48 protein-coding genes (2 of these 48 cut by a window edge) are annotated in these 57,671 nt (G+C 64.7%); 28 read left to right on the top strand and 20 right to left on the bottom strand.

What is annotated here, in order from left to right; translation table 11 throughout:
• Positions 1-693, top strand: partial view of a LysR family transcriptional regulator gene (locus tag WKB25_RS05790; RefSeq protein WP_340569281.1) — the 3' portion only. The gene continues 222 nt to the left of window position 1, outside the view; 693 of the gene's 915 nt are visible here — the last part of the coding sequence; its start codon lies beyond the left edge, outside the window; its stop codon occupies positions 691-693.
• On the top strand, positions 693-1,595 hold the full coding sequence (locus WKB25_RS05785; RefSeq protein WP_340569279.1) for a methylenetetrahydrofolate reductase: 903 nt from the start codon (positions 693-695) through the stop codon (positions 1,593-1,595). Before WKB25_RS05790 ends, WKB25_RS05785 begins: the two co-directional genes overlap by 1 nt.
• 72 nt (positions 1,596-1,667) lie before the next feature.
• On the opposite strand, the gene gcvA is transcribed toward WKB25_RS05785, so the two are convergent.
• Positions 1,668-2,564: a transcriptional regulator GcvA gene (gcvA, locus tag WKB25_RS05780; RefSeq protein WP_340569277.1), complete on the bottom strand. Its 897-nt coding sequence runs from the start codon at positions 2,562-2,564 to the stop codon at positions 1,668-1,670.
• Positions 2,565-2,729: 165 nt separating this feature from the next.
• Between gcvA and WKB25_RS05775 the strand changes: the two genes are divergently transcribed.
• The 4 genes from WKB25_RS05775 to WKB25_RS05760 are packed head-to-tail and all read left to right on the top strand — an operon-like array spanning position 2,730 to position 5,537.
• A complete protein-coding gene (locus tag WKB25_RS05775; RefSeq protein ID WP_340569486.1) occupies positions 2,730-3,518 on the top strand; it encodes an MBL fold metallo-hydrolase in 789 nt (262 codons plus the stop codon).
• Positions 3,515-4,381, top strand: coding sequence for an MBL fold metallo-hydrolase (locus tag WKB25_RS05770; protein ID WP_340569276.1), 867 nt, complete (start codon positions 3,515-3,517; stop codon positions 4,379-4,381). The genes WKB25_RS05775 and WKB25_RS05770 overlap by 4 nt, the downstream gene beginning before the upstream one ends.
• 43 nt (positions 4,382-4,424) lie before the next feature.
• The gene (locus WKB25_RS05765) at positions 4,425-5,111 is read left to right on the top strand and encodes a hypothetical protein (RefSeq protein ID WP_340569274.1); all 687 of its coding nucleotides are present in this window, start codon (positions 4,425-4,427) and stop codon (positions 5,109-5,111) included.
• 42 nt (positions 5,112-5,153) lie between these two features.
• Complete coding sequence (locus WKB25_RS05760) at positions 5,154-5,537, top strand: nuclear transport factor 2 family protein (RefSeq protein ID WP_340569273.1); 384 nt, start codon at positions 5,154-5,156, stop codon at positions 5,535-5,537.
• Between the two features lie 15 nt (positions 5,538-5,552).
• Here the strand turns inward: WKB25_RS05760 and WKB25_RS05755 are convergent, their stop codons facing one another.
• The 3 genes from WKB25_RS05755 to WKB25_RS05745 form a co-directional block, all read right to left on the bottom strand.
• A complete protein-coding gene (locus tag WKB25_RS05755) occupies positions 5,553-6,485 on the bottom strand; it encodes an ABC transporter six-transmembrane domain-containing protein (RefSeq protein WP_340569272.1) in 933 nt (310 codons plus the stop codon).
• Positions 6,486-6,614: 129 nt separating this feature from the next.
• A complete protein-coding gene (locus tag WKB25_RS05750; protein WP_340569271.1) occupies positions 6,615-7,691 on the bottom strand; it encodes an ATP-binding protein in 1,077 nt (358 codons plus the stop codon).
• A gap of 3 nt (positions 7,692-7,694) precedes the next feature.
• The gene (locus WKB25_RS05745) at positions 7,695-8,411 is read right to left on the bottom strand and encodes a response regulator (protein WP_340569269.1); all 717 of its coding nucleotides are present in this window, start codon (positions 8,409-8,411) and stop codon (positions 7,695-7,697) included.
• Positions 8,412-8,647: 236 nt separating this feature from the next.
• Here WKB25_RS05745 and WKB25_RS05740 point away from each other — a divergent pair, with 236 nt between their 5' ends.
• The 5 genes from WKB25_RS05740 (at position 8,648) to WKB25_RS05720 (ending at position 14,840) form a co-directional block, all read left to right on the top strand.
• On the top strand, positions 8,648-9,829 hold the full coding sequence (locus WKB25_RS05740) for an efflux RND transporter periplasmic adaptor subunit (RefSeq protein WP_340569484.1): 1,182 nt from the start codon (positions 8,648-8,650) through the stop codon (positions 9,827-9,829).
• A gap of 2 nt (positions 9,830-9,831) precedes the next feature.
• Complete coding sequence (locus tag WKB25_RS05735) at positions 9,832-11,775, top strand: MacB family efflux pump subunit (RefSeq protein ID WP_340569267.1); 1,944 nt, start codon at positions 9,832-9,834, stop codon at positions 11,773-11,775.
• A gap of 99 nt (positions 11,776-11,874) precedes the next feature.
• Positions 11,875-13,062: a serine hydrolase domain-containing protein gene (locus WKB25_RS05730; protein WP_340569266.1), complete on the top strand. Its 1,188-nt coding sequence runs from the start codon at positions 11,875-11,877 to the stop codon at positions 13,060-13,062.
• Between the two features lie 71 nt (positions 13,063-13,133).
• Positions 13,134-13,715 (top strand): hypothetical protein, encoded by a 582-nt coding sequence (locus WKB25_RS05725; RefSeq protein ID WP_340569264.1) that lies wholly within the window; start codon positions 13,134-13,136, stop codon positions 13,713-13,715.
• Positions 13,716-14,018: 303 nt separating this feature from the next.
• Positions 14,019-14,840 carry a trypsin-like serine protease gene (locus tag WKB25_RS05720; protein WP_340569263.1) on the top strand — a complete coding sequence of 274 codons (822 nt, stop codon included), beginning with the start codon at positions 14,019-14,021 and terminating at the stop codon, positions 14,838-14,840.
• A gap of 45 nt (positions 14,841-14,885) precedes the next feature.
• Here WKB25_RS05720 and WKB25_RS05715 read toward each other — a convergent pair whose 3' ends face one another.
• Genes WKB25_RS05715 through WKB25_RS05705 form a run of 3 tightly spaced genes read right to left on the bottom strand, consistent with a single transcriptional unit; the run spans position 14,886 to position 24,402 of the window.
• A complete protein-coding gene (locus tag WKB25_RS05715) occupies positions 14,886-15,371 on the bottom strand; it encodes a hypothetical protein (protein ID WP_340569261.1) in 486 nt (161 codons plus the stop codon).
• Positions 15,372-15,421: 50 nt separating this feature from the next.
• A complete protein-coding gene (locus WKB25_RS05710; protein ID WP_340569259.1) occupies positions 15,422-15,658 on the bottom strand; it encodes a hypothetical protein in 237 nt (78 codons plus the stop codon).
• Positions 15,659-15,678: 20 nt separating this feature from the next.
• A complete protein-coding gene (locus WKB25_RS05705) occupies positions 15,679-24,402 on the bottom strand; it encodes a glucoamylase family protein (RefSeq protein ID WP_340569258.1) in 8,724 nt (2,907 codons plus the stop codon).
• Between the two features lie 200 nt (positions 24,403-24,602).
• Here WKB25_RS05705 and WKB25_RS05700 point away from each other — a divergent pair, with 200 nt between their 5' ends.
• Positions 24,603-27,254, top strand: a complete 2,652-nt coding sequence (locus WKB25_RS05700; RefSeq protein ID WP_340569256.1) for an excinuclease ABC subunit UvrA — start codon at positions 24,603-24,605, stop codon at positions 27,252-27,254.
• Between the two features lie 75 nt (positions 27,255-27,329).
• Here WKB25_RS05700 and WKB25_RS05695 read toward each other — a convergent pair whose 3' ends face one another.
• The 3 genes from WKB25_RS05695 to WKB25_RS05685 form a co-directional block, all read right to left on the bottom strand.
• On the bottom strand, positions 27,330-28,121 hold the full coding sequence (locus tag WKB25_RS05695) for an alpha/beta hydrolase (RefSeq protein WP_340569254.1): 792 nt from the start codon (positions 28,119-28,121) through the stop codon (positions 27,330-27,332).
• Between the two features lie 145 nt (positions 28,122-28,266).
• A complete protein-coding gene (locus WKB25_RS05690; RefSeq protein WP_340569253.1) occupies positions 28,267-29,049 on the bottom strand; it encodes an SDR family oxidoreductase in 783 nt (260 codons plus the stop codon).
• Positions 29,046-29,375 carry a nuclear transport factor 2 family protein gene (locus WKB25_RS05685; protein WP_340569252.1) on the bottom strand — a complete coding sequence of 110 codons (330 nt, stop codon included), beginning with the start codon at positions 29,373-29,375 and terminating at the stop codon, positions 29,046-29,048. Before WKB25_RS05685 ends, WKB25_RS05690 begins: the two co-directional genes overlap by 4 nt.
• Positions 29,376-29,475: 100 nt before the next feature.
• Here WKB25_RS05685 and WKB25_RS05680 point away from each other — a divergent pair, with 100 nt between their 5' ends.
• From WKB25_RS05680 to WKB25_RS05665, 4 genes are all read left to right on the top strand, one after another.
• Positions 29,476-30,411: a LysR family transcriptional regulator gene (locus WKB25_RS05680; protein WP_340569251.1), complete on the top strand. Its 936-nt coding sequence runs from the start codon at positions 29,476-29,478 to the stop codon at positions 30,409-30,411.
• Between the two features lie 93 nt (positions 30,412-30,504).
• Complete coding sequence (locus WKB25_RS05675; RefSeq protein ID WP_340569249.1) at positions 30,505-32,016, top strand: serine hydrolase domain-containing protein; 1,512 nt, start codon at positions 30,505-30,507, stop codon at positions 32,014-32,016.
• A 191-nt stretch (positions 32,017-32,207) separates the two neighbouring features.
• On the top strand, positions 32,208-33,023 hold the full coding sequence (locus WKB25_RS05670) for an AraC family transcriptional regulator (protein ID WP_340569247.1): 816 nt from the start codon (positions 32,208-32,210) through the stop codon (positions 33,021-33,023).
• Between the two features lie 87 nt (positions 33,024-33,110).
• Positions 33,111-33,497: a cupin domain-containing protein gene (locus tag WKB25_RS05665; protein ID WP_180167117.1), complete on the top strand. Its 387-nt coding sequence runs from the start codon at positions 33,111-33,113 to the stop codon at positions 33,495-33,497.
• A 46-nt stretch (positions 33,498-33,543) separates the two neighbouring features.
• Here the strand turns inward: WKB25_RS05665 and WKB25_RS05660 are convergent, their stop codons facing one another.
• From WKB25_RS05660 to WKB25_RS05650, 3 genes are all read right to left on the bottom strand, one after another.
• A complete protein-coding gene (locus WKB25_RS05660; RefSeq protein ID WP_340569243.1) occupies positions 33,544-34,545 on the bottom strand; it encodes an NADP-dependent oxidoreductase in 1,002 nt (333 codons plus the stop codon).
• Positions 34,542-35,324, bottom strand: a complete 783-nt coding sequence (locus WKB25_RS05655) for an SDR family oxidoreductase (RefSeq protein WP_340569242.1) — start codon at positions 35,322-35,324, stop codon at positions 34,542-34,544. The genes WKB25_RS05660 and WKB25_RS05655 overlap by 4 nt, the downstream gene beginning before the upstream one ends.
• 61 nt (positions 35,325-35,385) lie before the next feature.
• On the bottom strand, positions 35,386-36,483 hold the full coding sequence (locus WKB25_RS05650) for an alkene reductase (RefSeq protein ID WP_340569240.1): 1,098 nt from the start codon (positions 36,481-36,483) through the stop codon (positions 35,386-35,388).
• Between the two features lie 134 nt (positions 36,484-36,617).
• Here WKB25_RS05650 and WKB25_RS05645 point away from each other — a divergent pair, with 134 nt between their 5' ends.
• The gene (locus WKB25_RS05645) at positions 36,618-37,199 is read left to right on the top strand and encodes a TetR family transcriptional regulator (RefSeq protein WP_340569238.1); all 582 of its coding nucleotides are present in this window, start codon (positions 36,618-36,620) and stop codon (positions 37,197-37,199) included.
• Between the two features lie 90 nt (positions 37,200-37,289).
• On the opposite strand, the gene WKB25_RS05640 is transcribed toward WKB25_RS05645, so the two are convergent.
• Entirely contained in the window at positions 37,290-38,183 is an 894-nt protein-coding gene (locus WKB25_RS05640; RefSeq protein ID WP_340569236.1) for a LysR family transcriptional regulator, read from the bottom strand.
• Between the two features lie 109 nt (positions 38,184-38,292).
• On the opposite strand from WKB25_RS05640, the gene WKB25_RS05635 reads away from it, so the two are divergent.
• From WKB25_RS05635 to WKB25_RS05625, 3 genes are all read left to right on the top strand, one after another.
• Positions 38,293-39,357, top strand: coding sequence for an alpha/beta hydrolase (locus WKB25_RS05635; protein ID WP_340569234.1), 1,065 nt, complete (start codon positions 38,293-38,295; stop codon positions 39,355-39,357).
• Positions 39,354-40,562, top strand: coding sequence for an MFS transporter (locus WKB25_RS05630; RefSeq protein ID WP_340569232.1), 1,209 nt, complete (start codon positions 39,354-39,356; stop codon positions 40,560-40,562). The genes WKB25_RS05635 and WKB25_RS05630 overlap by 4 nt, the downstream gene beginning before the upstream one ends.
• 137 nt (positions 40,563-40,699) lie before the next feature.
• Positions 40,700-41,047, top strand: a complete 348-nt coding sequence (locus WKB25_RS05625) for a cyclophilin-like fold protein (protein ID WP_340569231.1) — start codon at positions 40,700-40,702, stop codon at positions 41,045-41,047.
• 141 nt (positions 41,048-41,188) lie between these two features.
• Here WKB25_RS05625 and WKB25_RS05620 read toward each other — a convergent pair whose 3' ends face one another.
• Complete coding sequence (locus WKB25_RS05620) at positions 41,189-42,508, bottom strand: outer membrane protein transport protein (protein WP_340569229.1); 1,320 nt, start codon at positions 42,506-42,508, stop codon at positions 41,189-41,191.
• A 260-nt stretch (positions 42,509-42,768) separates the two neighbouring features.
• Here WKB25_RS05620 and WKB25_RS05615 point away from each other — a divergent pair, with 260 nt between their 5' ends.
• The 5 genes from WKB25_RS05615 (at position 42,769) to WKB25_RS05595 (ending at position 49,584) form a co-directional block, all read left to right on the top strand.
• Entirely contained in the window at positions 42,769-43,398 is a 630-nt protein-coding gene (locus tag WKB25_RS05615) for a TetR/AcrR family transcriptional regulator (RefSeq protein ID WP_340569227.1), read from the top strand.
• Between the two features lie 62 nt (positions 43,399-43,460).
• Entirely contained in the window at positions 43,461-44,573 is a 1,113-nt protein-coding gene (locus tag WKB25_RS05610) for an efflux RND transporter periplasmic adaptor subunit (protein WP_340569225.1), read from the top strand.
• Positions 44,570-47,635 (top strand): efflux RND transporter permease subunit, encoded by a 3,066-nt coding sequence (locus WKB25_RS05605; protein WP_340569223.1) that lies wholly within the window; start codon positions 44,570-44,572, stop codon positions 47,633-47,635. The genes WKB25_RS05610 and WKB25_RS05605 overlap by 4 nt, the downstream gene beginning before the upstream one ends.
• A 36-nt stretch (positions 47,636-47,671) precedes the next feature.
• Positions 47,672-48,949, top strand: coding sequence for a beta-ketoacyl-ACP synthase II (fabF, locus tag WKB25_RS05600; RefSeq protein WP_340569221.1), 1,278 nt, complete (start codon positions 47,672-47,674; stop codon positions 48,947-48,949).
• A 2-nt stretch (positions 48,950-48,951) separates the two neighbouring features.
• The gene (locus WKB25_RS05595) at positions 48,952-49,584 is read left to right on the top strand and encodes a helix-turn-helix domain-containing protein (protein WP_340569219.1); all 633 of its coding nucleotides are present in this window, start codon (positions 48,952-48,954) and stop codon (positions 49,582-49,584) included.
• A gap of 48 nt (positions 49,585-49,632) precedes the next feature.
• Here the strand turns inward: WKB25_RS05595 and WKB25_RS05590 are convergent, their stop codons facing one another.
• A complete protein-coding gene (locus tag WKB25_RS05590) occupies positions 49,633-50,805 on the bottom strand; it encodes an acyltransferase (protein WP_340569217.1) in 1,173 nt (390 codons plus the stop codon).
• A 174-nt stretch (positions 50,806-50,979) separates the two neighbouring features.
• Here WKB25_RS05590 and WKB25_RS05585 point away from each other — a divergent pair, with 174 nt between their 5' ends.
• Complete coding sequence (locus tag WKB25_RS05585; RefSeq protein ID WP_340569215.1) at positions 50,980-51,840, top strand: LytTR family DNA-binding domain-containing protein; 861 nt, start codon at positions 50,980-50,982, stop codon at positions 51,838-51,840.
• A 79-nt stretch (positions 51,841-51,919) separates the two neighbouring features.
• On the top strand, positions 51,920-53,107 hold the full coding sequence (locus WKB25_RS05580; RefSeq protein WP_340569213.1) for a serine hydrolase domain-containing protein: 1,188 nt from the start codon (positions 51,920-51,922) through the stop codon (positions 53,105-53,107).
• A gap of 12 nt (positions 53,108-53,119) precedes the next feature.
• Here the strand turns inward: WKB25_RS05580 and WKB25_RS05575 are convergent, their stop codons facing one another.
• The 4 genes from WKB25_RS05575 to WKB25_RS05560 all read right to left on the bottom strand — a co-directional run bounded on the left by WKB25_RS05575 (position 53,120) and on the right by WKB25_RS05560 (position 57,247).
• Positions 53,120-54,715: a phosphoethanolamine--lipid A transferase gene (locus WKB25_RS05575; protein ID WP_340569483.1), complete on the bottom strand. Its 1,596-nt coding sequence runs from the start codon at positions 54,713-54,715 to the stop codon at positions 53,120-53,122.
• Positions 54,716-54,833: 118 nt separating this feature from the next.
• Positions 54,834-55,226, bottom strand: a complete 393-nt coding sequence (locus WKB25_RS05570; protein ID WP_340569211.1) for a diacylglycerol kinase — start codon at positions 55,224-55,226, stop codon at positions 54,834-54,836.
• 60 nt (positions 55,227-55,286) lie between these two features.
• Positions 55,287-56,507 carry a HAMP domain-containing sensor histidine kinase gene (locus WKB25_RS05565; RefSeq protein WP_340569210.1) on the bottom strand — a complete coding sequence of 407 codons (1,221 nt, stop codon included), beginning with the start codon at positions 56,505-56,507 and terminating at the stop codon, positions 55,287-55,289.
• A gap of 44 nt (positions 56,508-56,551) precedes the next feature.
• Positions 56,552-57,247 carry a response regulator transcription factor gene (locus WKB25_RS05560; protein ID WP_340569208.1) on the bottom strand — a complete coding sequence of 232 codons (696 nt, stop codon included), beginning with the start codon at positions 57,245-57,247 and terminating at the stop codon, positions 56,552-56,554.
• Between the two features lie 123 nt (positions 57,248-57,370).
• Here WKB25_RS05560 and WKB25_RS05555 point away from each other — a divergent pair, with 123 nt between their 5' ends.
• Positions 57,371-57,671 carry the 5' portion of an NADPH-dependent FMN reductase gene (locus tag WKB25_RS05555; protein WP_340569206.1) on the top strand. It continues 239 nt past the right edge of the window, so the window shows 301 of its 540 coding nt (coding positions 1-301); its start codon is at positions 57,371-57,373; its stop codon lies beyond the right edge, outside the window.

The following is a 57,671-nucleotide window of genomic DNA, read 5'->3' as shown; positions in this document are numbered from 1 at the left end:
CAGCTGGACCTGGCCGAGGAGCGGTTGGGCCAGTTCGCACAGGGCGAGCGCGGCGCGCTGCGCATCGGCATGGAATGCCACCCCTGCTACCAGTGGCTGCTGAAGATCGTCTCGCCCTATCTGGCCGCTTGGCCGGACGTGGATGTGGACGTCAAGCAGAAGTTCCAGTTCGGGGGGATCGGCGCGCTGTTCGGCTACGAGATCGACCTGCTGGTCACGCCCGACCCGCTGCTGAAGCCGGGCCTGAAATTCGTCCCCGTCTTCGATTACGAGCAGGTGCTGGTGGTGGCCAAGGGCCACGCGCTGGCCAAGGTGGACTACGTAAAGCCGCGCCAGCTCAGCCAGGAAGTGCTGATCAGCTACCCGGTGCCGTTCGAGCGGCTGGACATCTACAACCAGTTCCTGCTGCCGGCCGGCATCACGCCACGGCGGCACAAGGCCATTGAAACCACCGACATCATGATGCAGATGGTGGCCAGTGGCCGTGGCGTGGCCGCCATGCCGCGCTGGCTGGTGGAAGAGTACGCCGCCCGCATGGACGTCGTGCCGGTACGGCTGGGCGCCAAAGGCATTCCCAAGCAGATCTATCTGGGTGCGCGCGAGGCGGATACCGGCATCGATTACCTGCAGGCGTTTGTCGAGCTGGCACGGAACAGCTCCACCAGCGCCGGCAACCTGCGCGGAGCCGGCTGATGCCGGGGGCTGTCGACCGCCGGGCTCCGATTCTGACGGGCACTGCCGACCGCGCGCAGCGGGCGCAGGCCTTCATCGGCGCCGTTTCCCTTGAAGTCAGCGCGAAGGCCATTCCGGCGCTATGCGCGGAGGCAGCCCGCATAGCCCCCGGTACGACGATTTCCATTCCCTACCTGGCCAGCGAGGACGACGATGCGCGACTGGCTGCGGTACGCACGGTGCGCGAACTGGGTTTCGAGCCGATGCCAGACCTTTCCGCACGCCGCATCGTCTCGCGGGCGGCGCTTGATCGTTTCATGGAGCGCGCGCGCAGCGAGGCCGGCGTCGAGCGCTGTCTGCTGATTGCGGGGGATCTATCCACACCTGCCGGGCCGTTCGCCGACAGTGCATCGATCATCGAGAGCGGTGTCCTCGAGCGCGCCGGCATCAAGGTTGTCGCTGTGGGCGGGCATCCGCAAGGCCATCCGGTAATGACCAGCGTCGATCGGTGGCGCGTACTTGAACACAAGTGCCAGCGCATCGAAGCGCGGGGCATGGCACCGTTGATCATCACCCAGTTCGCATTCGATGCCGATAGCGTGCTGATCTGGTTGCATGAACTGCGCGGCCGGCGCATCACCCCTCCAGTGCTGGTCGGCGTTCCCGGGCCCGCCAGCGTCGCGCAACTTGTACGCTACGCGGCGATGTGCGGCGTAGCTGCAAGCACCTCGATGCTGTCCCGCTACGGCGTCTCGATCGGCCGCCTGCTGGGAACGGCCGGGCCCGATGTGTTCGTGGATCGCCTGGTGGACGGGTTGACCGAAGCCCATGGCCAGGTCAGCCCGCATCTGTTTCCCTTCGGCGGTATCGCACAATCCATGGAATGGGTGAAGCACTACCGGATGCATGCGGGCGATGGTTGATTGGCCTGCCCACTGTTTCCCCATGAACTGCTGTAAGAGCGCACGGGCCTGTGGTGGCCGGTCACCCCACTGTTATTCCGCAACCAGCCATTTGCAGAACGCCTCCACATCGGGACGATCCTGAGCCACTTCCCGGCAGATCAACCAGAATGCGTAATGGTTCTCCAGCTCCAGGCTGAAGGGTTTCACCAGCTTGCCTTGCCGAAGATCATCTTCCACCAGCGGCGCTACGCCGAGCGCCACGCCGTGGCCCGCCACCGCTGCTTCCTGTGCAAGATAGATGCTGGAAAAAACGGGCCCGGCGCTGGCGTTGACATTGGTAGCGCCCGCAGCCGTCAGCCAGTGTGACCATGCGGGTACGCCAGGGCGGCCCGTGGCACTTTCATCGTGCAGCAAAGTGTAGTGGCGCAGATCATCTGGCTGCTGCAGCCTGCACGCGCTGTCAGCCAACAGCGTTGGCGAGCACACCGGAAACACTGGCGCCTTCATCAGCAGTTCTGCGTGTACGCCGGTGTAGCTGCCCGCGCCGTAGCGGATGCCTACATCGAATCCCCCGCGCAGGAAGTCAGCATGTTCATCGCCGGTGTCGATGCGCACCCGGACGTTGGGGTGCGCATGGTGAAACAGGTGCAGCCTTGCGGCCAGCCATTTCGCGGCAAACGATTCCATGGTTGTCACCCGCAGCTCGAGCGGTGCTCGCGTCCTGGCGCGGTCCAGCGCCAGGTCCAACTGCCCAAGCAACTCGCCGACCGTTGTTGCCAGCGCCGCACCCTCCGAAGTGAGTGCGACGGCGCGGTGAGTGCGCTGGAACAGGCTTACACCCAGATAGGCCTCGAGATGTTTGACCTGGTGGCTGACCGCAGCCGGGGTGACGAACAACTCGCGTGCCGCCCGATTGAAGCTGAGGTGGCGGGCAGCAGCTTCGAACGTGCGCAGCGCATTCAGTGGAGCAGTGGGGCGGGCTTTCACAAGCGCCTTCCAAGGCAGGGGTACTGCCATCGTATCGCATGAATTTTTCTAACGCGAAGCGCAGAAATACTCGTTTGTCGGGCGCTGCATGGGCTGGCGATGATGCACATCCTCCCACCGTGAAAGGCCGCCGTGCGTATTCAGGAGCTCGCCCCAGATGTGCTGATGTTCGTCGGTGACGAGGTTGAATCGGTCGCTACCGCATTCGTAAACGGTGACCAGGTGCTGCTGGTGGATGCGCTGGGCAGCGAGGAGGATGCCACCTGGTTGAGAGAGGTGCTGCAGGGGCAGATGGGCAAAAGGGTGCGGCTGGTTGCAGCCACCCATTTCATGAGCGACCACATCTGCGGCATGACGCTCTTTCCGGAGGCGCTGACCCTGGCGCACCGCCATCATCGGCACGCCCTTCTTTCGCAGAACCGACCGGTGGCATCGTTCTACCGCGATCCGGATATCGTGTTCGACAACTTCGTCATGCGCTGGGGGCGCCACCAGTTGCGCTTCCTGTACAACCCAGGCAAAACGATGGACCACATGACCGTGGATGTACCGACCGCCGATCTGGTCTGCGTGGGCGACAACATCGTCGGCAACATCGTCTATCTCTCACGATCGGACCCGGCACTGCAGCGCGCCGCCATCGGCCGTATCCAGCAGTTCGGGCGCGGCAGGGTGGTCGGTGGGCATATCGGTGTCTTCGATGCGCCGGTGCTGGGCAATGCACTCCACTACCTGCGGCGAATGCAGGAGATCGTCGTGGACATCCGGCTGCGAGCCGCACCAGCGGAAGCCACGCCACTGATAGCAACCATCAGGCTGGAGGATTGCATTGCGCCGGGGGTAGCGCCGACGGCATTCGAACGAGAATGGCATGGACACAACCTCACGGCGATCGTCGCGCAGTCGATCTTCTCCCTGGATGCCGCGTTGGCAGCAAGGGAGCAGGCCGTATGAAAAACGATCCGCTCAACGCGCCTGCGCTGGGTAGTCGCAGACGCTTCCTTGCCAGTTGCGCCGGTGTGGCCGCTGCAGCGCTGGTCCCTGCCGGCGCCGCAGCCACACCGGCGGCACTGCGCACCCTGAGCGCTCAGCGATTGGCGTGGGCCGGGGTGCGGCTGCAGTTGCCGGAAGGCACGCTGCTGATTGATCCGCTGGTGAATCCCGCAACGTGGGGCAAGGCGCTGCCGGACCGGCTGGTGCCGGTGAACGATGTGCTGGGCGAAAGCCACGTGCTGGTCACCCACACCCACTCCGATCACTTCGATGCAGATGCGGTTGCGGCGGCGCTCAGCAAAGGCGGAACACTCGCCTATCCAGCTGGCCTGCAGCCCATGCCGCTGCCCGCAGCCGCACGGGCACGGCCAAGTGTGCTGTGGGAGCCTCAACTGCTGGGCGACTTCACTGCAACGCCGGTACCAGCATCGGATGGCTACGGCGATACGCAGGTGTCCTGGGTGGTAACAGCGGGCGGCCGACGCATCTTCCATGGCGGCGACACCCAATGGCACGGCCACTGGTGGCGCATAGGCCGCCAGTTCGGACCGTTCGATGCGGCCTTCCTCCCCATCAATGGCGCCACGTTCGGCTGGCGCGAACCCGCAAGTGGACAGCCTGGCGTACTGACGCCGGAGCAGGCGGTGGCAGCGGCGGCAATCCTCGGCGCACGCACGCTGGTGCCCATTCACTATGGCATCAGCGGAATGGACAAGTATGTGGAAGTGGACGACCCGCTGGGGCGCCTTCGCAAGGCTGCCCGTGACCGCGTAGTCGCCGTGCAGGTCGTCGAACCGGGCGCGTGGCTGACGTGGCCGACGTAGGCCGATACCCGCGCGTGAATCATTCCTGGCCCTGGGAGAACCCATGAATCGAGCAAGCCGCATTGCGATCGTCATCGCGCTTTCTTCCCTTTCCGTGACCTCCCGGGCAGCGGAAACGATCAGTCCCAAACGCCCTTCGGTCGAGCAGCTGCAGAAGCTGATCGTCAGCACCACGCCGCAGACCCGCGTGGAGGCCCCTGACAAAGAGCGCATCACGGCCCGCCGGATCGACATCGTCGACGAGAACGGCGTGATCCGAATGACGCTCTCAGGCCAGACGCCGCCACCCATCATCGACGGCATCCAGTACAAGCGAGCCTTCAATGTCGCGGGCATGGTGCTGTACGACCACGAGGGGAGTGAGCGTGGTGGCTTCGGAACCGCCGACGTGAAGGGCGGCATGGCGGTACTGGCGCTTGACCACCCGGCCATGGATGCCATTGGCTGGCGCGTGTCGCCTGACGGGAACGTGCGGTTCTCTATCAACCAGGCCCCGCCGCTGACGCGCGAGCCGCGGTTGGACAATCGCCTGATTCCCGGCGTGCAGACCCCAACCCGCATTGAGATGGCTGTGGCGGCCGATGGCACCCCCGCGATTGCGCTGAACGATCAACAGGATCGCGCCAGACTGCGCCTGACCGTGACGCCGGAAGGCTACGGGGCAATCGAGTTCCTGGACGCACAGGGTAGAGTGATCCATACGCTGGCGCCCGAAGCACATCGGGAGTGATGGTAGGTTCTCACTGATACAGCAATTCGCTATGGAGCCCGCATGGACACTGAAATACGGCAACTCGAAGAAGCGCTACGTATCGCGATGCTCAGCAGCGACGCGGAAGCGCTGGACGCCTTGATTGCAGACGACCTGATCTTTGTGGGCCCCTCGGGCGAGGTCTTTGGCAAGCAGGACGATCTGGCGCTGCATCGTTCCGGCCGCCAGAAATTGAGCGTGGCCGACTGGCACTCTGTGGAAATCGCAATGCATGATCAGACGGCCGTTGCGCTCACCACTGCAGATCTGGCCGGTACCTTCGACGGCGCAGCATTCTCCGGCCGCTTCAAGTACTGCCGCTTCTGGGGGAAGACGGCCGGTGTCTGGCAGGTGCTGGGCGGCTCCGTTGTTGCTCTGCCCCCGGCAATGGAGGCAATCGCCTAGAGTGGCGACGGCTGCTCATGGCCCAGGATGGGCGCTGTCTTGCGCATCCTCCATCCCCGGGCTGACCCTGCGGCCGATGTCCTTCAGCCGGGCCAGCTGGTCGACCATTGACGGCGCATCGTCCAGGCTGCCGACAAAGGCCCACAGGTAGGTCATCACCGCGTATACATGCCCCGGGGTCACGCCATCAGCGCTGGCCAGGCGGGCAATGGTCAAGGCGAACAGTACCGCCGCTGCCACGCCCACCACCACGAAGGCACCGGCCTCGCGATCGGACAGCAGGATGCGCAGCCGCGACAACGTGCTGTAGTGGCGGCGCAGTACCGATGGGCTGACCCGGTCCACCAGCCGGATTTCATGCTCCAGCCGGTTGTTCAAACGACCGTGCAACTGTTCGTTGCGTCGCGCGAACGAGGGCAGCAACAGCAGGGCGCCCAGCAGCGCCACCAGGCTGGCCGCGCCAACCAGGGGCTCGATCACCAGCAGCATCACCGCCGCACCGAACATCGATACCAGCGCAGTGGCGATGATCGGCACGTGCTTCTCGAAGAAGTCGACGAACTCGCGCGCCAGCACCACGCGCGCCGCCGAGGTGGAGGTGGCTTGGCCCATGCGTCGCTGCGCCTGCACCACATTCACTGCCAGGTCGGCATAGATGCGGGTGAACGTGCGCGTATCCACTGCGCGACGGGCGGCACCCACAAGCCAGAACAACAGCACCACGCCGGCGTAGGAAATGGCATGGCCGACGTTGCCACGGATGATCGCATCCACCGCGAAACCGGCGAACAGCGGATAGGCCAGCAGCAGCGCATTCTCCAGCGCCACCAGCGAGAAGGTGCCGGTGAGCTGCCAGGGATAGGTGCGCAGGATCGCTTTCAACGTGGCGGCCGCGTTCTGCTGGCCGATGCTGCCGGCTGCAGCAGCCGGATCGTGTGGGTGCTTCATGGGAACCTGGGTGGAGCGAGACTGGGCAGGGGATGGACGAAGGCTTCTCCCCGGCCGCACCCAGTATCGGCAGCGCCTTGGAGCGAGGATGGAGGAACGATGGAGATCGCGTGGAGAAACCGGCGGCGTTCAGCGACGGGCGTGCACCGGCCAGCGGATCTCGAACACGGTGCCGCCACGCCCGCTCGGCCGGCACTGTGCCGTTCCGTGATGGGCTGCGGCGATCGCGCGCACCACGGCCAGGCCGAGTCCGGAACCGCCACTCTGCCGCGACCGCGACACATCGGTGCGCTGGAAGGCCTCGAAGATGCTGTCGCGCAGTTCATCCGGCACGCCGGGCCCGCCGTCGTCCACGGTCACAGTGCAGTGTCCCTCGGCCAGCTTCACATATACCCGCAGCGGACAAGGGGTAGCGTGCCGGCGCGCGTTCTCCAGCAAGGCCAGTACCGCCTGGCGGATGCGTGCCGGATCGCAGTCCGCCAGCGCGGCGCGCGCCTCCAGCGTCACTGAAAAGCCACTCTCGGCCAGGGCAACGGACATCGCCTCTACTACCGCAGCCACCTGCACGCTGACATCGCTGCGCTGCAGCCGCAGGTCCAGATGACCACTTTCGGCCAGGCTCACCACCCGCAGGTCTTCGATGATGCGGGTCAGGCCTTCCAGCTGGGTCAGCATGCTGGTGAACTGCTCCAGCCGTGGCTCGAACACACCGTCGGCGATGCCCTGCAGACGACCGCGCAGAATGGTCATCGGCGTGCGCAGTTCGTGCGCGATGGCCGCGTTCCAGAACACCCGGTTCTGCGACATCCGGCTCAGCCGCTCGGCCATGGAATTGAAGTCGCTCACCAGCGTGGCCGCTTCGGTCATCGAGGTGTGGTCGCCGCGTGCACGTGCATCCAGATCGCCGCTGGCCACGCGGCGCAGGCTTTCGGCCACCGAGTTCAAGGGGGTGATGATGCGCCAGGTCAGGCGCGATGCGATCAGCGAAGCCAATACGATGACCACGGTGGCAGTGAGTCCGATCCACAGCCATTCCAGCCCCGACGGCAACATCGTCTGCGGCGTGTCGTACCAGCGCGGGTAGAAGACTTCCATCAGGTAATAGAACAGATAGAAGCCGGCGATCGACAGTACTGTCGAACACAGCGATGCCACCACGATCGAAAGCGTGATCTGGCGGCCGATGCTTTTGCCTTTGGTGGTCATCCGTCAGCCCAGCAGCCGGTAGCCAACGCCGCGGATGGTGGCCGGAATGCCGCGCACGCCCACGTCCTCCAGCTTGCGGCGCAGCTTGCTCACGTGGCTGTCCACCGTGCGCTCCTGGGCATCGCCCTCGGGCAGGCAGGCGTGCAGAAGATCGGCACGCGCATGTACCTGGCGCGGCGCACGGGCCATGTGCACCAGTAGGCGGAATTCAGTGAGGGTGACAGTCAACGCATGTCCTTGGCCTTCGACATGGACCGTCACATCGTGGCTGCTCAGATCGATCTCGAATGGCCCCTGGCGGATCACGCCGTTGGTCACATCGGCCCCGGAAGGGGCGCTACGGCGCAGCACCGCCTGGATGCGCGCGATGATCTCGGCCGGGTTGAACGGCTTGGCCACATAGTCGTCGGCGCCCACGCGCAGGCCGGTCAGCTTGTCCAGGTCCTGGTCGAGTGCCGTAAGCATGATGACCGGGGTATTGCCGCGCCGGCGCAGTTCGCTCAGCACCTGCCAGCCGTCCTTCTTGGGCATCTGTACATCCAGCAGCACCAGGTCGGGGCGCAGCTGGTGGTGGCTCGCCAGCGCCGCCTCGCCATCGCTGGCCCTGACACTGCGCATTCCGGAACGCACAAGGTAAGCGCCAAGGATATCGGCGATTTCGCCTTCATCTTCGGCAATCAGGATCAAAGGCATCTGCTGGGTGCGGATATCGCGCTTCATTGCAGGCAGGGGGCGGATGACCCCAGCGAGGCTAGCGTTGCTTGATGGAGACCCGGTCGAGATTGTGTCGAGATTGTGTGGACCCGCGCCGACGGGTTCAGCGGCGGGTGGTGCACCTGAACGCAGGCCCCGGCTCCATGCGATCTCCACACGGGCTCCAGGAAACGTCCAACCCAGGCCCCCAGACTGAGGGCTTGGTGGTCGCGATGGGTGACCGCAAGCAGTCGGGCATCCAGATGAAAACCCGCAAGACTCTGATCATCGCCGCCGCCGTGGCCACCCTTGCGGGCAGTGCCGGCTGGTGGGTGTTCGCCGATGGCGATGATGGCGCCCTGATCACTGCGCCGGCAAGGGTGGCTGATCTGGAGAAGACCGTGCAGGCGGTAGGCCGGGTCAATCCGAAGGCGCTGGTGGCGGTGGGCGCGCAGGTGTCCGGACAGGTCAAACGTTTGCACGTGGTGCTGGGCCAGCGCGTGCAGGCCGGTGACCTGATCGCCGAGGTCGACTCGCAACCGCAGCGCATCGCCCTGCGCAGTGCTGAAGCATCCGCCAACGCACTGCGCGCGCAGCACGCCGCCAGCCAGGCTCGCTATGCGCAGGCCAGTCGCATGCTTGATCGCCAGTCACAGCTGGTGGCATCGCGGCTGGTCTCGCAGGAGGGCTTCGAGGCCGCGCGGGTGGCCCGCGATGCGGCACGCTCGGAGGCGGCTGCATTGCAGGCGCAGATCGACCAGGCGGTGACCCAGGTGGAAACGGCCCGGATCAACCTGGGCTATACCCGCATTCTCTCGCCGACCGACGGCTACATCGTCGCCATCGTCACCAAGGCCGGGCAGACGCTGAACTCCATGCAGACCACGCCGACCATCGTGATGCTGGCGCAGATGGACACGATGACCGTACGTGCCGAGATCGCCGAGGCCGACGTGGGACTGATCGCGCCTGGCCAGCCGTTGTGGTTCTCGACGCTGGGGCCGAGTGGACGGCGCTACGAGTCTCACCTGCAGCAGCTGGAGCCCGCGCCATCCTCGATTGCCGACGTCGCCGCCGGCAGCACAGGCAGTTCAACACAGACACCGAAGGCGGTGTACTACGCAGGCCTGTTCGATGTGGCCAACCCTGGCCTGAAGCTGAAACCTTCGATGACCGTGAAGGTGACGCTGCAGCTGGCCCGGGCCAGCAACGCACTGCAGGTGCCGTTGACCGCACTGACCGCGTCGGACAGTGGCGACGACAATCGCGGCAGCGTGCGCGTGGTTGATGCCAAGGGGCGTGCCCACGAGCGCGCGGTGACCACCGGCCTGCGCACCGCCACCGCCGTGCAGATCCTGTCCGGCCTGCGGGTTGGCGAGAACGTGGTGGTCGGCCAGGCCTCCAGTGGCGGCGAGCCGCAGGCCACCAGCCTGCTGGGGATGTGAGCATGACCCACGCGCTGCTTGAATTGCACGGCGTATCGCGCGCCTACAGCACTGCCGCCGGTGACGTGGTGGTGCTGAAGGATGTATCGCTGCGCATCGATGCCGGCGAGTTCATCGCCATCATCGGCCCATCGGGCTCGGGCAAGTCAACGCTGATGAACATCCTCGGCTGCCTGGACCGCCCCACCCAAGGCAGTTACCGCGTAGACGGTGCGGCCACAGAACAGATGCCTCCGGACGAGCTGGCCCGCCTGCGCCGCGAACATTTCGGGTTCATCTTCCAGCGCTATAACCTGATGGAGAATCTGAGTGCCACCGAGAACGTAGCGCTGCCAGCGATCTACGCAGGCGTTGATGCCCCGGCGCGCACGGCGCGAGCGCGCGTGCTGCTGGAATCGCTGGGGCTGGGCGAGCGTGCCGGCAACCGACCGAGCCAGCTGTCCGGCGGCCAGCAGCAGCGCGTGTCCATCGCCCGTGCGTTGATGAACGGCGGTGCCATCGTGCTGGCCGACGAACCCACCGGAGCGCTGGACCATGCCAGTGGCCAACAGGTGATGGCCGAGTTGAAGCGCCTGCATGCGCAGGGCCACACGGTCATCCTGGTGACCCACGATGCATCGGTTGCCGCCCACGCGGCGCGGGTAATCGAGATCGCCGACGGGCGCGCCGTGGCCGATCGCGGTGCGGGCGGTCGTGCGGCTGCGTGCGCCAGATCCGCGTCCGAGGCCGAACAGTCATCGCGTACCGAGCGGCGTGCTCGATTGGATGGCGTGCGCGAGGTCGCGCACATGGCAGTGCGCTCGATGCTGGCCCATCGCCTGCGCACGTTGCTGACCATGCTCGGCATCATCATCGGCGTGGCCGCCGTGGTCACCGTGGTGGCGTTGGGCAAAGGCGCACAGGCGCAGGTGGAATCCCAGATCAACGAGCTCGGTGCCAGTACACTGGAGATCTTCCCGGGCGCCGACTTCGGTGACCCGCGTTCGGCAGAAATCGAAACGCTGGTGGTCGCGGATGCCGACCATCTGGCCGCACTCAGCTACGTGGACAGCGTCAGCCCGTCCTTGAGCGGTTCGGTGGCTGCGCTGCAGGGCAGCCGGCGTGCCAACACCCAGGTGATGGGCGTTGGCGCAGATATGCCGCGCGTACGCGGCCTGCGCCTGAGGGCCGGGCGCTTCTTCACCGAGCACGAAGTGGAGGCGTATCGTGCGGTGGGCGTGGTCGATCAGAAAGCGGCCACGGCGCTGTTCGGCGGCGACCCGATCGGCAGCACCGTACTGCTGGGCGGCATGCCGGTAGAGGTGATCGGCGTGGTCGGCGCCAGCGCCTTTGCCGGCGGTGCAACGCCCACTGTCTATGTGCCGTATACCTCGGCATCATCGCGCCTGATGGGCAGCCAACGGCTGGAGAGCATCATCGTGCGCGTGCGCGACAACGTGTCGACCAAGGCAGCCGAAGCCTTGCTGGGCACCGAACTGCAGCGCCGGCACGGCAGCCGCGATTTCTTCATCTACAACGCCGACCAGATCCGCAAGGCGGTGATGAAGTCCAGCCAGACCATGGCCGCACTGGTGTCGGCCATCGCCGCCGTGGCCTTGATTGTGGGCGGGGTAGGGGTGATGAACATCATGCTGGTATCGGTGAAAGAGCGCGTGCGCGAGATTGGCGTGCGCCTGGCCGTGGGCGCGCGGCAAGGCGACATCCTGCGCCAGTTCCTGATCGAAGCGGTGCTGATCTGCCTCTTCGGCGGCGTACTCGGCGTGCTGCTGGCCTTCAGTGCGGGTGCGCTGTCCAGCCTGTTGTCGCTGGGCGTACCGTTCCTGTTTACCGCCGCGCCGGTACTGGTCGCACTGGCGTGTTCGTCGGCCATCGGCCTGGCCTTTGGTTACTTCCCCGCGCGCAGTGCCGCGCAGCTGGACCCGATCCAAGCCTTGGCGGCGGAGTAGGTGGCGGGCTTGGCCAGCCGTGAGAACAGGCACAGGCGCGGACCTTGGCCATCGGCTATCTTAAGGCCCCATTCCGTACCTACCTTCAAGCAGCGACGCATGCACGCGACTTCGATGAGTGTCCGAAACAGGCGATGGCTCAGCTGCCTCTTGGCGTCCGCCGCGCTGTTGGTTGCAGGCTGCGCCAGCGAGAAGGTTCCAGCGAAGGATCTGGGTGCGGAGATCGACGACGTTGCCGCGACGCTGGTCCAGCAGCCGTTGCTTCATTCGACCTCGATCGGCGTCGTGTACCGGGGTGAGGAATTCATCCGTCATCGCGGCGACATGGAAACCGGGAAGCCAGGCCCTCCAACCGATGCGACACTCTACGAGATCGGTTCGTTGAGCAAGACCCTGGCCGGCACCCTGATGGCCAATGCCATCCTGGAACACAAGGTGCGTCTGGACGACGATATCCGACAGTACCTGCAGGGAGACTACCCGAACCTGCAGTACAAGGGCGAGCCCATCCGCATCCGCCACCTGCTGTCGCACACCAGCGGCCTGCCGAACATGTTGCCGGAACGCGCAAACACGGTGCTGGCAGACTTCACCGATCATCGTACGCCCGGCGAACTCAACGCCATCTACGCGCGCTATGGCAAGGCTGACTTCTTCAAGGACCTGCACATCGTCGAGATCGGCCGGGCGCCCGGCAAGGATTACGCGTACTCGAGTGCCGGGACGGAGCTGACGGCGCATATCCTGGAAACCGTCTACAAGCGTGACTACGCGTCGCTGCTGCGCGGATTTCTCGGCGATTCCGCAGCAATGACCGGCGTCAGGATCCAGCTGGGCGACGCCGAAGCGGCCCGGCTTGCAGTCGGCTATCACAGTGACAACCCGGTTCCAACCACACCGATGCCGCCGTTGCCATGGGGCGCCTCCGGAAACGTGAAGGCGACCGTCCCGGAAATGGTGAAGTACCTCAGGTTCCAGCTGGACAATGGGCCCGTGGTAAAGGAATCGCATCGCCCCTTGGTCCAGTTCGATTCCGAGTTCAGCATCGGCTACTTCTGGAACATCGTCGCCGGCGATCGCCTGAAGGGCATCTACTATGCCCATCATGGTGGCGTACCGCGTTCGCAGTGCTACATCTACATCGTGCCCAAGTATGATCTTGGCATCTTCGTCATCACCAACCAGAGCGGCGACCAGACGGCGCGCGCCATGGAGACGGCGATCGATACGCTGGTCGAGACGATTGCCGCGCGGGAGGCTCCCGCTGGTGGTGGGATTTCCCGTTAGCGACCCCGTGCTTTCCGTCTGTCGGTGTAGTGCCGAGCGGTCTTGGCACCCCCAGGCAGGAGTATTTCGTCTTGATCATCCGTAAGTTGAACGTGGTCCTGCTGCTCGCAGGCCTGGGGCTTGCCGTGGCGCCCGCCGCGCCAGCGGCAGAATCGATCCGCAAGACCGCTCCCAAACAGGAAGACATCGATCGAGCGCTGGCGCTCGTGTCCTGCAAGGCCGATCGCACGGCATTCCGGACCTTGGCCTATCAGTTGCGTGACATCGCAACCAGCGGAAAGCCGTCGGCTGGCTGGCAACCAATCGCCGGCAAGGCCGGGGGCTACAGCAACGCACTGGGCGATATCCCCGGTGTTGTTGCGGAAATGCAGCTTCCCGCCCCGGTTCTCGTCTTCGGCCATCCATCCACGCGGTTGATACTGTCGCGTAGTTCCGTGGTGGCCGTCTTCGATGAAGCCCTTGCTGCGGACCTCAGCAAGGCCCTGTCCCTCGACACGTCGGGGGCGCAGGGTGCCCCTGCAGGAATGCGCGTGGTGCGGTCAGCGCCGGAGGCCCACGGCGACGGCATCGAAGTGGTGGCACTGGTGGCCCAGCGCATCGAGGCCGACCCAGTGCCGATCGCCGTAGCCGGGTGCCTGTACGTCACACGGTGAGGTCCGGAGTCCTATCGGAACCGATCAGGTAACCGGCGAAGGGCAGTGCAGATCCACGTGCAGCGACATGTCAGAGTGCGCGGGATCCGCCGTCCGGTGCACTCATCGGGTCGCCATTCTCGGGCCTGTTTCACCCTGTCTGGCCCCGGGGGATCAACAAGACGCGGGCGTGGCGTTCAAGCGCTTCTGCGCTTCAGTCGTCGTTTCCATCCTTTCATCAGTCCCCACCGGGTCTGGTCGCACATCCATCGCCGGTGTTGATGCGTTCGGCTAGGCTTGCGCAGATGACGACAAGGATGAACGATGAACCGCTGGCTCTTTCTGCTATTTGCCGCACTCCCGCTCGCCGCCGGGGCGGTCGTCATCCGCGATGACGTTGACGATGCCCGATACCGGATCGACGGAACGGAGTTTCCTGCTCTGGCCGACATGCCGGGCGAGGGGCATGGCGTTCTGATCGCTCCCAGATGGGTATTGACGGCGGCGCATGCGGCACCGATGGAAGGGATGGGAGCAACAATCACCATCAATGGAAGGGGCTACGGCGTGGAGCGCGTGTTCCTGCATTCCGGCTACAGGAGAATGCCGGAGGCCTTGGGTAAGGAGGCGCTGGCGACGGGAAGTCCCTCCAGGATTCACGCGTTCCTGGCCGAAACGGATGACATCGCACTGATCAGGCTTCAGGCACCCGTGAATGATGTACAGGCCGTGCCGCTCTATCGAGGCACCGCTGAGGTCACACAGATCGCAGCGCTGATTGGGAAGGGCGCCACCGGCAATGGCGCCGTTGGGCTGGTGCCGGGCGGGCCGCATCGCACGACGCTGCGGCGTGCGTACAACGCCATTACTGGCGGTAACGATCGGTATCTCTGGTACCGTTTCGATGCTCCTCCGCATGGTCTGCCGCTTGAAGGCGTGCTGGGTAACGGCGACAGCGGCGGCCCTCTGATCATCAATAATCACGGAATCTTGCAGCTGGTGGGCCTCGGGTCCTGGATCACTGCCGTTCCCGAGCACGCGCTTGAAGCGGGCTTCTATGGCCAGGTTGTCTACAACGTACGTGTATCGCGTTACATCGACTGGATAGAGAGCGTAATGCGCACCAGCGATGATGCGTCACGCTGATCCTCCGTTCGCCTCGATCTTTGGCGGGTAGGCGTGGTTGGACGCTCAGCGCATCGCGCATGTTGTCGAGGTGGACCGCGGGGCGGGAACCCGCCAGACCTGTTCACCCTCCTCGTCATCGCCGACGTAGAACGCGATGCGCCCATCCTCCTCGTAGCGGAGAGCAGGGCTGAAGGTAATGGTGTCGAGTTCGCCGCCCTTGCCGATGAAGCGCATCTCACCGCCGCAGACAAAATTCGAACCGGGCTCCTCTGCCAGCGCGCCACAGTTCAGTGGCGAGGATTCGGCGCGGACCAACCGCTTCACCCGAGGCTGGATGCGCCCCTGGTCGGCCAGCTCGCAGAAGTAGTCGGCGATGGTATTGCGCATCTCGGCCTGTGAGGGCATCCATGCGGGGCAACGGGACGCGTCGCCCTGGCAGCTGCTGGCCGGGGCGGTGGAAGCGGGCTGCGTGGACGGTGCTGCGATCGTTCCGGAAAGCGGCAGCAGGGAAGCCGCGATGGCAAGCAACAGGCGAGTGGAGACGAGCATGCGTATCTCTGGTCAGTTGAGCCCGGCATCGTAACGCAGGGAGCCACCCCTCATGCCTCTGGCGTCCTCGGCGGCAGCCTGTCGTCACGCTGGTGCCAGGCCGGCAGCTCCAGCGCATGGTGTTTGAGCATCGCCTGGATGCACGCGTGCGCCTGTTCCCTTTCCGCAGGCTCGCATTGGTCCAGGATCTCCGCAGCCAGCGTTTCAAACTGAGGCCAGAACTGCGCCGGATGCCGCACCTGCGCCAACCAGTGCACCAGCATCTCGGCCAGCGCATCAAGCTGCACCTGTATTTCGGGGCGAACGTTCATTCCGGGGCCGCACCCAGGTCAAGCGCAACACGATAGTGATGCCCGTCATCCCGAAGCTGGACGGTAAGGTCCGGCTGCAGCATGCCATCCACACGCAACGTTGCCTGGCCCTGCGCAGTGCGGGTCACCACGAATTCGTAGAAGCTGCGACCGAAGCGGTAGCTCAGTTCGAATGATGGCCAGTGATCGGGCAGGCAAGGCGCAAGCGATAGACGATCGCCCTCGCGACGTATGCCAAGCAGGGATTCGACCAGCAGGCGATACATCCAGCCGGCCGAACCGGTGTACCACGTCCAGCCGCCGCGCCCGACGTGCGGTGGCACGGCGTATACATCCGCTGCCAACACATAGGGTTCGACACGGTAGGTCTGCACCGCCTCCGGGTCCAGCGCGTGATTGAGCGGGTTGATCATGCCGGCCAGCTCCCAGGCACGCACCGCGTCTCCCTGCTGTGCGAATGCCATCGCCGCCCATACGGCCGCGTGGGTGTACTGGCCGCCATTCTCGCGCACCCCAGGTACGTAACCACGGATGTAGCCGGGGTCTTCCGTGGTCTGGTCGAAGGGCGGATCGAGCAGCTGGATCAGCTGGGCGTCCTTTCGCACCAGATGCGTGTAGAGCGAATCCAGGGCTTGCGTGGCGCGCTCAGGCGCGGCAACGCCCGACAGCACCGACCAGCTCTGGGAGATCGAGTCGATGCGGCATTCCTGGTTCTGTGACGAGCCCAGCGGGGTGCCGTTGTCGAACCAGGCGCGGCGATACCATTCCCCATCCCAGGCATGCTGTTCCAGGTTCTGGCGCAGGCTCTCGGCCTGCTGTTGGCACCATTGCGCACGGGCAGCATCGCCACGCGCGTTGGCCAACCCGATGAAGCGGTGCAGCGTGTCATGCAGGAAGAAACCGAGCCACACACTTTCACCGCGCTGCTGGTCGCCGACACGGTTCATGCCGTCGTTCCAATCACCACTGCCCATCAACGGCAGGCCGCGCTCGCCGAGCAGCCGGCAACCGCGCTCGAGCGCGAGGACGCAGTGCGCATACAGGGTGTCACGCTGCGTCGAAGGTGTAGGCGTGTCGTAGTACCCTTCCTCTTCCACGGTCACCGCGCGCCCCTCGATGAAGCCGACCACTTCCTCCAGCACGCTGGCGTCGCCGGTGACCTCCAGATAGCGGCATGCGCCCTGGGCCAACCACAGATAGTCGTCGGAGCAGCGAGTGCGAACCCCTCGACCTTGCGGTGGGTGCCACCAGTGCATCACATCGCCATCGGTGAACTGGTGTGCAGCGCACAGCAGCAGGTGCTCGCGGGTCAGCTCGGGGCGAGCGTGTACGAGGGCGAGCGCGTCCTGCAGCTGGTCGCGGAAGCCGAACGCTCCGCCTGACTGATAGTAGCCACTGCGCGCCAGGTAGCGGCAGCCCAGGGTCTGGTAGACCAGCCAGCCATTGGCCAGTGCGTCCAACGCCGGGTCCGGCGTACGCACCTGCACCGTGGCCAGCACATTGCGCCAGTGGATGCGCACCGCGTCCAGTGCGTCGATGGCCTCCTGGGCGCCCTGACGGCTTCGTGCCAACGCCAGCGTTTCCTCGCGGTCGCGCCCCGCGCCAAGGCGGAACGTGGTTTCACTACGATCGCCCGGCGCCAGCTCCAGCGGCACCTGGATCGCCGCACAGGGATCCAGGCCCGCACCCATCCTTCCATCCAGCCGTTCGCGCCGCAGCGCCGCCGGTGCGTGCAGGCTGCCGTTGCGGCCGATGAACTCCAGGCGATCACAGGTCCAGCCGCAGCCGTCGGCATCGGTGTCGAAGAAGGCCATTCGGCCGCCGAAGTCGGTGCTGTAGGCGTTGCGCGCCAACAGCGCCCCAGTCTGTGGGTCGCGCTCGGTGACCACGTGCATGCGCGACTTCGCGCGCAGGTCACCCATCACCCACTCAACGTAGCCGATGGCCGACAGCCGCCGTGTCCTGCCCGACAGGTTGTGCAGGCGCAGTACCGAGAACTTCAGCGGCGCGGCGACGTCGACAAATACCCACAACTCACTGGCGATGTCGTCCTCGACATGCTCGTAGACGGTGTAGCCGAATCCATGGCGCGTGCGGTAGGCCCCGGTGCCCCTGCGCGGCAGCGGCATCGGCGACCAGACACGACCGGTTTCTTCGTCGCGCAGGTAGAACGCCTCGCCGCCCGTGTCCGAGACCGGGTCATTGAGCCAGGGCGTCAAGCGGAACTCGTGCGCATTCTCGAACCACGTATAGCCCGGCGCACTTTCGCTGACGACCGTGCCCAGACGGGCGTTCGCGATCACGTTGGCCCATGGCGCCGGCGTCGGCGCATCTTCGCGCACCACCACGACGTACTCGCGGCCGTCCTCGCTGAAACAGCCGGTGCCGTTGTCGAACTGGCCAGCGCCGCGGTAGGGAAGGAACGGCCACGGGTCGTCCATCTCGTCGTCGTGCTCGGTGTCCGGGGGCAAGCCGGCGTCGGGTCCGGCGTCGGCGATGATGGGCAGCGCCGGCGTCGCTTCCGACGACAGCGCCAGCTCCTGCTGCACTGCCTGCTGCACTGCCTGCGGCACCAGGGGCGCGATCCGTCGCGGAGGCAGCGGTTGGCGGCCCACCTGCGCGGCAAGGGTGCCGTCCTCGTCGCTGATCACCGCCCGCGCCACCGCCTGCAGCAGGACGCGGTCCTCGTGGGTCATGTTCTGCACCGGCCGCACGAAGATGCCGCCAGGGCGATCAAGCAGGCCGGTCTCCGAACTGGCGGCCACCATGCCCAGGATCTGGTCCTGCAGTTCCTGCCGATAGCCGGCCTTGCTGTCGTTCCAGATGACCAGGTCGGTATTGAGTCCCTTCTGGCGCCAATAGGCGTGCGCCTGCACCAGTTGCCTGACCAGTTCCACGTTGTCCGCATCGGTGACCTTGAGAAGCACGATGGGCAGGTCACCCGAGATGGCATGGCTCCACAGCCCGGATTGTCCGCGCTGGTTCTGCAGGAGGACCCCGGCACCCGCGCGCAGCAGTGGCCCGGCATACAGCACGTGGGCGGCCAGGCGTTCGTACAGCGCCGCCTCGGCCTGGCTGGCGTTGATCTGCCGGCGCACCACCTGGCTGTGCGTCCACGCCAGGTCGAAGACGCGGTCGGCCAGGCGGCGGTCACGGTATTTGTCCACCAGCACTTCGCAACCGGGGCGGTCGGCGCCGACGCCGTACACCATGTCCAGCTGCACGGTCTGCTCGGGCTCAAGCACTACGCGGACGCGGATCGCCACGATCGGGTCGAGCACCGAACCATCCGTGCCGGAAAGGTTGGTATCGGCGGTCAATGCCTGCGGCGTCCGCGGCGTATTGCCACGACCGAGGAAGCGCGCACGGTCGGTTTCGTAGGAGATCGCCACCACCTCCGCGTCATGCACCGCAACCAGATGGAACATCCACGGCGGCACCTCGTCGTGCGAACGGGGCCGACGCGTGCACAGTACCGCCTGCTTGGCAGCGAGGATCTCGCTCTGCACGAACAGGTTGCTGAAGGCCGGATGCGCATCGTCGGCCGCGGCGGGTGCCAGCACCACTTCGGCATAGGTGGTGATCTCCACCGTGCGCGGGCGACGGCTGCGATTGGTCAGGCGCAGGCGCCTGAGCTCGATGTCGTCCTCGGCGGAGATGGCGACCTGCAGATGGCTCTCGCAACCGCGGCGCGTACCACGGAATTCCGCCTTGGCGTCCGAGAAGATCGCCTCGTAATTGTCCACCGCCACGCAGGTGGGCTGGTACGCGGCAGACCAGAACTCGCCGCTGTCCACATCACGCAGATAGCAGAACGACCCCCAGGCATCGGTGGTGCCGTCCTCGCGCCAGCGGGTCAGCGACAGATCGCCGTGGCGGCTGTAGCCGCCGCCGGCATGGGTCAACATGCCGTGGTAGCGTCCGTTGGACAGCAGCTGCACTTCCGGGCGCGGGCCACCCGGGTCCCGCAGCACGCGCAGGGACGTCTCGTCTTCGGCCATGGCCGAGTGCTCGCCCAGCGCTTCCACCTCATGTGGGTGGAAGACGCCGATGCGCGGAATGCGCTCCTGCAGCAACAGCAAGGTGGCCTGGAACTCGACGTCGGCAAGGAAGCGGCGCTGCATCGGCTGGTCGCGCAACAGGTAATCCAGCGACAGCAGGCCCATGCCCTGGTGGTGGGCCATGAACGAACGCAACAGCACGTGATCCTGCCCCGGCGGCAGCCGGGCAGGGGTGTAGTCGATCGCCTCGTACATGCCAAAGCGCCCTGCAAACCCCAATCCCTCAAGCACCTGCAGGTTCTGGCACGCCGCTTCCGGCGCCACCATCAGCGCCATCATGCTGGCATAGGGCGCGATGACCCGATCCTGGCCCAGGCCGCGCTTGAGCCCCAACCCCGGCACGCCGAAAGCCCGGTACTGGTAGTTCAGGCGGGCATCGACGGCGTTGTAGCCGGACTCGGACACGCCCCACGGCAGGTTCAGGGTGCGGCCGTAGACGATCTGCGCCTCGACCGCATGCCGTGCGGTCTGGTCCAGCAGCGTGTCCGGATAGCTGGGCATCACCAACTGCGGCATGAGGTACTCGAACATCGAGCCACTCCATGAAAGGAGCGTCGGCGTGCCGTTGACCTCGGTGAGCATCCGGCCGAGCGCAAACCAGCTCTCCTGCGCCAACTGGCCCTGGGCAATGGCGACGAAGGCGCATAGCCGCGCTTCGGAGGCCAACAGATCGTAGAAGCTGTTGTCGAGGCGATGGTCGTCGACGTTGTAGCCGATCGAGAGCAGGTTGCGGGTGCGGTAGAACAGGAACCCGTATTCCATCAGCGAGAACTGCCCGGCTCGGTGCGCCAGGGCCTGCAATTGCTGGATGCGCGCGCGTGCGTCCGCACCGATGGTACCGGCCAGCGCGGCCAGCTGGCGCAGGCTTGGCACCGGCGCTTCGTGGTCCGCGTTGGCAGCGGCCGGGAGGTCGGCAAGCGACGTAAGGGCAGCGTGGCATTCGGCGGCGAACAGGGCCGGCCAGTGCAGCTCGCCTTCCTCGGGCGATGGCGGCGCGGGCCACTGCACCAACACGGCGTCGGCCAGGCCGGCCAGTTCCTGCAGGCGGGCGAGAATCTCCGCCGTTCCGACAGGGCGGTCCACACGCGTTGAGGCCAGACGCTGGCGCAGATGGTTGAGCGCCTCGACCAGCGCTGCATCGTCGCGGCGATGGCGCTGCCGTTCCTCTTCCAGCACGCCAAGCGTATCGGCCAGGCCATCGAACGTGTGCGGCGCCAGCACCGGCGCATCCACCAGCGCAAGCAGGCCTTGGCGCAGGGTAAGCAGGTGGCCGGCCAGGTTGCCGCTGTCCACGGTGGAAACATAGCGCGGCGGCAGCGGCGCCAGGGTTTCGGTGTCGTACCAGTTCAGGAAGTGGCCACGATGGCGCGGCAGCTGGTCCAGCGTATCGAAGGTGAGGGCGGTACGTTCTGCGACCGCGCCCAGCTGCAGATAGCCGAAATCCCACGCCGACAGATTGGCCAGCAGGGACAGGCCGATGTTGGTTGGCGAGGTGCGACGTGCCACCACCAGCGACGGATGCTCCTGGATGTTGTCCGGTGGCAACCAATGATCCTGCTCGCGCACCCAGGCCTGGAAGAAGGACCAGGTGCGACGCGCCAGCCGGCCCAGGAACGCCCGCTGCGTTACGGAAAGCTCCGCCACGCTCGCGGCCGGCGGCCGGCCCAGCCACGCCATCAACGCGGGGGCGAAGGCCCAGGCCAACAGCAAGGGCAGGGCGAACGGCAGCGCCTGCGGACGCACGCTGGCCACCACAACCACCAAAGCGATCGCCAGCAGTGAGGCCGGCGCCATCACCCGCCATTCCGCGCCGCGGTCGCTGCCCAGGTGGCGCTCGACTTCGCTGGAGGGGTTCCACTGCAGCAGGTGGCGGCGCGTGACGGCCATGCGCCAGAGCGTGCGCAGCACCGCGTCGCTCGCCAGCAATGCCTCGAAGGGCAGGCACGCGACCTGGGTGGACGCGCGCAGCAACGATTGCAGCGTACCGCGCCCGACCTTGATGTAATGCGCTTCCAGCGGCGTGTCGTCCGGAACGCTCAGGGCATCGCGCAGCATGCCTATCAGCGGCGGCGCGTACCACAGCGCCAGCACCCACGCGGTCCATGCAGCAGGGTTTGCGGCATACAGCCAGCCCACCACCAGCAAGGCCAGCGCCGCGATCGGCACCAGGCTGCGGCGCAGGTTGTCCAGCAATTTGCCGCGTGACAGCAGACTGAGCCGGTTGCGTTCCCATCCCGGGCCCGGGCGCGGCGTCCACGGCATCAACCACGGCAACAGCTGCCAGTCACCGCGGATCCAGCGCGCACGGCGCTTGGCGTCGGCGGCGTAGCGCTCGGGGTAGTCCTCGTACAGGCGCACATCGCTGACCAGGCCCGCACGTGCATAGCAACCTTCCAGCAGGTCGTGGCTGAGGATGCGGTTCTCGGGCAGGCGACCCTCCAGTGCATGCTCGAAGGCGTCGACGTCATAGATGCCCTTGCCGACGAATGAGCCTTCGTCGAACAGGTCCTGGTAGACGTCCGAGACCATGCGCGTGTACGGATCGATGCCGGGCTCGCTGCCGAACATCCGGGCAAAACGCGAGGTGCGGCGCCGGCCCAGGCTGGTGCCGACGCTGGGCTGCAGGATGCCGTATCCCTCCACCACGCGTTGCAGCGCCGGATCGAAGCGCGGGCGGTTGAGCGGGTGCGCCAACGTGGCGACGAACGCGCGGGCCGCATCGCGCGGAAGTTGTGTATCCGAATCCAGGGTGATGACGTAACGGACGCCGATCAGCGCAGCTGCGTCACCGACGATGCGCATGAACGCGGCCGCATCGCCCAGGCGGAGCAGGGCATTGAGCGCTGCCAGCTTACCGCGCTTGCGCTCGTGCCCCATCCACACGCCTTCGCCCGGGTTCCATTGCCTGGGGCGGTGCAGCAGGTAGAAGCGGTCGCCGCGCTCGGGCGCATAACGCCTGTTCAACTCCTCGATCCGTGCCGTGGCGTGCGCAAGCAGGGTGTCGTCCGTCGCCGCCGTGGCCTCCGCCGCGTCGAGGAAGTCCGTCAGCAGCACGAAGCGCAGCTGAGGATCACGGTTGGCCAGGAAGCGCACCTCCAGCGCTTCGACCAGCACGTCGATTCCTTCGACGCTGGACAACATCGAGGGGACCGCGACCACGGTGGCGCAGGCGGTAGGGATGCCTTCGCTGAAATCCAGCTTGGGCAGCGGCCTGGGGGCGACCAGCACCGTTGCGGTCCAGTTCACCAGCACGATGCCCAGCTCGCTGAACACCAGCAGTGCGAGCAGCGCGGTCAGCCAGAGCGGTACCGAACCACTGCCGGTTGCCAGCAGGCCCGCGGTGGCCAGCACCGCCAGCAGGGCGATCGGCAGCAGGTACAGCGCAAGCGGCACGCGATGCGCCAGCCGCCGTGCCTTGCGGTGACGCGGTGCTGCCTCGGCCACCGCTTCCACGGTGGCGTGCAGGCCATCGCCAACCAGCCAGTAACCCACGTGCGTGCGCGGCCCATCCGGCAGCGTCGCCGTCCGTGCCAGGTCCAGCGCGATGGTGGCAACGCGCTCCTCTGCCATGCGGCTGCCGCGGGCGATCTTCTCCACCACGTGGCGATAGGCGTCGCGGGTGGCGAAGTCCATCTGCGCATAGACGGCCATCGGGTCTTCGCGCAGCCGCTGCTCCACCACACTCATCTCTTCAACAAACGTGCGCCAATCCATGGTGGACAGAAAGCGCAGGCTGCCGATGCTGTTGCTGATCGAGACCTGGTCGGCCGCCTGCTGCTGCCCCTCGGCGGCGACCAGTTCATCGATGCGCTGCCCGGCCGCTGCCGCCCACTGTTCCAGCCAGGCGACGGGCATGGCCCACGCACCGCCGCGCCCATGCAGTGAGCGCGTCAGCTCGGCGATGAACGCGCCGGTCAAGGGCGGCGCGGATCGTGCCATGTCGGCAACCACCAGGACCACATCGGTCGGGGTCTCGGAAGCGGCTTGATTGAGGTTGTCAGCCCATTGCGAAGCGAGGCGACGGTCGGTTCCGTCGCGCATCACCCGCGCCGCCATGCGCCGCAGGTTCTCCAGCAGGGCCAGGCGTAGCATGATCGGAACGGCCCACAGCTCGCCCAGGCTCAGCGGCGCGAGCGACTGGTACGAGGCGATGAAGCGGCCCAGCGTGTCGGCGTCAATGCGGCCGTCACCGTGCGCGATGGCCTGCATCGACAGTTCATACACCCGCGGCAACCCGGCTGAGGGACCCGAGACAAGCGACGGCAGCTGCCGGCTGTAGCCGCGCGGCAGGTGGCGTCGCGCGGTCTGGATCTGTTCCTCAACCAGGTAGTAGTTGTCGAGCAGCCATTCCCCAGCCGGGGTTACCGGCCGCTGTTCGCGTACCACGCTGCTGAGCAGCGTATTGGCGTCTTCCAGCACCCGCTCGTTGGCCTGCAGGCGTTCGAGCAGGCGCTCCGGGCCGGGTCGCATGCGCACGCGGTGCTGGCGCGCTAGCGCGCGGCCGTACACCTCCATCTGTTCAACGCTGTACAGCGCGGCACGCAGTGGGCCCTCGGTGGCCTCGATGGCCGGGACCGAGGCCTGGTGTTCACGCCAGCGCCAACGCACACGACGACGCAGGCGCAGCCAGCGGCCAAATAGACGACGAAGGTGGGGCATGGGCTACCAAGGGGGAGGGTGCGTCCTGCATGGTTGCATTGCAGGTGCCGTGGTAGCTGTGAAGGCCGGGTTCCCGGTCCTTGCTGGCGGAGTCGAACCCCCGGGGCGGAACTCCCTCGCTCCATTCACCCCGCAGCAGCGAGAATGTGTCACCGGGCACGCGCTGAGGCGTGCCGCTTACTGCCTGCAGGATCGCGAAGATGTCCAACACCCCCTTTGGCGAATCGTCATGTGCTGCCGCCGCCAGCGGCTGCGTCGAGGTGCGCGGCGCGCGCGAGCACAACCTCAAGAATGTCGATGTCTCCATTCCGCGCAACGCACTGGTGGTGTTCTCTGGGGTATCGGGTTCCGGAAAGTCGTCGCTGGCCTTTGGCACTGTCTTCGCCGAGGCGCAGCGGCGCTACTTCGAATCCGTAGCGCCGTACGCACGACGCCTGATCGACCAGGCGGGCGTGCCCGACGTGGATGCCATCGACGGCCTGCCGCCGGCGGTCGCCCTGCAGCAGCAGCGCGGCGCAAGCAATGCACGTTCATCGGTGGGCAGTGTCACCACGCTGTCCAGCCTGGTGCGGATGATGTACTCGCGCGCAGGCGCATACCCGGCCAATCAGCCCATGCTGTACGCCGAGGACTTCTCCCCCAATACACCGCAGGGCGCCTGCAGCACCTGCCACGGTCTTGGACATGTCTATGAGGTGACCGAAGCGTTGATGGTTCCGGATCCGTCGCTGAGCATCCGTGAACGCGCCATCGCCTCCTGGCCGCCGGCATGGCATGGCCAGAATCTGCGCGACATCCTGGTGACGCTTGGCTACGACATCGACATACCCTGGAAGAAGCTGCCGAAGAAGGACAGGGAGTGGATCCTGTTCACCGAGGAGACGCCGACCGTGCCGGTCTATGCCGGCTTCACGCCCGCCGAAACCCGTGCCGCGCTCAAGCGCAAGCTGGAGCCCAGCTACATGGGCACCTACACAGGCGCCCGCCGCTACGTGCTGCACACGTTTGCCAATACCCAGAGCGCACTGATGCGCAAGCGGGTCTCCCGCTACATGGAAGGTAAGCTGTGCCCGGCCTGTCACGGAAAGCGCCTGAAGCCGGAAGCGCTCTCGGTCAAGTTCGCGGGCGTGGACATCGGCGAGTTCATGCGGTTGCCGCTGGATCAACTGGCGGAGCTGCTCGAGCCCATCGCGCACGGCGATTTCAGCGCGCACAGCCGGGGGGGACGCACCAGCAGAAGCGCCACGCGCCGCGACCGCACCCAGCGCGCGGCCAGTGGTCGCGCCGTGCATGCCGCGGCCCCAGATGTGCGACTGACGTTGGCACTGTCGGAAGAGAAGCGTCTGGCCGCACAGCGGCTCGCAGGCGGGGTGATGGCGCGTGTGAGGCAACTGCGTGAGCTCGGCCTGGGGTATCTCTCGCTGGATCGCACGACGCCGACGCTGTCAGCTGGCGAACTACAGCGTCTGCGGCTGGCCACCCAGCTCAGCTCGTTGCTGTTTGGTGTGCTGTACGTGCTCGACGAGCCATCGGCTGGCCTGCACCCGGCCGACAGCCATGCGCTGTACGACGCGCTGGACCGGCTGCGCGACGGCGGCAACTCGGTCTTCGTTGTCGAGCATGATCTGGAGTTGATGCGCCGCGCGCAGTGGCTGGTGGATGTCGGCCCTGAGGCGGGCGAGCATGGCGGGCGCGTGCTCTACAGCGGCGAGCCCGATGGGCTCCGGCACGTGCAGGATTCACGCACGGCCCGGTACCTGTTCGACCAGGTGCCTGCGGCCGCGAGCCGGCAGCGCAGCGCCAACAGCTGGCTGGAGTTGAAGGGCATCCACCGCCACAACCTGCGGGGTGTGGATGCGCAGCTGCCTTTGGGGCTGCTGACCGCAGTGACCGGCATTTCGGGCTCCGGCAAGTCCAGCCTGATGGCGCAGGCACTGCCTGAGCTGATGCTGCTGCACCTGGGGCATGAGCCCGCAGACGATGGAGTGGAGGGCACGCCTACGGAAGGGCCGACCGTGATCGAGACGACGCGAGGTCAGCTTGCAGGTGATGTGGACGCCATCCAGCGGGTAGTGCAGGTGGACCAGAAGCCCATCGGCCGCACGCCTCGATCCAACCTGGCCACCTATACCGGGCTGTTCGACCACGTGCGCAAGTTGTTCGCGGCGACGACTGCCGCACGCCGTCGGCGTTTCGATGCGGGCCGCTTTTCGTTCAACGTGGCCAAAGGCAGATGCGAGACCTGCGAGGGCGAAGGCTTCGTCAGCGTCGAGCTGCTGTTCATGCCCAGCGTCTATGCGCCTTGCCCCACCTGCCACGGCGCCCGCTACAACGAGGCCACGCTGGCGGTGCTGTGGAATGACCGCAACATCGCCGAGGTCCTGCAGATGACGGTTGAGCAGGCGCATGCGTTCTTCATCGAGGAAGATGCCATCGCCCGCCCGCTGCAGTTGCTGCAGGAAATCGGCCTGGGGTACCTGAGGCTGGGCCAGCCGGCCACGGAACTGTCAGGCGGTGAAGCACAACGCATCAAGCTGGCGACCGAGCTGCAGCGCAGCCAGCGTGGGCGCACGCTTTACGTGTTGGACGAGCCCACCACCGGCCTGCATGCGTCGGACGTGGACAGGCTGCTGGTCCAGTTGCAGCGGCTGGTTGAGGCCGGAAATACGGTGGTGATGATCGAGCACGACATGCGCGCCGTCGCGCAGGCGGACTGGGTGATCGACCTCGGGCCTGGCGCGGGCGGTGCGGGTGGCACCATTGTGGCGAAGGGAACGCCGCAACAGGTGGCCCGCGACAAAGGAGGCAGGACGGCGCCTTTCCTTGCGCGGGAGCTGGGGCAGGGCGGCTGATCGAGGGGCGGATGCATTGAAAGAAGACGCCGGGCGCGACCGAGGAGTCGGCGCCCGATGTCCTGCTGCCGGGGCCTACTTTGTCGAGCTGATCGCTTCCTTGGCCGCTTGGTCGATCGTGTGGGCGACCACCTTGGGTTGCGTCATGAAGACCGCATGGCTTGCCGACACCTTGGTGATGCGGGCGTTGATGCGCTCGGCCATGTGGATGAGCATGGCCTGGTCGAATGCCTGGTCTTCGGTGGCAATGACGGCCCAGCTGGGTTTCGTCCGCCAGGCGGCCTGTGTCAGCTTCGTGGCGAATGCCGACATGTTGATGGGCACCTGCGAGTCGCTCAGGAATGCGGCGTCAGCGTCCGTGGTGTCGTGTGCGAAGCCGGCCTTGAACGCGGTCTGGCTGATGAAGCCGAAGCCGTCGCTCCCGGTTTCAATGACGAACCTGGGGGTGGGAGCGAACCCTTCGTACTGCTGCGCGGTGGTCTCACCTGCATCCGGTGCCAGCGCGGACACATAGACCAGGCCTGCCACCTTGCCGTGCACGCCGGCTTCGGTGATCACGGTACCGCCCCAGGAATGGCCGACCAGGATGGTGGGACCATCCTGACGGTCGAGCACGCGCTGGGTGGCCTTGACGTCATCGGCGAGCGAGGTCAGCGGGTTCTGCACGATGGATACACGATAGCCGAGCGCGGTCAGCTCGTTGTAGACCGGGCGCCAGCCCGCGCCATCGGCAAAGGCGCCATGGACCAGGACGACGTTCTTCACCCGGCCGGCATCGCCAGCGGCGGCGACATCGGCGGCGTGTGTGGACGGGCTGAAGCCGGCCGCCAGGGCGGCGGCGAGCACGGCGGGAATGAGCTTGAACATGTGTGTTATCCCACGTGGTGGTGATGGTCGGGAAGGCCACTTTGCGCGTCATTACAGGACCATTGGGCGCATATCGTCCTGATAATTTGATCAAGCGTACTGATTGCTGGGGGCGGCCGCGATCAGCGGCCGGCCGGAAGCCTGCCTACGCCGTCGGCACCGTTCCGCCGTCGATGATGTGCTCCGATCCCGAGATGGAGGCCCCACGGGGCGAGACCAGGAACGCGATGAGATCGGCCACTTCGCTCGGTTTGGCCGGGCGCCCCAACGGAATCCCGCCCAGCGCATCCATGACCATCTGCCTGGCACCTTCGTAGTCGGTGCCGGCATTGGCGGCGATGCCGCCGAGGAAATCGACCGCAGCTTCCGTCTCGACCCAGCCCGGCGAGACACGGACCACGCGCACGCCCTTGGGGGTGACTTCCTTGGACAGGGCCTTGCTGTAGGTGGACAACGCCGCTTTGGCTGCGGCGTAGGCGATCGTGGCGTCATGCAGCGGCAGCATGCGCTGGATCGACGATACATGCAGGATCACCCCGGTCCCCTGCGCGATCATCGCAGGGAGCAATGCACGATCCATCCGCACGGCCGACATCAGGTTCAGATCGAGCGCCCTGGCCCACTCGGCATCGTCCAGCCTGGCAAAGCCACCAGCGGGCGCCGACGAGCCACCGGCCACGTTGATGAGGATGTCGATTCCATGGAGCTTTTCCTGCGCCGCCTCGACGGCTTCGCGTACCCCGTGCGCCGTCGCGAGATCGGCCGCCACGTAGTGAACGCCCTCGACAGGCTGCTTCGGAATCGAGCGTGCCGTCGCGACGACCCGGGCATCAAGCTGGGACAGCAGTTCGACGACAGCCGCGCCGACGCCTCGCGTGCCGCCCGTTACCAGGATGCGCTTTCCCGCCAGTTGGAGATCGAAATTCATGGCGCGACCTCCAGTGAGGCGATCTTGCCGCGCTCCAGCACGAAGACGTAACGCAGGTCCAGCGGGCTGCCGGGAAAGTTGCCCGACACACGGCAGGTAACGACGTGGGAGCGCCCTTGGGTTTCCAGAGTGTGAGGTTGGGTCGTATAGGTGTACCTGGCAGATGCCTCGTTCTTCCAGGCTTCGATCGCGGCCGCGCCGGAATGGGTGTTGCCCTCATCAAGGACAACACCCTCCCTGGTGAAGCAGGAGGCAACCGCTTGACCGTTCTGGTGGTCGGCGGCGAAGTAGGCTGCGATCGGCGCGGGCAGGTCCAGATCTTTCATTGCAATGCTCCGTTTGGGGTGTGCGGAGCTAGATTGATTGGTTTCCTGCGGTTAGAGAATCACCTATTATCCGATCAGGTCATGTAGGAATCAGTGCACAATGCGCGGCTCCGAATTTGCGGAACTCAAGGCCTTCGTCGCCGTGGTCGAGCGCGGCAGCTTCGCGCGGGCTGCCGATCATCTGGGCCTGTCACGGTCGGCCCTCAGTCAGATCATCCGCCAGTTGGAAGCCCGGCTGCGCGTGCGCCTGTTGAACCGCACCACACGCAGCGTCTCGCCGACCGAGCCCGGTCGGCGGCTGCATGAGCGCATGGCCCCCATGCTTCGCGAGATGGACGAAGCCGTGGCGCAGGCAATGGGCGCGAGTGCGCGTGCGGCGGGAACCCTGCGTATCAACACCCTGAGCATGGGCGCCAAGCGCGTGCTCGCACCACGGTTGGGACGTTTCGCACAGGCCAACCCCGATGTCGTTCTCGATATCGTGATAGATGATGGCCTCAGCGACATCGCGGGAGAGGGATTCGATGCCGGCATACGGGTAGGTGGGCGGCTGCAGAATGACATGGTGGCGGTCCGGCTGACTCCAGATTTCGAGCTGCTTGCCGTAGCTTCGCCCGAATATCTTGCCCGGCATGGCACACCCAGGACGCCGGCGGATCTGAGCCGCCACGCCTGTATCAACTGGCGCTTTCCGGGCAGCGGCAAGGTCGCGGGCTGGCCGTTCAAGAAGAAGGACAAGGCGATCGAGTTCTTCGGTGATGGAAAGGTGATCTCGAACCATCAGGACATCATCGTGCCCGCCGCGCTGCAGGGTCTTGGAATCCTGTACGCCTACAACGACAGTGAGATTGCGGACGCCCTGCGCGACGGACGGCTCAAACGCGTGCTTGCCGACTGGTCGCCGACGGTGCCCGGCCTCTTCCTCTACTATTCCAGCCGGCGTCACATGCTGCCGGCGCTGCGTGCTTTCATTGATTGCCTGCTTGATCAGGACGTTGGTAGCGAAGCGCCCACCAAGCCAGGCCTTTCCCGCTGATCGTCCCGCTGGCGGTCCAGATCCTCGATGTCTGCTTTCGAACCAGAGCGATCTCCCATGGCAGGGGCACGCTTCACCTTGTTGGAGACCACGATGCCTGATGTCGTCGCGCCTGCAGAGATCGGACAGCGCCTGTTGCTCCGCACCAGTCTCAGCGTTGCATCGATCGTGCTGATGTTCGTGGTGCCATCGGCCCCCGCGCAGGAGGTGTCACCTGCAATCCAGTCCCGGATTGCCCGGGTGGAGCAGGGTCTTTCCAGTCGCGTAATCGTCAAGGGCGCCACCGGCCAAAAGGCGTCGATTGCCACACGCATGGCCTTCCACGATGTTCCAGCGGTCAGCATTGCGCTCATCAACGATGGGCATGTCGAATGGACGCGGAGCTACGGCGTGCTCGATACCACCAGTCAACGCGCGGTCACACCTGCAAGCCTGTTTCAGGCTGGCTCAATCAGCAAGCCTGTCAGTGCACTGGGCGCGCTGCACCTGGTCGAGCAGGGCAAGCTGTCGCTGGACGCTCCTGCGAACGGCCAGCTCAGCAACTGGAAGATTCCGGAGAACGCCTTCACCCGGCAAAGCCCCGTCACGCTACGCGGTCTGCTCAACCACAGTGCCGGCATCAACGTCCATGGCTTCTACGGCTACGCACAGGGCCAACGGGTACCGTCGCTGCTGCAGGTGCTGGATGGTGTGGCGCCAGCGAACTCCGAGGCGGTTCGTGTGGAGGCCACGCCCGGCACCGGTTGGAAGTACTCCGGAGGTGGCTACAGCATTGTCCAGCTGATGATGACCGAATCCGGCGGGAAGCCATTTCCCGAGTTGATGCAGGCGTTGGTGCTCGGCCCGCTGGACATGGACGACAGTACGTTCGCCATGACACTGCCGCCAGCATGGCAGGCGCGGGCAGCAACGGGCCATGAAAGCAACGGAACGCCCCTCGCCGGCTGTTGGCACGTCTATCCGCAGTCGGCAGCAGCCGCCCTCTGGAGCACTCCGACGGATCTGGCCAAGGTGGTCGTCGACATCCAGCAGGCGCAGCCCGGAAAGCCCGGAAAGGTGCTGTCCAGTGCGATGACCTCCACAATGCTGAGCCGGGGTCTGGGTGAGTACGGCCTCGGGCTGTACGTTGAGACGCTTGGCAGGGGCAGCAGCTTTTCCCACTCGGGAGGTACGGATGGGTTCCGCTCGCAGCTGTATGGCTACACCCACACCGGGCAGGGCGTGGTGGTCATGACCAATAGCGATAACGGCGCTGCTCTGATCGATGAGATTCTTGTCAGCGTGGCGGCAGAGTATGGCTGGCCGGAGTTCCAGATCATCGAGAAAGCTGCGTTGGCAGCCGACCCAACGGCCAACGCGACGTATGCAGGCGACTACACTCTGGTGGGCAAGCCTGCGCAGATCATTGCCGAAGGAGACCGCCTGTATCTCCAGAGCGAACTGCTCAGCAAGCGGCGGATGCAGCTGTTTGCGGAGTCAAGGACCCGGTTCTTCATGACCGCACAGGACATGACGGTCGAATTCCAGCAGGCCGGCAGCAAGAGGCCAGGCAGCTTTTCGCTGAAGCGCGGGAACAGCACCTACGTCGCCATGCGGGCGCATTAGGTGCCAAGCCAGCCAGTTCCGGCCCTGCTCGGTGGCAGCCTCAACGATGGTTGAGGCATTGTCTTGAGCGGGTCCATGCTGCCCGTTGCGCCGCTGGTCGACTACAGTAGGCGCGGCTGTACGTTGTCAGGTCGAGACAGGGGCGGGCGCTGCCGCGCCGGGGTGATGACGTTTCCACCGGGATGGATGGGATGACCAGAAAGACAGCGTCTTCCGACTGGGTGCAGCACGCTGCGCAACCGGGAAGAATTGAGCGCATCGAGGCCTATTTTGGCGGGCATGGCTACAGTCCGCATCGGCACGACACCTATGCTATTGGTCTTACTCTGGCAGGCGTGCAGAGTTTCCAGTATCGCCGCGCCCAGCGGCATAGCCTGCCGGGCACGGTGATGGTGTTGCATCCCGATGAGCTCCATGACGGGGAGGCAGGCACGGCGGCAGGGTTCCATTACCGGATGGCGTACATCGAACCCTCGCTGATCCAGCAGATTCTTGGGGGCAGGCCACTGCCATTCATCGAAGGCGGGCTGTCGGCCGACTCCCGCATCCAGGCAGCATTGACCCCTCTGCTCCAGAACATTGCTACCCGGATCGACCTGATGGAAGAAGACGATGCGCTGCATGACCTGGCGCATGCCCTGCTTGGTGCCGCTGGTGAACGGCCCATCCGGCGCCGCCCCGATTTCGTCGCACTGGAACGTGCCCGGGCCCATATCCATGACTCGCTGGACTCTGCCATCACGATTGACGCGTTGGCCGAGTCCAGTGGTCTGGACCGCTGGCAACTCAGTCGGGATTTTCGCGCGCTCTATGGCACCAGCCCCTATCGCTACCTCACCATGCGCCGTCTGGACGTGGTGCGCCGGTTGATGCTGGCTGGACAGAGCATCAACCAGTCAGCACTGATGGCCGGCTTCTTTGATCAGAGCCACATGGCGCGCCACTTCATCTCTACGTATGGCGCACCTCCGGCGCGGTGGCTGAAGCGGATGCGGATCTCACCGTAGGCACGCCGCGGGGTGTTGCACGATCGTGCAAGACGGGGAGGCAAGGGCGCTTCAACATGCGGATTCCCACCACGACACGGTCCCAACATGCTGCAGCTCTCGCCCTCCAATCCCCGCAATGCCATCAATATTGAAGAGAAGTTCAGCCTCCTCAGCGAACAGTGGGCGCCCAGAGTGGTTGCCGAGATGAACGACTACCAGTTCAAGATCGTTCGCTTGCAGGGAGACTTCATCTGGCACACCCATGCAGATTCGGACGAGGCGTTCTTCGTTGTTGAGGGCGAGCTGCGAATCGACTTTCGCGAGGGCAGCGTCCGACTGCGGCAAGGTGAGCTGTACGTCGTGGCCAAAGGCGTAGAGCACAAACCTTACGCCGAGCATGAGGTGAGGTTGATGCTCATCGAGCCGCGAGGTGTTCTCAATACGGGTGAAGCGCTTGGGGAAAGAACCGCCCGGAATGATGTGTGGATCTAGAAGTACGTCGCCATCAGCTACGGGATTCGCCTGCCTTGGTCAAAGCCTACGGTAACTCGACAACAACCTTGCCCTTTGCCCGGCCGCTTTCCACGTAGGCCAACGCGCCCTGGGTCTCATGGAACGGAAACACCCGATCAATCACCGGGCGGATCGCACCGGACTCGACCAGCGGGGTGATCCCGCGCAACTGCTGCCCGTCGGCGCGCATGAAGACAAAGGTATATGTCACCCCCTTCTTCTTGACCTTGCTGCGGATGCCACGGCTGAGCAGGCGCATGACCTGCTTGAGTGGCCAGGCCAACCCGCGCGTCGCCGCAAATGCGGGCGTGGGTGGACCCGAAATGGAGATGAGATGTCCGCCCGGCTTGAGGATCTGCAGCGAGCGCTCCAGTTCATCCTTGCCCAGGCTGTTGAGCACCACATCGTAGTCGCGGAGTTCCGAGGCGAAGTCCTGCTGCCTGTAATCGATGACGACATCCGCGCCCAGCGCCTCCACCCACGCGACGTTGGCCGTGCTGGTCGTGGTCGCCACGAAGGCTCCCAGATGCTTGGCCAATTGGATGGCCACGGTGCCGACGCCGCCGGAGCCCGCCTGGATGAAGACCTTCTGTCCTGGCTTCAGCTGTGCGGTTTCCACAAGCGTCTGCCACGCGGTCAGTGCGACCAGCGGCAGCGAGGCGGCCTCCACCATGTTGAGGTTGCGGGGTTTGGGTGCCACAGAGCCCGCGTTGACAGCGATGAACTCGGCGAACGTGCCGATGCGATCATCGTCGGGACGTGCATATACCTCATCGCCCGGTTTGAACTGGGAAACGCCCGCGCCCACACGCTCCACCGTACCGGCCAGGTCGTTGCCCAGAATGAGCGGCAGGCGATACGGCAGGATCACCTTGAACTCGCCACGCCGGATCTTCGTGTCCAGCGCGTTGACGCTGGCCGCGTGCACGCGGATGAGCACATCGCCGTCGCGCAGCGGCGGCGTTGGTACATCACCGATGCGTCCCGTTTCCTTCTTGCCATACCGGTCGATGAGGAGGGCTTTCATGCGCGGTAACGCTCCGCCGCCTGCGCCTGGCGGAGATCCGAGAGCAGGCCCTGGCGCGATGCCTCCAGCGTGTTCCAGCGTTCGGCCACATGCAGCGGCGGAATGGTCACCGGTTCGCGGCGATCAAAGCCGATCAGCGCGGCATCGACCAGTTCGCCAACGTCCATCACTTCGGGCAGCGTGTTGATGTCGATGCCGGCACGCTCCCAGATCTCGGTGCGGGTGGCCGCCGGCAGGACGGCCTGCACGTAGACGCCCTTGGGCGACAGTTCCAGGCTGAGGCCCTGCGAGAGGAACAGCACGAAGGCCTTGGTCGCGCCGTAGACGGTCATGCCAAGCTCCGGTGCCAGGCCGACCACCGAGCCGATGTTGACGATCGCGCCTTCGCCGGCGGTGGCCAATCGCGGTGCAATGGCAGCGGCCAGGCGCGTCAGGGCGAGGGTGTTCAGTGTCACCAGTTGGTCGATGCTGTCGGCCGATTGCGCGGTGAAGCCACCGGACTGGGCGATGCCTGCGTTGTTGATCAGGATGCCTATACGCGCATCGTCACGCAGGCGTGCTTCCACGGCGGCCAGATCGGTGCGCTGGGTCAGGTCGGCAGGCAGGACGTCTACGGCGACCCCGGTGTCCTGGCGCAGGCGCGCGGCCAGTGTTTCCAGGCGCGTCCTGTCGCGCGCAACCAGCACCAGGTCGTGGCCGCGGCGTGCGAAGCGTTCGGCGTAAACGGTGCCGATGCCGCTGGAGGCGCCGGTGATGAGGACGGTGGGAAGCTGGCTCATGGTGTGTCTCTTGGAATTGGAAGGGGCGAACGGGGTGTGCAGCGTGGCGGTGTCGGACGGGTTACTGCGGCGCCGTATCGGTCAATGCGGGGTAGTCGGTGTAACCCTCCGCACCGCCGCCGTACAACGTCGCTGGATTCAATGCGTTCAACGGCGCGCCGGTTTTCAGGCGTTCGACCAGATCGGGATTGCTGATGAAGGCACGGCCAAACGCGATCAGGTCTGCCTTGCCAGCGGCAAGCCGTGCGTTGGCCAGTTCGAGGTCGTAGCCATTGTTGGCCAGGTAGGTGCCGGTGAAACGTCGGCGCAGGCTGTCAAAGTCGAACGGTGCTACGTCGCGCGGGCCGCCGGTAGCACCTTCCACCACGTGCAGGTAAACGATGCCCTGTGCGCTGAGCTGATCAACGATGTAGTCGTACTGTGGCTGCGGATCGCTGACGGTGGAAATCGCGTTGGCCGGAGAAACCGGCGAGATGCGCACACCGGTGCGATCGGCGCCGATCTCCTGTGCCACGGCGGCGGTGACGTCCAGCAGCAGGCGCGCGCGGTTCTCGATCGAACCGCCGTACGCATCGGTGCGCTGGTTGGCGCCGTCCTTGATGAACTGTTCCAGCAGGTAGCCGTTCGCACCGTGGATTTCGACCCCATCAAAGCCGGCGGCGATGGCATTGGCGGCGGCCTGGCGGAAGTCGTTGACGATGCTGGGCAGCTCGTCGATCTCCAATGCGCGCGGCTCGGACACATCAACAAAGCCGTTGTGCACGAACGTCTTGGTCTGCGCACGGATGGCCGAAGCGGAGACGGGCGCGGCGTGGCCGGGCTGCAGATCCACGTGCGAGATGCGGCCCACGTGCCAGAGCTGCACGAAGATGTGCCCGCCACGTGCGTGCACGGCGTCGGTGACCTGGCGCCAGCCGTCGATCTGATCCTGCGTGTAGAGCCCCGGCGTGTCCTGGTAGCCCTGGGCCTGGGCCGAGATCTGGGTGGCTTCGGTGATGATCAGGCCGGCCGAGGCCCGCTGGGCGTAGTAGGTGGCCGCCAGCGGGCTGGGCACCAGGCCGGCATCGGCGCGGTTGCGTGTCAGCGGCGCCATCACGATACGGTTGGCCAGCGTCAACGGGCCAAGGGGGTAGGGCTGGAAGAGTGTCGTGGTCGTCATCTGATGTGGGGCTGGCGGTCGTTGCCACAATGATGATGACCATAATCCACGATGTCAATGATTTGATGATGAACGTAATCAATGTGTGCTAGACTGCCGCCCTTCCGCAGCACAGCTCCCTCGGGCATCGGGTCATGAAGGTCACCAAGGCACAAGCGCAGGCCAACCGGGCGCATATTGTCGAAACCGCATCCACGCTCTTCAGGGAGCGGGGCTACGACGGTGTGGGCGTCGCAGACCTGATGGCGGCTGCAGGCTTTACCCACGGTGGCTTCTACAAGCATTTCGGCTCCAAGACCGACCTCATGGCCGAAGCCTCCATCTGCGGCCTGGCGCAATCTGCCGACGCTGCGGCGGGCATGGATCTGGCGGGATTTCTTGGCTACTACCTTTCCCGGGAGCATCGGGATGACCCAGGCCACGGCTGCACGATGGCCGCGTTGAGTGCAGACGCCGCGCGCCAGCCGGCAACGGTCAAGGCAGCCTTTGCCGCCGGCATTGAAGCCCAGGTAGGGCGCCCTGCCGGCGAGGATGATCCGTCGAGCGAGCACGCCAACCCGGAGGCGCGCGCGCGTCGGATAGCCCTGATGGCCATGGCCGTGGGCGCGGTGGTGCTGTCCAGGTCGTGTCCGGATGATTCGCCGCTGGCTGATGAAATTCTGGCCGCATGCCGGGCGGCCGTCATGGCGCGCCTGTCGGATGCACCCGATCCCTGAGTCGCGCCTGCGCGCGTGCGTCCGGGCCGTGAGCCGGCGCGCGCGATGCAGGCCGCCGTGCTTCGGTCCGACCTGGCGTCGCCGCGGACCTTAAGCGTCCCGCTTCAGCCAGCCCACCAGCGCCGAAAATGCCGGCGAGGGCTGCCGGCGGTTCGGGTAGTACAGGTGATAGCCCGGAAAAGGCACACACCATTTGTCGAGCACGGCAAGCAGCCGCCCCTCGGCAATGTGATCGGCCACCATCGGCTCGGGCGCATACGCCAGGCCCAGTCCGTCCAGGGCGGCATTGATCACGTGGATCATGCTGTTGAACACCAGTGGCCCGTCGCCGCGCACGGTGAACTCCTTGCCTTTCTCCTCGAACTCCCACGCATAGATGGCGCCATTCGGACGATGCCGGATGTGCACGCAGCGATGTTGCGTGATATCGGCGGGCTTCCTTGGCTTGGCATGCTTCTGGAAGTAGTCGGGCGATCCAACCACCACCAGCCGCCAATCCGGCCCGACCCTGACCGCGATCATGTCCTTGCTGAGCGCCTCGCCCAGCCGGATGCCGGCGTCGAAGCGCTGTTCCACCACGTTGGTGAAGCCGTAATCGACGTAGAACTCCAGTGTGATGTCCGGATACTCGGCGAGGAATCCGGCAAGGCGAGGGCGGATGATGGTCTCCATCGAATCGTCCGTGCAGGAGATCCGCAGGGTTCCGGCCGGGCGATCGCGCAGATCCCCCAATGCCTCCACACTGGCGCCGATGGCTTCGAAGTGCGGTGCGATCGAGCGCATCAGGCGCTCGCCCGCCTCGGTCGGGGAGACGTTGCGCGTGGTCCGGGCCAGCAGCCGGATGCCCAGGCGCTCCTCCAGCAGCCGCATGGAGTGGCTGAGCGCAGAGGGTGTCACCCCCAGGCGAACAGCCGCCTTGGTGAAGCTCTGCTCCTGTGCCACCACCAGGAAGGCCTGCAGGTCGTTGGTCTTCACGCTGCCCATGGGTCAATTGTGAGCTCAACTCAGTAATGCATCAACTTTCAGCCGGCTTATCGCGGTAGCAGGCGCCGCCTATCGTGGCGACCTGAGTTCCCACTGAGGCCGTCCGCACATGAAACCCACCACGCTGCTGCTGGCACTGATTGCCAGCCATTTCGTTCCGCAGTCGGCCGTGGCCGCCGAGGCACCGGTCGCCGCAAGAACCGCCACCGCCGGCGCCGACAATTTCTACAGAAGCGCCAGCGTAAAAGGCGAGCGCGTCAGCTTCCGTAACCAGTACCAGATGGAGGTGGTCGGAACGCTGTACCGGCCTCAGGGCCAGGTGCGGGGTGCCCGCGCGCCAGCCGTGGTAGTCGGTCATCCGATGGGCGCAGTGAAGGAGCAGAGTTCACAGTTGTACGCGCAGAAGCTGGCTGAGCAGGGCTTCGTTACGCTGGCGATCGACCTGTCCTTCTGGGGTGAAAGCGCCGGTACGCCTCGGCACCTGGTGTCGCCGGAAATCTATTCGGATGACGTCAGCGCGGCGGTGGACTTCCTGAGTGCGCAGTCGTTCGTGGACCCGGAACGAATTGGCGGCTTGGGTATCTGCGGCAGTGGCAGTTTCGTGATCAGCGCTGCGAAGATCGATCCACGCATCAAGGCAATCGCGACGGTCAGCATGTATGACATGGGCGCCGCTGTGCGCCAGGGGTTGAACAACACGCAGTCGCTTCAACAGCGCAAAGCGATGATCCAAGCGGCGACGAAGCAGCGCCTGGTTGAGTTCAACGGTGGGCAGGCCGCCTATGTGCCAGGCACCGTGAATACGCTGGATGCCGATACGCCGGACGTGCAGCGTGAGTTCTTCGATTTTTACCGTACGCCGCGCGGTGCCTATGCGGCTGCAGGCGAGCAGCCCGAACGAACCACCCAGCCGCTGTTCAGCAGCCTGGTCAAGTTCGTCAATTTCTATCCTTTCAACGATATCGAGACCATCTCGCCGCGGCCGATGTTGTTCATCTCGGGTGACCATGCACATTCCCGTGAGTTCAGCGAGGATGCGTACCGCAGGGCAGCCCAGCCGAAGGAACTCTACTGGGTGAAAGATGCCGGCCACGTAGACCTGTATGACCGCACCGACCTGATTCCCTTCGCCAGGGTGGCGACGTTCTTCCAGCAGGGCCTGGCTGGGAAATGAGCAGTAGCGACGCGACGGCCGAACGGGCCAACTGGGGCGGTGTGCTCGCGATGACGCTATGCGTGTTCGCACTGATCGCTTCCGAATTCATGCCGGTGAGCCTGCTCACGCCCTTGGCAGCTGACCTCGGTGTGTCCGAAGGGCTGGCCGGGTATGGAATTGCCATTTCCGGCGCCTTCGCAGTGCTGACCAGCCTGTCGATCTCCCGGTTGGCCGGCAGCATCAACCGGAAGGCGCTGCTGCTGACGCTCACCGCAGTGATGGCGGTGTCGGGCGTGGTGGTGGCGATGGCTCCCAGCTACCCGGTGTACATGATGGGCCGGGCGCTGATCGGCGTGGTGATCGGTGGGTTCTGGTCGTTGTCTGCGGCCACGGCCATGCGACTGGTGCCTGCAGCGCAGGTGCCGCGAGCACTGGCGATCTTCAATGGCGGCAACGCGCTGGCGACGGTAGTGGCCGCGCCACTGGGCAGTTACCTTGGCGGCGTGATTGGATGGCGCGGCGCGTTCCTGTGCCTTCTGCCTGTGGCTGCCATCGCGCTGGCATGGCAGTGGCGGTGCCTTCCTTCCATGCCCGCAGAAGGAAGGCCATCCCACGGCGGGGTACTGGCCCTGTTGCGGCGGCGGGTGGTGATGCTGGGCATGGCGGCGTGCGGAACCTTCTTCATGGGGCAGTTTGCCGTGTTCACCTATGTGCGCCCGTTCCTGGAAAAGGTCACGGGTGCAGGGGAATCCGCGGTTCCGCTGGTGCTGCTGGCCATTGGTGCAAGCGGCTTTGTGGGCACGCTCGCCATCGGGGCACTCATCAGGCATGGCCTTTACCGCACGCTGGTGGCTGTTCCGATCCTGATGGCGGTGATTGCCGCGGCGCTCGTGGCGCTGGGTACTCAGCTCTGGCCGACGGCCGCACTGTTTTCGGTATGGGGTCTGCTGGCCACGGCTGCACCGGTGGGCTGGTGGAGCTGGCTGGCGCGCACGTTCACCAGCAACGCTGAGGCGGGCGGCGGGCTGATGGTAGCGGTGGTGCAGTGCTCGATCGCGTCGGGTTCCACTCTCGGTGGCCTGCTGTTGGACAGCGCTGGTTTCGCCAGTACGTTCCTGGCCGGCGCAGGCCTGCTGTTGCTCGCGGCCTTGCTTGCCCATGTCACGGCCGCCGATGCTGCATCCGCGTCCGGCTCGGCGGTTGCCGCGGAAGCCCGAGGCTGATGGGACGCGCGGCGGGGATCATTGCGCAGCTGCTTTTGCCTTGCCTTGCATTCGCGGCGGTGTCTGCATGCTCTGCCGAGCAGAATCAACATGCCGTTGCGCTCATGAAAACGGCACCCAACCCGAAGCTTCCTGCAATGAAGATCCGGCTGATCATCAACGACCAGACGCTGTCGGCCACGTTGGAGGACAGCGTTCCCGCACGCGACTTCGCCGCCCAGTTGCCGATTACCCTTCAGCTTGAGGACCATGCTGCTACGGAGAAGATCGCGCAGCTCCCGCGCCGCCTCAACATTGCCGACGAACCGGACGGGATCACGCCAGTGGCCGGCGATATCGCCTTCTACGCGCCGTGGGGGAATCTGGCGATCTTCCACAGACCGTTCGGCTACTCGAAGGGTCTGGTGCTGCTGGGACGTATCGAGGGAGGTCTGCAGGCCCTTCGTGCCGAGGGGCCGCTGGTGGTTCGCCTGGAAGTCGAGTAGCAGTTTGGCTGCCGCGCTCACTCCGAACCGTTTCTCTGTTGGCGACAGGGCCTGGCACCCGCTTGTGCGATCGGGATGACCACGCCGGCTGGCGGCTTGCGCCGCCAGCCTACGGACGCGGGAGGGGGCCCGCCCGGTGCTTTAGAAGTAGTAGGCAGCTGAAAAAGCCACGATGTCTGAGCCGACGTCGTACTTGCCCTGCAGGCTGCTGCCCGTAGCCGAGGTCACCGACACTTCCGGCTTGTCCAGGAAGAGATGCGTGTAGCCGACGCTGTACTCAGCCGACTCAGAGGCTCGGTACGTAGCGCCCAGGGATAGCCACTTGCGGTTGCTGTCTGGCACGCGGACATCACGGATATCGTCTGTCACAGGGCTCTGATCGGTCGCGATACCCGCGCGGAGCGTCAGCTTCTGGCTGTAGCGATACTCCGTGCCGATGGAAGCAAACGTTGTATCCCGGTAGCTGAAGTCCAGAGCCCGGGTGGGCTGAGCAGAGTGGAAGTCCAGCCTGATTTCGGCGAACTTGGACCACGCCGTGCGTGTTACATCGGCCATGACCGACCAGCGGTCATTGACCTGGTGGCTGATGCTGCCGGTCAGCGTGGCGGGAAGATTGAGCGCAGTGCTTGCGTTGGTGTCGACAAACCAGCCTGGACGTGCCGCTGCCAACAATGGTGCGGCGGCCGCTGGAACCCCGAAGCGTACCTCTGCGTCGTTGAGCTTGTGTTCCACCCTGGACCGATATGCGATGCCGATGTTGGTTCCCTCTACCGGCGTGAAGAGTCCGCCGAGGGTGAAGCCAACCGCGTCATCCTTGGCATCAATGTGCGTGTAGCCATCTGCACTTCCCGGAGAATAGCCTGGTGCCCGCGCGCCGGCGAGCACGGCACCGAAATCGACCGCATCATGAAGCTCAGCTTCCACACGCTCGACAAAGACAGAGGCGCCGAAGGAGACATAGGGGTTTACGTCGTAAGAAAGCGACAAACCAAGGTCAACCGATTTGATCTCCGTCTTGATCCCGTTGTAGCGACCGACCCAGTCGCTCTCGTACTCAGTCTTGAAGCCAAATGGCGCCGTCAATGAAAGCCCCAGGTGGGCCTTCTCACCCAATGGGGTGTGGAAATAGAGGGCAGGGATGGGGCTGGTGTCACCCGCGTCCCCGCCATCACCTCCAGAGAGCGGACGTCCCAGGGCATCGCGGCCTTCGCCTTTGAAGTCCACGGTGTAGTTCACAACACTTGCATCGGCTTGAAACAGCCGCCCATCGAGGAGACGCATGGCAGCCGGATTGTCCGCTATCACCGATGCGTCGCCTGGCGCACTGATCGACCCCGCAAAGCCGCGGCCCAGGCCCTTTGCACTTTTCTCCTTCAACTGGAATGCAGCAGCCTGCGCATTGCCAGTCGCGCCTGCCAATGCACTCAGCAGGGCCAGCGCAAGTATCGTTTTTGTGGTCATTGCTTGCCCTCCACAGGCAACTGTCGATGCGGCGGTTCGCATGGGGAGATTCTTGATTCAGAAGGCGCTCCTCACGGCATGAGACGGCTCGGCCTTGGTGCGCAGCGCGCATCCCGGCTGCGGAGTCATCGCCCAGCTGAGCCGCCCCGAGTATTGGGCGTGTGACCAACGACGTCAGCAGTCACTATGGGGCCGGTAGTGGACCGATACCCGATCGGTCACCATTTGCCCGCGTTAGCACGCGGCGCTACCCTTGCCCGATGTCCACTTCAACCTCTGCAGCACTCGACGCCGGACGCGGCCCCGCCGAGCACGACGTGCGCACCCAGATCATCGAGGCTGCCACCGCGCATTTCAGCCACTACGGCTATGACAAGACCACGGTGTCCGACCTCGCCAAGGCCATCGGCTTCTCGAAGGCCTACGTCTACAAGTTCTTTTCCTCCAAGCAGGCCATTGGCGAGGTGATCTGCGCCAATTGCCTCAGTCAGATCGAAAGCGAGGTTCATCAGGCCCTGCAAGGCGTGCAAGCGCCTGCCGAGAGGCTGCGGTTGTTGTTCACCGTCATTGTGGAGGCCGGTCTTCGCCTGTTTCTGCAGGATCGGCGCCTGTATGAAATTGCCGTTGCGGCCGCGACGGATCAATGGCCTTCAGCGCAGGCATATGAAGGGCGCATCAGGCAGCTTGTTGAAGACATCATCAAGGATGGACGCGCTTCCGGCGCATTTGAGCGCACGACGCCGCTTGAGGACACCAGCCGTGCGGTCTACCAGGTCCTGCTTCCTTATCTGAATCCGGTGACGCTGCCGCACCTGGTGGCCCTGCACAAAGAAGCGCCAAGTGCCTTGCAGGAGCTGGTCCTCCGGAGCCTTGAGTCACGCCCGCAGTGACTATTGACTATATTGGTCACTAGGAACAGAATCCCTCCGGATACCCCACTCCGGAAGGCCGCATGCGTCGCCGTTTTGTAGTCACAGCCCTCTCCTGTGTTGCTCCGTTGTTCCTTGTGGCCTGCGGAAGGTCGGATGACGTCGATCCCCGGACCGCTCCGCCCATCGTCCGGATTGCCCAAGTGCAACCGGGGGCGGCAGGTGCGCGCACGTTCACAGGAACCGTCGCCGCACGCGTACAGAGTGATCTGGCCTTTCGGGTGGGTGGCAAGGTCACCGAGCGCCTGGTTGAGACGGGGCAGACGGTCAAACGCGGCGACGTGCTCTATCGGATTGATCCCGTCGATCTGAACCTGGCAGCGGCGTCCCAGCTGCAGGCCGTCATCGCGGCCCGAGCGCAAAGCGTGCAAGCCAACGCTGACGAAGCGCGATACCGCGATCTGGCAGCCAAGGGCGTCGTTTCCCGGTCGGCCTACGATCAGATCAAAGCGGCGGCGGACGCAGCATCGGCACAGCTCAAGGCGGCCGACGCGCAAGCCCGGGTTGCGCGTAATGCCAGTCAATACACGGCGCTCGTCGCCGATGCCGATGGGGTGGTCATGACCATCTCCGCTGAGCACGGTCAGGTCGTGGCGGCGGGGCAGATCGTCGCCCGGCTTGCCCGCGCAGGCAGTCGGGAGGCCGTGGTCCAGTTACCCGAGACGCTACGACCCCAGATCGGCTCCGTGGCCTCAGCGTCCCCGTTCGGGGCAAGCGGCAAGATCCCCGCACGGTTGCGCGTGCTCTCTGAATCGGCAGACCCTGCCACCCGGACCTTCGAAGCCCGTTACACGCTGGAAGAAGGCAGCACGGTGCTGCCGCTGGGTTCCACGGTGGCGGTCGAACTTGCAGGCGCAGCACCTGCCGGTACGTCGGCCGGCGTTGAGGTTCCGTTGGGCGCATTGTTCGATCCTGGCACCGGTCCCGGCGTCTGGGTGATCGGTGGTGAACCGCTCAAGGCCCATTGGACGCCGGTCGCCGTCAAGCAGTTGGGTGATGACCGGGTCATGGTTGAGGGGGCCCTGAAAGCATCGGATCGCGTGGCCGCCCTCGGCGCCCATCTACTCCGCGAAGGGCAGGTGGTTCGCATCGCTGACACCGCCAGGAACGCTGTTGCAGACGGAGCCCACCAGTGAGTGGGTTCAATCTGTCAGCGCTTGCGGTGCGCGAGCGTGCCATCACGGTTTTCCTGATCTTTCTGGTCTCCGTTGCCGGCATCGTTTCGTTCTTCCAGCTCGGCCGCGCTGAGGACCCCGCGTTCACCGTCAAGGTCATGACCATCGTGACGGCCTGGCCGGGCGCTACGCCAACAGAAATGCAGGACCAGGTCGCCGAGAAGCTGGAAAAGCGCCTGCAGGAGCTGCGCTGGTATGACCGCAGCGAAACCTACACCCGGCCTGGCCTGTCCTTCATTACGCTGACATTGCAGGACGGCACGCCACCGTCGGAGGTGCAGGAGGAGTTCTACCAGGCGCGCAAGAAGATGGCTGACGAAGCCGCAAATCTGCCCACGGGCGTGATCGGCCCGATGGTCAACGACGAGTACGCCGATGTCACGTTTGCTCTTTTCGCACTGAAAGCGAAGGGTGAACCGTTCCGCCTGCTTGCGCGTGATGCCGAGACGCTGCGTCAGCGATTGCTGCACGTTCCTGGCGTGAAGAAGGTCAACATCATTGGTGAGCAATCCGAGCGCATCTATGTGGAGCTGTCGCACGAACGCCTGTCGAACCTCGGCATCACGCCACAGGAGGTGTTCGGGGCGCTGAACGGGCAGAACGCCCTGACGCCGGCAGGCTCGGTCGAGGCCAAAGGCCCGCAGATATTCATTCGCCTCGATGGCGCGCTGGACCAGCTGGACAAGATCCGCGATACACCCATCGTTGCACAGGGCAGGACCCTCAAATTGCAGGATATTGCCACCGTCAAGCGTGGCTATGAGGACCCGTCGACCTTCATGATCCGCAACGGTGGCGAGCCAGCCATGCTGCTGGGCATCGTCATGCGCGACGGCTGGAATGGCCTGGATCTCGGCGCCTCACTCGACGCGGAAGTCAGGAAGATCAATGACGGGCTTCCTGTCGGGATGGCGCTGGACAAGGTCACCGATCAGGCCGTGAACATCAGCTCGTCGGTCGACGAGTTCATGATGAAGTTCTTTGCCGCGCTGCTGGTGGTGATGCTGGTCTGCTTTGTCAGCATGGGCTGGCGGGTGGGTGTCGTGGTGGCTGCGGCCGTGCCACTGACCCTGGCTGCCGTGTTCATGGTGATGGCTGCGACCGGCAAGAACTTTGACCGCATCACGCTCGGCTCGCTGATCCTGGCGCTTGGTCTGCTGGTGGACGACGCCATCATTGCCATCGAAATGATGGTGGTGAAGATGGAAGAGGGCTATAGCCGGGTCAAGGCATCGGCCTACGCGTGGAGCCATACGGCAGCGCCCATGCTGGCTGGCACCCTGGTCACTGCGGTGGGCTTCATGCCCAACGGTTTCGCCCGGTCCACTGCGGGCGAATACACCAGCAACATGTTCTGGATCGTGGGCATTGCGCTGATCGTGTCGTGGGTAGTCGCGGTGTTCTTTACGCCTTATCTCGGGGTGAAGCTCCTCCCTGAACTCAAGACCGTGGAAGGCGGACACAGCAGCCTCTACGACACGCCGCGCTACAACCGTTTTCGTTCAATCCTGGCGCGCGTGATTGCGCGTAAGTGGCTTGCAGCAGGTTCGGTGATCGGCCTGTTTGTGCTTGCTGTGGTGGGCATGGGGCTGGTGAAAAAGCAGTTCTTCCCCATCTCCGACCGCCCGGAAGTGCTGGTCGAAGTGCAGATGCCCTACGGCACCGCCATCGAACAGACCAACCAGGCCACCCGGAAGGTCGAGAAGTGGCTCTCGGAGCAGGAAGAATCGAAGATCGTCACGGCCTATATTGGTGAGGGCGCTCCCCGGTTCTATCTTGCCATCTCGCCGGAACTACCGGATCCGGCATTCGCCAAGATCGTGGTGCGTACCGACAGCCAGGAACAGCGCGATGCCTTGAAAGCGAGGCTCCGCCAGGCCGTTGCGGAAGGCTTGGTGCCCGAGGCGCGCGTGCGCGTGACACAGCTGGTGTTCGGGCCTTACTCGCCCTACCCGGTGGCCTACCGTGTCAGCGGTCCGGATACGGACGTCATCCGTAGCATTGCGGCCAAGGTGGAGCAGACCATGCACGCCAGCCCGATGATGCGCACGGTCAACACCGATTGGGGCGTGCGCACGCCAACGTTGCATTTCACGCTCGATCAGGACCGCTTGCAGGCCATGGGCATGACCTCGGCGTCCGTCTCGCAGCAGTTGCAGTTCTTCCTGAGCGGCGTACCGGTCACTGCCGTCCGTGAGGACATCCGCACCGTTGAGGTTGTCGCTCGATCTGGTGGGGAAACGCGTTTGGATCCTGCGCGCATCGCAGACTTCACCCTGGTCGGTGCTGCTGGCCAGCGTGTGCCGCTGTCCCAGATCGGCTCGGTCGAGGTTCGGATGGAAGAGCCGGTGCTGCGCCGCCGTGATCGGGTACCCACCATCACCGTGCGCGGTGACATTGACGATGCACTGCAACCACCGGATGTATCCACCGCGATCAGCAAGCAGCTTGAGCCGCTCATTGCCTCGCTGCCCGAGGGCTACGCGATTACCCAGGCCGGTTCCATCGAGGAGTCGGGGAAGGCGATGAGCGCGATGCTGCCGCTGTTTCCAATCATGCTGGCGGCAACCCTGCTGATCATCATCCTGCAGGTACGCTCCATCTCCGCGATGATCATGGTCTTCATGACCAGTCCGTTGGGGTTGATCGGCGTGGTGCCGACCCTGCTGCTGTTCCAGCAGCCGTTTGGCATCAACGCGCTGGTTGGATTGATCGCATTGTCGGGCATCCTGATGCGCAACACGCTCATCCTTATCGGCCAGATTCACGAGAACGAAGACGCGGGGATGGAAACCTTCCACGCCATCATCGAGGCGACGGTTCACCGGGCGCGCCCGGTGATCCTGACCTCGTTGGCTGCGGTCCTTGCCTTCATTCCGCTGACCCATTCGGTGTTCTGGGGAACGCTTGCCTACACGCTGATCGGCGGCACCATTGCCGGCACCGTGATGACACTGGTGTTCCTGCCGGCGATGTATGCCATCTGGTTCAAGGTGCGAGCGGACAAGACCCCCGTCGCCTGATGGTGGCCCGGACCTCCTCTATATGGGAAGTGAGCTATGAGTACTGCCGACAGAGATCGCATTGTGGTGACCGGAATGGGCGTGGTCAGTCCACTCGGCTGCGGGGTTGAAACCGTCTGGTCGCGCCTCCTGGCGGGACGCTCCGGGATCGGGTCGTTGGGGGCCGAGCTTGCGGCGGGAACCGGTTGTGAGGTCGGTGGCCGCGTGCCTGACCGGATTCAGGATCCCGAGGGGGGCTTCGATTCCGCCGGCATCATCGCGCCGAAAGACCTCAAGAAAATGGACCGGTTTGTCGAGTTTGCGTTGGTCGCCGCCCATGAAGCGCTTGCGCAGGCCGGCTGGAACGAGGCCGATGAACAGGGGCTGCTGCGAACAGCGACCGTGATCGCTACAGGAATCGGCGGATTCGGATCGATCGTCACGGCGGTCCACACCACTGACAGTCGCGGGCCAGACCGGCTGTCGCCATTCACTGCGCCCACGTTCCTGGCCAACATGGCGGCGGGGCAGGCGTCCATACGCTACGGATTCAAGGGCCCGCAGGGTGCGCCCGTCACAGCGTGCGCAGCGGGTGTCCAAGCGATCGGCGACGCGGCGCGCCTCATCCGATCCGGCGAGGCGGACATCGCGTTGTGCGGTGGTGCAGAGGCAGCGATGCACCGGGTCAGCCTCGGTGGCTTCGCCGCTGCCAAGGCACTGAGCACGTCGTTCAACGACACGCCACAGGCAGCGTCCCGCCCGTTTGATGAGCAGCGGGACGGCTTCGTCATGTCCGAAGGGGCAGCGCTGCTGGTGATCGAGCGGCTGGATCATGCGCTGGCGCGTGGCGCCACCCCGCTGGCCGAGTTGGCCGGCTACGGCACCACCTCCGATGCCTATCATCTGACTGCGGGCCCCGACGACGGCAGTGGTGCGCGCAGGGCGATGGAGATCGCGCTGGCGCAGGCGGGCATTGCCGCCGGGCAGGTCGACCACATCAACGCGCACGCAACCTCGACCCAGGTGGGGGATCGGGCAGAGCTTGCGGCCATGCGTGCCTTGTTCGGTGCCCGTCCAGATCTTCTGATCTCTGCCACCAAGTCGAGCACCGGGCACCTGCTCGGGGCAGCTGGCGGCATCGAAGCCATCTTTACCGTGCTTGCATTGCGCGATCAGGTCGCGCCAGCGACACTCAACCTTGGCTGCCCGGATCCATTGGCCAAAGGGCTTTCAATCGTCGCCGGCGTGCCGCGCAAGGCTGGCATCGAGTTCGCGCTGACCAATGGATTTGGTTTTGGCGGCGTGAATGCCAGTGCACTTTTCAGGCGCATCTGAGCATGGCTGCCTCCAGCGGCTTCCCAAGCAAAACCACCCTGCGCTGGGAAGGCGCGCGGGCGTTGAGCCGGCGCTGGATGCTGGATGCCTCCGGCACTGTGTTTGCGGAAGAAGGGTTCGAGAACGCGACGATGAAGCGCATTGCCGAGGTCTGTGGCGTTACCAAGGTCACGATCTATGCGCACTATCGTGACAAGGCGCGGCTCTACAAGGCGGTCATGGACGGCCATCTGGCGTCGATGCCGGATGCCCGGCTCGATGCGCACGGAGCAATGGAACTTGGCAATGCGCTGATGCGCATCAATGATGGCATCGAACGGTTGGCAGCGGACCCGGCATGCCAGGCCTTCTGCCGGACGCTGTCGCGTTCTGATCATGCACGTGATGTCTACATGGAACACTGGAACACGAAACTGGAACCGTATCTGGACCTTGCGACACGAGCGATGGCGAGCGCCTCGGTCCGCTCGAGCCACTCAGGTGACAGTGAGAAGTTCCTCAGGCTCATCCTCACAGAACATGGCTTGCCTCATGGGGCGAGGCCCGTGTCCGGGAGTGAAGCAACCGTGGCGCTCTTCGTGCGCGCCTATGGGATGACGCTCCCGGAGGCCTGGAAGACTCCCCGGGAATGGTGAGGCGATGCCTCAAGGCCATCGGGCCTTCGCCATGGCCCCGTCAGGCATTCAGCGCAAGCTCGATTTCAGTCCAAACAGAGGCCGCAGCCAGCAGGAACGTCGGATCAGCAGTTCGTGCAGCAGCAGGCAACCGCCTACCGTGCCGAGCAGCACCAGCGCCGGCTCCATCCAAGGCCCAAGCTGCATCGGCTTCAGCCAGAACAACACGGCGATCATCAGGCTCTGATGCAGAACATACCAAGGGTAGATGGCCTCCGTGCAATACGGCAGCCAAGGGAAGGGGCGATCCAGACAGTGCTTGCCCCAGCCGAGCAGGGTCAGCAGCATTCCCCACGAGTACACCACCTCGCAGTACTGCGACTGCAGGCGCCAGAAAGGTTCCGGCCACTGGCGCAGTGGCGATGCCGGAGGCAGCCAGCGGCCCAGTGCTTCCAGGAACAGGTACCACGCAACAGCACCCAGTACCGTGGCCAGTGTTGCCCAGCGAAGCGCCTCGACCCGTTCCCAGAAGCGCGGCTCACGGCCGAGCAGGTAACCGACAAGGAACACCGTCCCAAACTTGGCATGTTGATGGACATCGTCCACCAGGGTGTTGGTGGCAGGGTGGGACGGGGCGAGCCACACCAGCCACAGCAGCAACAGCAGCGCCGGAAGCCCGATCAGCATCCAGCCCGGGGCGTTGGCAAACCGCTGGCTGGCCGATCGCAATGGCGCCGAATCCAGCACCGGCAGGGCGATGGCCAGAATCGTCGTATACACCCAGAGATAGGCCAGGTACCACAGATGGTTCCAGGTGATCCCGAAGCGATCACCGGCGAAACTGCCTTCCGGCCATGGGCGCACCTGCCAGTAGCGCAGCAGGAATTCCCAGAATCCGGGCGCGACCATGCCTCTGCTGACACCCTCGCAGTACGGCTGGATGGGCACGACCACGAGCATGCCGAAGGCGAGTGGCAGCAACAGCCTCCATGTCCGCTTCAGAATGAAGCGACCGCGTTGCAGTCGGTTTCGTGTCAGCGCAATGGCCACCCCGGAAATCAGAAACAACAGTGACATGCGCCAGCCGTTGAGCAGGCGCATGGGCCATTGAAGTGCGTCGGTCGTGAAGCTGCCCTTGAGATGAAAGCCCCATTCGTCCACGTATGCCATGGCGGTGTGGTAGAGGATCAGCAGGGCGAAGGCGATGATGCGGAGAGCATCGATATCGTGGCGGCGCGTCATGATGGTTCTGGTGGAGGCAGGATCAGGCCAATGTGCGGCACGTGGCCGGCAGGGCCAGCGGCAAAGGGATGGCCCGTTGCCGGCAGGTGACCAATGGCGGGGGTCGTGGGATGGATGGCGCGGCTAGAATTGCCACCTTGTCGCCTTATGCGCCGTTCTGTCTGGCCACCACCCATGCCTGTTCCTTCCTCCCCACGCTTACCCTTGGCCTCCCGTCTGCTGATGTGGGCAGGGATCCTGCTGGTGGTGGCCGTGGCCAATGCCGTGGTGGAAGTCATGGACGCACAGCGCCGTGGCGATGTGCTTGCGCTGTGGGAGCCGCTGGTCTGGGAGCTGAGCAGCGTCGGTGTGATCCTGGCCTGCCTGCCGATGCTGTGGTGGGGATGCAGGCGCTGGCCCCTGCACATCGACACCTGGAAGCGGCGCCTGCCGCTGTACCTGCTGGCCAGCGTGGGATGGTCGTTGCTGCATGTGCTGGGCATGATGGCGGTGCGCAAGGTCACCTACCTTGGGCTTGGTACAACGTATGTAGATGGTTCCAGCTGGGCGTCACGGCTGCTGTATGAGTACCTGAAGGACGTGCGGGTCTTCTTCAGTTTCGTGGCGCTGGAGCATTTCCTGAGCTGGTTCGGCCGCCGCCGTCAGGGCGAAGCCCATCTGTTGGCAGCGCCGGAGGATGGCCCGCCAGTCGAGCCTGTTCAACGGCCCCAGAATTTCCTGGTGCGCAAGTTGGGCAAGGAATTCCTGGTGGCCACCGAGGAGGTGGAGTACGCCCAGGCCTCCGGCAACTATGTGAACCTGCGGGTGCGCGGATGTGACTATCCGCTGCGGATGACGATGGCCGCACTGGAAGAGCGCCTTGATCCTTCCGTTTTCCTGCGCTGCCACCGCAGTTGGCTCATCAACCGGCGTCATCTGCGCTCGATCGAACCTACCGATGGCGGTGAAGCCCTGCTGCACATGGACGATGGTGCACGGGTGCCGTGCAGCCGCCGCCAGTTGCCAACGCTGCGGCAGGCACTGGGAGGAGGGTGATTGATGAAGCATGACTTCATGCACTGCAGATTGACTACAAATGTAGGCATTGTCTCTGTGTCCATTGAAGGAGCACGCCATGAGAGCACGTCTGCTTGCCTGCATACTCTTCCTGGCACTGCCACCGTTTGCGGCCGCAGCCAACACGCCTGATGCCTTGGCATCGATCGAGCGGAATGCCCGCAACGCGCATTCCGATGCGGTCTACATTGAAAGCGGACGCAGGGTGCTGCTGCAGATCGCGCCGGCAGCCGGTGAAGACCGCATCCACCTGATGTCGGCGACCAAGTCCGTCGTCGCCCTGGCCATCGGGCTGCTGCTCGATGACGGCAAGCTCGCTTCCATCGACGAACCGGCCAGCACTGTCTACCCGGAATGGCGGCAGGGCAGGAAGCGGGACATCACGATCAGGATGTTGATGGACCACACCTCCGGACTGCAGAACGTAGCCAACGCCGGTGTGGAACTGGAGGGCGCGCCGGATCTGGTGAAGCTGGCGCTGGCGGCCGAGGTGTCCACCGATCCAGGCACCACCTTCGCCTACAACAACAAGGCCACCAATCTCCTGCCGGGCATCGTCGAACGGCTTGCCGGCAAGCCGCTGGATGTCTACCTGGACGAACGGCTGTTCAGGCCGCTCGGCATCTCCGGCCATGCATGGATGAAGGATGAGGCCGGCACGCCCTTGGGCATGGCCGGGCTATCGCTGTCAGCCCCTGATCTGGCGGCGATCGGAAGACTGATGCTGGCCGGTGGCGTCACCCCGGACGGGAAGCGGCTGCTGAGCGAGCGTTCGGTTGCATTGATGACCACCGAGAGCGCACGTTCCCCCGATGTCGGCCTGCTGTGGTGGCGCATCCCCGCTTGGGAGCACTACCGGCTGAAATCAGCGGCAGCAGCCTTCCTGTCTGCCCGCAGCGTGGACGCCGGGATGCAGGAGGTGCTGCTGGCCACCAAGGGCCGGGTGTTCGACAGCAAGGCAGCGCTGATCAGCTTCCTGGCCGAACGCCTGGGACCCGGCTGGCCACAGCGCTACGCTGCCGAAATCACCGGGCGCGGACTGAAGCTCAGCGACGTCTTCGACATCGACCGAGGGCCTGTAGCGGCTTACGCAGCCAACGGCTATCTCGGCCAGCACCTGGTCATTGTTCCCGACAAGGGCGTGGTCGCGGTCAGGCAGATTCACCGGCGGGACAGCCACAGCGCCCCGCTCGACGATTACGCCGCGTTTCCCATGGATGTATTGCGGTTGGCGGAGACACTGTGACAGTCGAACACATTAGGGTAGGCGGCAGCCCGCGAACACATCCAGGCCCGGCTCGTAAACCCCGCTGCTGATATCGAACAACCCCAGCAGGGAGTGGAAGAGATTGTCGTGGCTGTAGGATCTGGTGCCCGCAGCATGGCGCAGGCAGGCAACCTCAAGTCGTGCATGGGTCGCGAGGGCGGGAGAGAGCCACATCACCAGCGGCACCTGGGTCTGCTCCCGTGGTGCGATGAAGTAGGGCGTCCCGTGCAGATACATGCCGTGCTCGCCAAGCGACTCGCCATGGTCGGAAACATAGATCAGGGCGACATCACGCTGGTCCGCGTAGGTCTGCAGCAGGTCGATGGCCTTGCCCAGCAGGCGGTCGGTATAGACCAGCGTATTGTCGTAGGTGTTGACCAGCGCTTCATTGCTGCACTTCTGTATCTGGTTGCTGTCGCAGGTGGGGCTGAATGTCCTGGCATCGGCCGGATAGCGTTCAAAGTACGTGGGCCCATGGCTGCCCAGCTGATGCAGCACGATCAGTCCATCTCCCGGCATCGCCTCGATGCGCGCGCCCAGCTGGTGCAGCAGGATTTCGTCATGGCAGGTACCATCCCGGTTGACACACAATCCCGGCACTTTCAGTGGAGGCATGTCATCGGTGGGCACGCGCTCGCACACGCCCTTGCATCCGCCATTGTTGTTGTCGCGCCAAAGCACGCTGACGCCAGTCCGCTGCAGGATGTCGAGCACGTTCTCTTCCGATGCTGCAGCCACACCATCGTACTGCGACCGCGTCATCTGCGAGAACATGCAGGGCAGCGACACCGCCGTTGCGGTACCGCAGGAGGAAACATCGCGGAAGCTGATGACGTTGTCTTTGCGTGACAGGTACGGATTGGTCGGGCGCGGGTAGCCGTTGAGCTGGAAGTTCTGTGATCGTGCCGTTTCGCCAGCCACCACGACCACCAGGCGGGGCCGTTTTCCGGCGATGCGGGTGGCATCCTCGCCGACAGCCCGCAATGGCTGCGCCTTGGCGCTGTAGCTGCTCCTGAGATAGCCATGGGTGTGGCGGACCACATTCAGCGGCAGCACCTGTTCACGGAGGTAGCGATTGTTGCGCAGCAGCGACGAGTACTCCTTGTAGAACGCAAACGTCACCGCCGCCAGCACCATCAACGTCGCCAGCACATTTCCCAGCCATACCAGCGCCGCCCGCAAGGGGCGACCGCCGTTTCCACTACGCATGACCAGCAGGACGCACGAGGGCAGGGCGCCCAGCAACAGCACTGTCAGCAGCAGCGGCACCGAGAGATAGGACGCCATCTCGGCCTGGTTGGTCTCCAGTGCGTTCTGCACCATGTCGCGGTCGATCAGCACGCCGTAATGAAGCATGAAATAGCTGCACGCGGCACTGACGAGAACCAGAAGCGCAAGTACCGGCTTGCGTACATAGGGAAGGATGCCGATCGGCGTGAACAGCAGATTGAACAGGCAGAACAGCAGCACCGGCAGGCTGAAGAAGAACAGGGTGCTGCGCAGGTCATGGATTTCCATGACAGACCATAGTGTTTTCCAGAGGGCGATGTTTCCCAGCGTGGCGAAGAACAACGCGGTGCACCACACAAGCACGATCGGATGATGAGGGGAAGGTCTGAAGCATGGACGCACGTGCACAATCCGTTGTACGAGAAGTGCGCGCAGTATCTGGATGCGTTTATCAGGAAGTTGTCAGCTTTCGTGCTCAGCCCAGCAGAACCACGGCCCATACCGTAGCGACCATCAACAGCGCCGTGGTCTGGGCCGCACTGCCCATGTCCTTCGCATTCTTGGAAAGCGGGTGATGTTCCAACGAGATGCGGTCGACCACCGCTTCGATGGCCGAGTTGAGCAGTTCCACCATCAGGCTGATGAAGCAGACCATCAGCATCAGGGCGCGCTCACTTCGGCTGACATCCAGCAGGAATGCCGCGACCACCAGTGCGCCATGCAACAACAGCAGCTGGCGGAAGGCCGCCTCTCCCCGGAAGGTGGCGATGAAGCCATCGCGCGAATGGATCAGGGTATGGAAGATGCGACGCAGGCCGGTCTTTCCGTGCGGGTACTTGCCGTTGCCTTGTGGATGCCCTGGCTGCATTTCGGTCCTGCCTTCACGTGGAGATCCGGCAAGGATGTGCAGGCCTGTGTCAGGAAGCTGTCAGGTGCCGGGCGCGGCTGGGAGCATCTGCAGGGTGAATCGGCAGCCTTGCGCCGATGTCTCGACTGTCATCTGCCACCCCATGTGCTCGACTGCACGCTGCACGATGGACAGGCCCAGGCCTTCACCGCTCTGCCGGGCACTGGGCATGAATCGCTTGAACTGCTGCGCATCGATGCTGGGCGGCAGCCCCGGGCCGGTGTCGGCGATCCGCAGCGTGTTGCCCCGCAGCTCGAGCCGCACTGCGCCTTCTTCCGTGTACTGGCAGGCGTTGCGCAGCAGGTTCCAGATCACACTCCGCGCCAGCTCTGCATTGGTCAGCAACTGCTGGTCCTGCGGTGCATCCAGAATCAAGCGCACCGGCTTTCCCGAAAGCCACGGCGCACATCGCTCCATGCAATCCTCGATCAGCGCCCGCAGAGGAACGAGGCTGCGCGGCACCGTCCTGGGGTCACGCGAAAGCAGCAGCAGGCAGGTCAACTGCCGCTGCATCTCCTGGGTGGTGCGCATGATGCGATCGGCGCTGGCCACCAGGTGGCTGTCGGCGGGAAGCTGGTGCACCAGCGTCTCGGCCGCGCCACCGATGATCGCCAAGGGCGTGCGCAGCTCATGACTGGCATCGCCCGCAAAGCACTGTTCGCGTTGCAGGAACTGCTCAAGCTCGTCGCTGTGCTGGGCGAAGGCACGCGCCAGCACGCCTATCTCATCGCGCGCATCCTGGTAGGGGAAGGGCTTGTGCTTGTTCTGCACCGCATCGGCCAGACGGGTGATGGGCGCGATGACATGGGCCGCGGTTCGGCGACCGATCCAGAACGCGCAGAGCACGCAGGTGAAGATGACCAGCGCCGCAAAGGCGTTGATCAGATGCTCCAGGTAGGCATAGTGCTCGCCATCCTGCAGCAGGTAATAACGCTGTCCGTTGCTTTGGAAAACCCGCAGATGCCATTCGTTCGGGCCTTCTTCACCGTGGTAGCCTGGCCCGTACCTGCGCAGCACCTGGGGAGCCGAGCGCGCGTCATACAGCTGGCTGCCCTTCGTCAGTTCCGGTTGGTCGCCACTGGCCAGCGCCGCCTGCAGCCGATGGACCTCGCGGTCCTGGGTCGTCGAAACGACGGAGGCTCTTACCTGGTCATAGTCCACCAGTTCGACCAGCACAATGAAGCCCATGGCACCGGCCATCAGCAGCACGAACGACACCGTGATGCGCGTTCTCAGTGTCATGCTTCGATAGAGCGACCTCAGCGTGCGGGTAGTCATCGGCAGGGCTACTCCGCAGGTGCCAGTGCCGGCCGGTCCAGCCGCCAGCCAACGCTGTGCACCGTGGCAATGAGTGCAGGGTTGAACGGCCTGTCCACCTGCAGGCGCAGCTCATGGATGTGCGTGCGCAGTGCACCGCTCTCCGGCGGCTCGTCGCCCCAGATCAGGTATTCCATCTCCTGCTTGCGCACCACCGCGGGGGCAGCCCGCACCAGGCACATCAGCAGCTTGTGCGTTGTGGGGGTCAGATTGAGAGTGTGGCCCTGGCGCCACGCCTGCGGCGAGCGGGTGTCGACGCGCAGATCGCCCCAGTCCAACACACTCTGGACCTGCCGGCCTTGGGCGCGGCGGACCAGCGCCTTGATGCGCGCGTCCAGCTCCTTCAGGGAGAAGGGCTTGACCAGGTAATCATCCGCACCCAACGCGAGCCCCTGCACGCGGTCCTCCACCGGATCACGGGCGGTCAGCATCAGGATCGGCACCGGGTTCTGGAACTCCTGACGGAGCGTCTGGCACAGCGCCATGCCATCAAGGCGGGGCAGCATCAGGTCGAGCAGAATGGCGTCGTAATCGTTCTGCGTTGCCCTGCGCAGGCCGGTAGCACCATCCCGTGCATCGTCAAGCACGTAGCCCAGTGGCTCGAAGAAGGCGTAGAGATTTGCAACCAGCTCGGGGTTGTCTTCAATGATGAGCAGACGTGTCATGGGCTATGCGCATCCGTGCATGATCAATGGACGTTGAACGACCTCCGCTAGTTTGCCACGTGCAAGGGCGCGCTGCGGGCCATTGCCGGACAAGGCGGCAGGTGCCTGTGATAGCGTGCCGGGATGAAGATCCTTGCCATATCCGGTAGTGCCCGCCGGCTGTCTACCAACACCGCATTGCTGAGGGCGCTGGAAGAAATCGCGCCACCGGATATCGCACTGAGTACCTACGCCGACCTCGGCGGACTGCCCGTTTTCTCTCCCGATCTTGAAGATCTGCCCTTGCCTGACAGTGTTGTGCACTTCAAGCGCTGCATTGAAGCCAGCGATGGCATTCTGATTTCAAGCCCTGAGTACGCACGAGGCATTCCGGGCGGCCTGAAGAACGCCATCGATTGGCTCGTATCGGGCGACCTTGTGATTG

The organism is Stenotrophomonas sp. G106K1 (assembly GCF_037969685.1).
Classification (GTDB): Bacteria; Pseudomonadota; Gammaproteobacteria; order Xanthomonadales; family Xanthomonadaceae; genus Stenotrophomonas; species Stenotrophomonas lactitubi.
This window is presented reverse-complemented; position numbering and strand designations above follow the sequence as displayed.

Excerpts from the sequence above, each read along its gene's own strand:
- WKB25_RS05785 (WP_340569279.1), top strand. The coding sequence starts at position 693 with ATGCCGGGGGCTGTCGACCGCCGGGCTCCGATTCTGACGGGCACTGCC.
- WKB25_RS05775 (WP_340569486.1), top strand. The coding sequence starts at position 2,730 with ATGTTCGTCGGTGACGAGGTTGAATCGGTCGCTACCGCATTCGTAAAC.
- WKB25_RS05770 (WP_340569276.1), top strand. The coding sequence starts at position 3,515 with ATGAAAAACGATCCGCTCAACGCGCCTGCGCTGGGTAGTCGCAGACGC.
- WKB25_RS05765 (WP_340569274.1), top strand. The coding sequence starts at position 4,425 with ATGAATCGAGCAAGCCGCATTGCGATCGTCATCGCGCTTTCTTCCCTT.
- WKB25_RS05760 (WP_340569273.1), top strand. The coding sequence starts at position 5,154 with ATGGACACTGAAATACGGCAACTCGAAGAAGCGCTACGTATCGCGATG.
- WKB25_RS05755 (WP_340569272.1), bottom strand. The coding sequence starts at position 6,485 with ATGAAGCACCCACACGATCCGGCTGCTGCAGCCGGCAGCATCGGCCAG.
- WKB25_RS05750 (WP_340569271.1), bottom strand. The coding sequence starts at position 7,691 with ATGACCACCAAAGGCAAAAGCATCGGCCGCCAGATCACGCTTTCGATC.
- WKB25_RS05745 (WP_340569269.1), bottom strand. The coding sequence starts at position 8,411 with ATGAAGCGCGATATCCGCACCCAGCAGATGCCTTTGATCCTGATTGCC.
- WKB25_RS05740 (WP_340569484.1), top strand. The coding sequence starts at position 8,648 with ATGAAAACCCGCAAGACTCTGATCATCGCCGCCGCCGTGGCCACCCTT.
- WKB25_RS05735 (WP_340569267.1), top strand. The coding sequence starts at position 9,832 with ATGACCCACGCGCTGCTTGAATTGCACGGCGTATCGCGCGCCTACAGC.
- WKB25_RS05730 (WP_340569266.1), top strand. The coding sequence starts at position 11,875 with ATGCACGCGACTTCGATGAGTGTCCGAAACAGGCGATGGCTCAGCTGC.
- WKB25_RS05720 (WP_340569263.1), top strand. The coding sequence starts at position 14,019 with ATGAACCGCTGGCTCTTTCTGCTATTTGCCGCACTCCCGCTCGCCGCC.
- WKB25_RS05715 (WP_340569261.1), bottom strand. The coding sequence starts at position 15,371 with ATGCTCGTCTCCACTCGCCTGTTGCTTGCCATCGCGGCTTCCCTGCTG.
- WKB25_RS05705 (WP_340569258.1), bottom strand. The coding sequence starts at position 24,402 with ATGCCCCACCTTCGTCGTCTATTTGGCCGCTGGCTGCGCCTGCGTCGT.
- WKB25_RS05700 (WP_340569256.1), top strand. The coding sequence starts at position 24,603 with ATGTCCAACACCCCCTTTGGCGAATCGTCATGTGCTGCCGCCGCCAGC.
- WKB25_RS05695 (WP_340569254.1), bottom strand. The coding sequence starts at position 28,121 with ATGTTCAAGCTCATTCCCGCCGTGCTCGCCGCCGCCCTGGCGGCCGGC.
- WKB25_RS05690 (WP_340569253.1), bottom strand. The coding sequence starts at position 29,049 with ATGAATTTCGATCTCCAACTGGCGGGAAAGCGCATCCTGGTAACGGGC.
- WKB25_RS05685 (WP_340569252.1), bottom strand. The coding sequence starts at position 29,375 with ATGAAAGATCTGGACCTGCCCGCGCCGATCGCAGCCTACTTCGCCGCC.
- WKB25_RS05680 (WP_340569251.1), top strand. The coding sequence starts at position 29,476 with ATGCGCGGCTCCGAATTTGCGGAACTCAAGGCCTTCGTCGCCGTGGTC.
- WKB25_RS05675 (WP_340569249.1), top strand. The coding sequence starts at position 30,505 with ATGCCTGATGTCGTCGCGCCTGCAGAGATCGGACAGCGCCTGTTGCTC.
- WKB25_RS05670 (WP_340569247.1), top strand. The coding sequence starts at position 32,208 with ATGACCAGAAAGACAGCGTCTTCCGACTGGGTGCAGCACGCTGCGCAA.
- WKB25_RS05665 (WP_180167117.1), top strand. The coding sequence starts at position 33,111 with ATGCTGCAGCTCTCGCCCTCCAATCCCCGCAATGCCATCAATATTGAA.
- WKB25_RS05660 (WP_340569243.1), bottom strand. The coding sequence starts at position 34,545 with ATGAAAGCCCTCCTCATCGACCGGTATGGCAAGAAGGAAACGGGACGC.
- WKB25_RS05655 (WP_340569242.1), bottom strand. The coding sequence starts at position 35,324 with ATGAGCCAGCTTCCCACCGTCCTCATCACCGGCGCCTCCAGCGGCATC.
- WKB25_RS05650 (WP_340569240.1), bottom strand. The coding sequence starts at position 36,483 with ATGACGACCACGACACTCTTCCAGCCCTACCCCCTTGGCCCGTTGACG.
- WKB25_RS05645 (WP_340569238.1), top strand. The coding sequence starts at position 36,618 with ATGAAGGTCACCAAGGCACAAGCGCAGGCCAACCGGGCGCATATTGTC.
- WKB25_RS05640 (WP_340569236.1), bottom strand. The coding sequence starts at position 38,183 with ATGGGCAGCGTGAAGACCAACGACCTGCAGGCCTTCCTGGTGGTGGCA.
- WKB25_RS05635 (WP_340569234.1), top strand. The coding sequence starts at position 38,293 with ATGAAACCCACCACGCTGCTGCTGGCACTGATTGCCAGCCATTTCGTT.
- WKB25_RS05630 (WP_340569232.1), top strand. The coding sequence starts at position 39,354 with ATGAGCAGTAGCGACGCGACGGCCGAACGGGCCAACTGGGGCGGTGTG.
- WKB25_RS05625 (WP_340569231.1), top strand. The coding sequence starts at position 40,700 with ATGAAGATCCGGCTGATCATCAACGACCAGACGCTGTCGGCCACGTTG.
- WKB25_RS05620 (WP_340569229.1), bottom strand. The coding sequence starts at position 42,508 with ATGACCACAAAAACGATACTTGCGCTGGCCCTGCTGAGTGCATTGGCA.
- WKB25_RS05615 (WP_340569227.1), top strand. The coding sequence starts at position 42,769 with ATGTCCACTTCAACCTCTGCAGCACTCGACGCCGGACGCGGCCCCGCC.
- WKB25_RS05610 (WP_340569225.1), top strand. The coding sequence starts at position 43,461 with ATGCGTCGCCGTTTTGTAGTCACAGCCCTCTCCTGTGTTGCTCCGTTG.
- fabF (WP_340569221.1), top strand. The coding sequence starts at position 47,672 with ATGAGTACTGCCGACAGAGATCGCATTGTGGTGACCGGAATGGGCGTG.
- WKB25_RS05595 (WP_340569219.1), top strand. The coding sequence starts at position 48,952 with ATGGCTGCCTCCAGCGGCTTCCCAAGCAAAACCACCCTGCGCTGGGAA.
- WKB25_RS05590 (WP_340569217.1), bottom strand. The coding sequence starts at position 50,805 with ATGACGCGCCGCCACGATATCGATGCTCTCCGCATCATCGCCTTCGCC.
- WKB25_RS05585 (WP_340569215.1), top strand. The coding sequence starts at position 50,980 with ATGCCTGTTCCTTCCTCCCCACGCTTACCCTTGGCCTCCCGTCTGCTG.
- WKB25_RS05580 (WP_340569213.1), top strand. The coding sequence starts at position 51,920 with ATGAGAGCACGTCTGCTTGCCTGCATACTCTTCCTGGCACTGCCACCG.
- WKB25_RS05570 (WP_340569211.1), bottom strand. The coding sequence starts at position 55,226 with ATGCAGCCAGGGCATCCACAAGGCAACGGCAAGTACCCGCACGGAAAG.
- WKB25_RS05565 (WP_340569210.1), bottom strand. The coding sequence starts at position 56,507 with ATGACACTGAGAACGCGCATCACGGTGTCGTTCGTGCTGCTGATGGCC.
- WKB25_RS05560 (WP_340569208.1), bottom strand. The coding sequence starts at position 57,247 with ATGACACGTCTGCTCATCATTGAAGACAACCCCGAGCTGGTTGCAAAT.